Annotated in this window: 45 protein-coding genes and 3 tRNA genes (1 of these 48 running past the window's edge); 15 read left to right on the forward strand and 33 right to left on the reverse strand. The window is 35.8% G+C overall.

Annotation, left to right across the window (positions count from 1 at the left end):
- Positions 1 to 676, forward strand: a 676-nt coding sequence (locus tag J2772_RS19700) for a transposase (RefSeq protein ID WP_209919731.1), incomplete at its 5' end; no start/stop codon positions are given.
- A gap of 96 nt (positions 677 to 772) precedes the next feature.
- Here the strand turns inward: J2772_RS19700 and J2772_RS19705 are convergent.
- The 9 genes from J2772_RS19705 to J2772_RS19745 all read right to left on the reverse strand — a co-directional run bounded on the left by J2772_RS19705 (position 773) and on the right by J2772_RS19745 (position 18,058).
- Positions 773 to 1,075, reverse strand: coding sequence for an NTF2 fold immunity protein (locus J2772_RS19705; protein ID WP_209919732.1), 303 nt, complete (start codon positions 1,073 to 1,075; stop codon positions 773 to 775).
- Positions 1,076 to 1,085: 10 nt separating this feature from the next.
- Positions 1,086 to 4,451, reverse strand: coding sequence for a DUF6443 domain-containing protein (locus tag J2772_RS19710; RefSeq protein ID WP_209919734.1), 3,366 nt, complete (start codon positions 4,449 to 4,451; stop codon positions 1,086 to 1,088).
- A 7-nt stretch (positions 4,452 to 4,458) separates the two neighbouring features.
- On the reverse strand, positions 4,459 to 7,890 hold the full coding sequence (locus J2772_RS19715) for a hypothetical protein (RefSeq protein WP_209919737.1): 3,432 nt from the start codon (positions 7,888 to 7,890) through the stop codon (positions 4,459 to 4,461).
- Between the two features lie 12 nt (positions 7,891 to 7,902).
- A complete protein-coding gene (locus J2772_RS19720) occupies positions 7,903 to 9,531 on the reverse strand; it encodes a T9SS type A sorting domain-containing protein (RefSeq protein ID WP_209919739.1) in 1,629 nt (542 codons plus the stop codon).
- Between the two features lie 274 nt (positions 9,532 to 9,805).
- Positions 9,806 to 11,659: a right-handed parallel beta-helix repeat-containing protein gene (locus tag J2772_RS19725; RefSeq protein ID WP_209919741.1), complete on the reverse strand. Its 1,854-nt coding sequence runs from the start codon at positions 11,657 to 11,659 to the stop codon at positions 9,806 to 9,808.
- Between the two features lie 140 nt (positions 11,660 to 11,799).
- Complete coding sequence (locus J2772_RS19730) at positions 11,800 to 13,257, reverse strand: TolC family protein (protein ID WP_209919743.1); 1,458 nt, start codon at positions 13,255 to 13,257, stop codon at positions 11,800 to 11,802.
- Positions 13,229 to 16,420, reverse strand: a complete 3,192-nt coding sequence (locus J2772_RS19735; protein ID WP_209919744.1) for an efflux RND transporter permease subunit — start codon at positions 16,418 to 16,420, stop codon at positions 13,229 to 13,231. Before J2772_RS19735 ends, J2772_RS19730 begins: the two co-directional genes overlap by 29 nt.
- A 21-nt stretch (positions 16,421 to 16,441) precedes the next feature.
- Complete coding sequence (locus J2772_RS19740; protein WP_410494450.1) at positions 16,442 to 17,524, reverse strand: efflux RND transporter periplasmic adaptor subunit; 1,083 nt, start codon at positions 17,522 to 17,524, stop codon at positions 16,442 to 16,444.
- A 147-nt stretch (positions 17,525 to 17,671) separates the two neighbouring features.
- Positions 17,672 to 18,058: a hypothetical protein gene (locus J2772_RS19745; protein ID WP_209919748.1), complete on the reverse strand. Its 387-nt coding sequence runs from the start codon at positions 18,056 to 18,058 to the stop codon at positions 17,672 to 17,674.
- A 609-nt stretch (positions 18,059 to 18,667) separates the two neighbouring features.
- On the opposite strand from J2772_RS19745, the gene J2772_RS19750 reads away from it, so the two are divergent.
- The gene (locus J2772_RS19750) at positions 18,668 to 19,060 is read left to right on the forward strand and encodes a hypothetical protein (protein WP_209919751.1); all 393 of its coding nucleotides are present in this window, start codon (positions 18,668 to 18,670) and stop codon (positions 19,058 to 19,060) included.
- Positions 19,061 to 19,096: 36 nt separating this feature from the next.
- Positions 19,097 to 19,528: an META domain-containing protein gene (locus tag J2772_RS19755; RefSeq protein ID WP_209919753.1), complete on the forward strand. Its 432-nt coding sequence runs from the start codon at positions 19,097 to 19,099 to the stop codon at positions 19,526 to 19,528.
- A 56-nt stretch (positions 19,529 to 19,584) separates the two neighbouring features.
- Here J2772_RS19755 and J2772_RS19760 read toward each other — a convergent pair whose 3' ends face one another.
- From J2772_RS19760 to J2772_RS19800, 9 genes are all read right to left on the reverse strand, one after another.
- Positions 19,585 to 19,842 (reverse strand): SemiSWEET transporter, encoded by a 258-nt coding sequence (locus tag J2772_RS19760; protein ID WP_209919755.1) that lies wholly within the window; start codon positions 19,840 to 19,842, stop codon positions 19,585 to 19,587.
- Positions 19,843 to 19,878: 36 nt separating this feature from the next.
- Positions 19,879 to 20,913 (reverse strand): NAD(P)/FAD-dependent oxidoreductase, encoded by a 1,035-nt coding sequence (locus J2772_RS19765; RefSeq protein WP_209919757.1) that lies wholly within the window; start codon positions 20,911 to 20,913, stop codon positions 19,879 to 19,881.
- 54 nt (positions 20,914 to 20,967) lie between these two features.
- Complete coding sequence (gene gldN / locus J2772_RS19770; protein WP_209919759.1) at positions 20,968 to 21,906, reverse strand: gliding motility protein GldN; 939 nt, start codon at positions 21,904 to 21,906, stop codon at positions 20,968 to 20,970.
- A gap of 20 nt (positions 21,907 to 21,926) precedes the next feature.
- A complete protein-coding gene (locus J2772_RS19775) occupies positions 21,927 to 23,519 on the reverse strand; it encodes a GldM family protein (RefSeq protein ID WP_209919761.1) in 1,593 nt (530 codons plus the stop codon).
- 53 nt (positions 23,520 to 23,572) lie between these two features.
- The gene (gldL, locus tag J2772_RS19780) at positions 23,573 to 24,265 is read right to left on the reverse strand and encodes a gliding motility protein GldL (RefSeq protein WP_045493229.1); all 693 of its coding nucleotides are present in this window, start codon (positions 24,263 to 24,265) and stop codon (positions 23,573 to 23,575) included.
- 61 nt (positions 24,266 to 24,326) lie between these two features.
- Positions 24,327 to 25,748 carry a gliding motility lipoprotein GldK gene (gldK, locus tag J2772_RS19785; protein WP_045493226.1) on the reverse strand — a complete coding sequence of 474 codons (1,422 nt, stop codon included), beginning with the start codon at positions 25,746 to 25,748 and terminating at the stop codon, positions 24,327 to 24,329.
- 108 nt (positions 25,749 to 25,856) lie between these two features.
- Positions 25,857 to 27,710 (reverse strand): glutamine--fructose-6-phosphate transaminase (isomerizing), encoded by a 1,854-nt coding sequence (glmS, locus tag J2772_RS19790; RefSeq protein WP_209919763.1) that lies wholly within the window; start codon positions 27,708 to 27,710, stop codon positions 25,857 to 25,859.
- A 28-nt stretch (positions 27,711 to 27,738) separates the two neighbouring features.
- A complete protein-coding gene (locus tag J2772_RS19795; protein WP_209919765.1) occupies positions 27,739 to 29,361 on the reverse strand; it encodes a DUF4270 family protein in 1,623 nt (540 codons plus the stop codon).
- Positions 29,362 to 29,375: 14 nt separating this feature from the next.
- Entirely contained in the window at positions 29,376 to 30,146 is a 771-nt protein-coding gene (locus J2772_RS19800; protein WP_209919767.1) for a glycogen/starch synthase, read from the reverse strand.
- A gap of 171 nt (positions 30,147 to 30,317) precedes the next feature.
- Here J2772_RS19800 and panC point away from each other — a divergent pair, with 171 nt between their 5' ends.
- Complete coding sequence (gene panC / locus J2772_RS19805; protein ID WP_209919769.1) at positions 30,318 to 31,166, forward strand: pantoate--beta-alanine ligase; 849 nt, start codon at positions 30,318 to 30,320, stop codon at positions 31,164 to 31,166.
- A 173-nt stretch (positions 31,167 to 31,339) separates the two neighbouring features.
- Here panC and J2772_RS19810 read toward each other — a convergent pair.
- The 3 genes from J2772_RS19810 to J2772_RS19820 form a co-directional block, all read right to left on the reverse strand.
- A tRNA-Lys gene (locus J2772_RS19810) sits at positions 31,340 to 31,412 on the reverse strand.
- A gap of 47 nt (positions 31,413 to 31,459) precedes the next feature.
- A tRNA-Leu gene (locus J2772_RS19815) sits at positions 31,460 to 31,542 on the reverse strand.
- 35 nt (positions 31,543 to 31,577) lie between these two features.
- A tRNA-Lys gene (locus J2772_RS19820) sits at positions 31,578 to 31,650 on the reverse strand.
- A gap of 115 nt (positions 31,651 to 31,765) precedes the next feature.
- On the opposite strand from J2772_RS19820, the gene J2772_RS19825 reads away from it, so the two are divergent.
- Positions 31,766 to 32,281: a shikimate kinase gene (locus J2772_RS19825; protein ID WP_209919771.1), complete on the forward strand. Its 516-nt coding sequence runs from the start codon at positions 31,766 to 31,768 to the stop codon at positions 32,279 to 32,281.
- Positions 32,282 to 32,293: 12 nt separating this feature from the next.
- On the opposite strand, the gene J2772_RS19830 is transcribed toward J2772_RS19825, so the two are convergent.
- Positions 32,294 to 32,731: an RNA-binding S4 domain-containing protein gene (locus J2772_RS19830; protein ID WP_209919773.1), complete on the reverse strand. Its 438-nt coding sequence runs from the start codon at positions 32,729 to 32,731 to the stop codon at positions 32,294 to 32,296.
- Between the two features lie 55 nt (positions 32,732 to 32,786).
- On the opposite strand from J2772_RS19830, the gene J2772_RS19835 reads away from it, so the two are divergent.
- On the forward strand, positions 32,787 to 33,527 hold the full coding sequence (locus J2772_RS19835; RefSeq protein WP_209919775.1) for a hypothetical protein: 741 nt from the start codon (positions 32,787 to 32,789) through the stop codon (positions 33,525 to 33,527).
- A gap of 239 nt (positions 33,528 to 33,766) precedes the next feature.
- Here the strand turns inward: J2772_RS19835 and J2772_RS19840 are convergent, their stop codons facing one another.
- The 5 genes from J2772_RS19840 to J2772_RS19860 all read right to left on the reverse strand — a co-directional run bounded on the left by J2772_RS19840 (position 33,767) and on the right by J2772_RS19860 (position 40,494).
- Positions 33,767 to 35,284, reverse strand: a complete 1,518-nt coding sequence (locus J2772_RS19840) for an FMN-binding glutamate synthase family protein (RefSeq protein WP_209919777.1) — start codon at positions 35,282 to 35,284, stop codon at positions 33,767 to 33,769.
- A 53-nt stretch (positions 35,285 to 35,337) separates the two neighbouring features.
- Positions 35,338 to 36,684 carry a tRNA (N(6)-L-threonylcarbamoyladenosine(37)-C(2))-methylthiotransferase MtaB gene (mtaB, locus tag J2772_RS19845; protein WP_209919779.1) on the reverse strand — a complete coding sequence of 449 codons (1,347 nt, stop codon included), beginning with the start codon at positions 36,682 to 36,684 and terminating at the stop codon, positions 35,338 to 35,340.
- A gap of 66 nt (positions 36,685 to 36,750) precedes the next feature.
- Positions 36,751 to 37,341, reverse strand: a complete 591-nt coding sequence (locus J2772_RS19850; RefSeq protein WP_209919781.1) for a DUF1572 family protein — start codon at positions 37,339 to 37,341, stop codon at positions 36,751 to 36,753.
- Between the two features lie 95 nt (positions 37,342 to 37,436).
- The gene (locus tag J2772_RS19855; protein WP_209919783.1) at positions 37,437 to 39,536 is read right to left on the reverse strand and encodes a T9SS type B sorting domain-containing protein; all 2,100 of its coding nucleotides are present in this window, start codon (positions 39,534 to 39,536) and stop codon (positions 37,437 to 37,439) included.
- A gap of 160 nt (positions 39,537 to 39,696) precedes the next feature.
- A complete protein-coding gene (locus tag J2772_RS19860) occupies positions 39,697 to 40,494 on the reverse strand; it encodes a hypothetical protein (RefSeq protein WP_209919786.1) in 798 nt (265 codons plus the stop codon).
- 203 nt (positions 40,495 to 40,697) lie between these two features.
- On the opposite strand from J2772_RS19860, the gene glgP reads away from it, so the two are divergent.
- Positions 40,698 to 42,365, forward strand: a complete 1,668-nt coding sequence (gene glgP / locus J2772_RS19865) for an alpha-glucan family phosphorylase (RefSeq protein WP_209919788.1) — start codon at positions 40,698 to 40,700, stop codon at positions 42,363 to 42,365.
- 60 nt (positions 42,366 to 42,425) lie between these two features.
- On the opposite strand, the gene J2772_RS19870 is transcribed toward glgP, so the two are convergent.
- On the reverse strand, positions 42,426 to 42,614 hold the full coding sequence (locus J2772_RS19870; protein ID WP_089738586.1) for a DUF6496 domain-containing protein: 189 nt from the start codon (positions 42,612 to 42,614) through the stop codon (positions 42,426 to 42,428).
- An 11-nt stretch (positions 42,615 to 42,625) separates the two neighbouring features.
- Positions 42,626 to 43,099 carry a hypothetical protein gene (locus J2772_RS19875; RefSeq protein ID WP_209919789.1) on the reverse strand — a complete coding sequence of 158 codons (474 nt, stop codon included), beginning with the start codon at positions 43,097 to 43,099 and terminating at the stop codon, positions 42,626 to 42,628.
- Between the two features lie 150 nt (positions 43,100 to 43,249).
- Here J2772_RS19875 and J2772_RS19880 point away from each other — a divergent pair, with 150 nt between their 5' ends.
- From J2772_RS19880 to recG, 8 genes are all read left to right on the forward strand, one after another.
- Complete coding sequence (locus tag J2772_RS19880; protein WP_209919792.1) at positions 43,250 to 43,423, forward strand: hypothetical protein; 174 nt, start codon at positions 43,250 to 43,252, stop codon at positions 43,421 to 43,423.
- Positions 43,424 to 43,446: 23 nt separating this feature from the next.
- Positions 43,447 to 45,576 carry a S9 family peptidase gene (locus J2772_RS19885; protein WP_209919794.1) on the forward strand — a complete coding sequence of 710 codons (2,130 nt, stop codon included), beginning with the start codon at positions 43,447 to 43,449 and terminating at the stop codon, positions 45,574 to 45,576.
- Between the two features lie 135 nt (positions 45,577 to 45,711).
- Entirely contained in the window at positions 45,712 to 47,367 is a 1,656-nt protein-coding gene (locus tag J2772_RS19890; RefSeq protein WP_209919796.1) for a peptide MFS transporter, read from the forward strand.
- 131 nt (positions 47,368 to 47,498) lie between these two features.
- A complete protein-coding gene (locus tag J2772_RS19895) occupies positions 47,499 to 49,253 on the forward strand; it encodes a peptide MFS transporter (protein ID WP_209919798.1) in 1,755 nt (584 codons plus the stop codon).
- 62 nt (positions 49,254 to 49,315) lie between these two features.
- Positions 49,316 to 50,305 carry a YhcG family protein gene (locus tag J2772_RS19900; protein WP_317194520.1) on the forward strand — a complete coding sequence of 330 codons (990 nt, stop codon included), beginning with the start codon at positions 49,316 to 49,318 and terminating at the stop codon, positions 50,303 to 50,305.
- 22 nt (positions 50,306 to 50,327) lie between these two features.
- Complete coding sequence (locus J2772_RS19905) at positions 50,328 to 51,839, forward strand: peptide MFS transporter (protein ID WP_209919802.1); 1,512 nt, start codon at positions 50,328 to 50,330, stop codon at positions 51,837 to 51,839.
- 42 nt (positions 51,840 to 51,881) lie between these two features.
- Positions 51,882 to 52,415: a thioredoxin family protein gene (locus J2772_RS19910; RefSeq protein ID WP_209919804.1), complete on the forward strand. Its 534-nt coding sequence runs from the start codon at positions 51,882 to 51,884 to the stop codon at positions 52,413 to 52,415.
- A gap of 136 nt (positions 52,416 to 52,551) precedes the next feature.
- Positions 52,552 to 54,639: an ATP-dependent DNA helicase RecG gene (gene recG / locus J2772_RS19915; RefSeq protein WP_209919806.1), complete on the forward strand. Its 2,088-nt coding sequence runs from the start codon at positions 52,552 to 52,554 to the stop codon at positions 54,637 to 54,639.
- Positions 54,640 to 55,244: 605 nt separating this feature from the next.
- On the opposite strand, the gene J2772_RS19920 is transcribed toward recG, so the two are convergent.
- From J2772_RS19920 to dapA, 4 genes are all read right to left on the reverse strand, one after another.
- Positions 55,245 to 55,691, reverse strand: coding sequence for a response regulator (locus J2772_RS19920; RefSeq protein ID WP_209919808.1), 447 nt, complete (start codon positions 55,689 to 55,691; stop codon positions 55,245 to 55,247).
- Positions 55,684 to 56,265: a helix-turn-helix domain-containing protein gene (locus J2772_RS19925; RefSeq protein ID WP_209919810.1), complete on the reverse strand. Its 582-nt coding sequence runs from the start codon at positions 56,263 to 56,265 to the stop codon at positions 55,684 to 55,686. The genes J2772_RS19920 and J2772_RS19925 overlap by 8 nt, the downstream gene beginning before the upstream one ends.
- Positions 56,266 to 56,561: 296 nt before the next feature.
- Positions 56,562 to 57,062, reverse strand: coding sequence for a GNAT family N-acetyltransferase (locus tag J2772_RS19930; RefSeq protein ID WP_209919812.1), 501 nt, complete (start codon positions 57,060 to 57,062; stop codon positions 56,562 to 56,564).
- Between the two features lie 82 nt (positions 57,063 to 57,144).
- A protein-coding gene (gene dapA, locus J2772_RS19935) for a 4-hydroxy-tetrahydrodipicolinate synthase (RefSeq protein ID WP_209919814.1) crosses the window boundary here: on the reverse strand, positions 57,145 to 57,671 show its 3' portion. The gene runs 346 nt beyond the window's last position; 527 of the gene's 873 nt are visible here — the last part of the coding sequence; its start codon lies off the right edge, out of view; the stop codon is at positions 57,145 to 57,147.

Raw genomic sequence — 57,671 nt, forward strand, 5'->3', positions numbered from 1 at the left:
CTCCTTATATAGTTTTAGAAATCTTGATAAGTTAAAGCTATTTACTATAGCAGGAAATGATTTACAAAAATTAAAACTTCTCCATGCTGAAAGAGAGAAAACCTTAAAAGCATTACTACTCATAGAAGCTACAAATGAAAATAAAACCTTTATAAACAAAGATGTTTTACGCGAAGTTCTTATCATTAATAAAATTTTAGTTCACGATATAAAAAAGGCCATCAAGAAAATTGAAAAAAGAATAAAAGAAATTATTCAGGCCAATAATGAACTCCACAAACAAGCTGAACTTATAAAATCAGTTCCTGGAATTGGGGAACAGACATCCCTCTATTTTATCATTGCTACAAAGGGTTTTACAGCATTTAAAAACTGGAGAAAATTCGCTTGCTATTCTGGGGGTGTTCCTTTTCAATACTCCTCGGGTTCAAGTATAAAAGGAAGAACAAAAGTGAATCATCTTGCAGATAAAAAAATGAAATCTTTACTACAAATGTGTGCATTGACAGCTATTAAATATGACATTCAAATAAAAGAATACTATTACAAAAAGAAACAAGAAGGTAAAAATCCTATGCTTATTTTAAATAATATTACATGCAAACTTATAAGCAGAGTATTCGCCGTAATAGAAAGACAAACTCCTTATATTAATACTTATAAATTTGCATCTTAAATTTTAACAATTTTTATTTGCTTCGTGTCATAGAATGCGTAGCGGTGTTTTTTTATTATCTGCTACGAAGTTACAAACTTCGCAGAGCGGGTATTTTTATTCTCCATGGGTATATTTAACCACTTCTTTAGTTTTTATATTTACTTCTGCATAAGCAACACCTCCTATTACCGGTGGTTTTGGAAAATTCCCATGCACAGTCCAAATACTATCATTCTTCCTTTCTGCGACGAATGGTTTTTGTTTATTTATTACTGATGTTCCATAAACTTCTTTCCATTTTTTTTCAGCTACAGAAATTGCAATCTCTTTATCAGTAATATTCTTTTCACTTTTGTTAGATATTCTCTGTTCACAACAAGAAAGGGAAACTAGCAATATAAAAGTATAATATTTCATTTTAAATTATTTATTGGTGACGTGGTAATTGTTTTCGGTCTATCAATGGTGTCTGTTCTCGATTTTGCCGCATAGCTTCTATTGACTTTAAACCGTCATCTAAAACAGGTTTGGGAAGATAATCAGAAGTAGGAACCAAATTAGGAAAAGGCTTAGGTTTAGCCCTATAATCTCCTAAAGAAGGCCTAGGGCTTTCTTTAGGATTAATTTTATTCTTTCTTTCTGGTGAAGTAGGATCGCTTGGCATATTTGTTCTTAATGTTTTTTCTGTATTAGAACTTAAATCATAATATTTTAATTGACCTCCAGGAGTTACAAGAAACGCATCTAATCCAAGATTGTTTGCAACCCCTTTATCTCCGCCACCACTTGGATCTCCTGAAAAGTTTTCATCATCATATTCTTTATCTTCATTACCATGAGCATGAATATAAGCGGAAGCAGCTACACCTTTTGGTAGTTTCATATTTAGGCCTTGCGGAATACCATGAGCTTCACCTGTTGTAGGATTATTATAAGCATAATATTTTTTGCCATCCGCATATTTAAAATAAATTAATGCTCCTATTTCACGTTTATCTAATATCGACTTTCCATTATATTGTTCTCCAAAATTTGCTGCTGCATTCTCTCTTGTATTAAATAACACGTGGGGTTCTAAACCTTCTAATTCTCTCGCATCTACAACTCTGTTTCCACTAAATGCGTAGGTAGACCATGTAGGGTATTTCTCTGACAATGGATCAACATTGAAAAACCTTCCCAGTTCAGGTATACTATTTCGCCATTTAAAAGAACTCCAGCCTGTTTCCTTCTGCCTTTCCTGCCCTTGAAAACCATAAGTATAGCTTTGCAGTTGTGTAGGGTTATATCCGGCGTATTCCATTCCAAATGGATAATACCCTGTTTCCCGGTCTGTTACAGCTTCGTTATTGCTTCCACGATAATAGGCAAGCCTTATATTTCCGAGGTGATCTTGGTAGTTATAAATATACCTCTTTTTCTGGAAATCGTAATACCCTTCTGAAGTAGGGAAAAACTGCAACAATGATGCCCCACCCTCTACCTGCTCATATTGAAATCCATTTAGGTATTCAGTATTTTTGGTGAGTACCGAATTGATTTGCGGAATATAATAGGAATAAGTATACTTTAGCTTGATGCCGTCTGCCCTGTATAAAAAATTAAGTCTATTCTTACCGCCAAGCCCTACATTCGTAGGTAAATTTAAAAAATTATATGAGATACCTGCAATACCCTTATCCAAATGATTAATCATATTTCCATTTGCATCGTAATCAATCATATTTCCTCCTGTTGGATAACCTGATGGGTTGCTATTCTCATCGGTCACTTTTTTCAACTTGTTTCCATCATAGACCTGGTAATTAAGGTTATCTATCAGAATAGGTACATTTGCCAAAGGCTGGTATCTTTTCAGAGTTTGAATGTTCCCATTAAGGTCATAGGTCACCTTCTCTGAGTAGCTTTCATTTAAAGGTGCAGTGGAGAAAGGTTCAACATAAGACGCATCCAACAACCTGTTTAGCTTATCATATTTATAGGCATATCTTCTCAGGTAATTTCCGCTGGCAGACCGCCAGTCAAACTCAGCTATATTACCGCTATATTTTGCTAAGGCTCCATTACCCGGGGATTCATATTTTAGCTCATACGCAAACAGTTTTCCGTTCAGATTGGCAGGATCATTCATTTTGGCTATCCACCCCCTAATATTGTAGTTATAATCTATCGACTGTAATGGTGTGCCAGTTGTATTTCCCGTTTTCTTATTTGTAAGCTGACCAATATCATTATAGGTATTTTCAGCAAGTAATTCCTCGGGTTCTGTATTAACCTGATGATAATGCTTTAATAGACGATTCTGACTATCGTAAATAAATCTTTCTTTAATTGTAACTTCTGTACTCCCTTGATTCTTGAGATGATAGGTATAACTTTCTTCCGGCTGGCCTGCAAAATCCAGCCTGGATTCTGTTTTGGTATAGCCTCCCAAATGGTTCCAACTTCTTTCACCAATTTTTCTTCCTTTGGTATCATAGTAAAAATAGATTTTCGTCCAGCTATCATCTTCAATGTTTTTCAAATAAGTGGCTGTAGGAAAAGTGAGTGTGTTTATTCCTCCATTTAAAGACCTTGAAGAAGTCATCACAAATTGGTCAAGAATCTTAGTAATTGTTGGTTCTTTCGAATCTCTAGGATAAGAATCGTAATAATTAACGGTCAAAACAGTACTTAAGTTTTGAAAAAAACTATTGGTGTAGTACACTAATTGACCATTTTTGGTAAATGCATCTGTAGTTGTTGCTTCATGTATAACCTGATCTCCAATCTGATTTTGCATATCCGATCTGCTTCCTCCAGAAAGAAGTCCGGTATAAACAACCCGGCCTAAACGATCATATTTAGAAAGCAGCCATTGTCCGTTATTTTTAAGATTAACATCCTGGGAAAGTACAGGACGGTCAGCACCATCATACACCACAGACTCCCAGTCTCCTCTGCCAGGTAATCTCTTTTCTACTTGTCGCCCTCTTCCGTCGTAACGGTACTGATAACAAAGCGTTTCTAAAATATTCGGTGTTAGCTCGTTATTGTTTTGTTCAATCTGCTGTACTGCTTTTGGTGGAATAACAAATACCTGTTGTCCATACTCATTATAAACATAATAGGTATCCACATTTTGTGTACCGTCGGTACGTCGTATCAACAAAACCTGTCCGCGACTATTGGTAAATTGAATCACAGGCGTTCCATCTTCATCTATCACGACATTTTTATATAAAATTCCAGCATCATATAAACCTACTGTAGGGAATGATGATACGGTATTATTAATCGCTCCGACTGTATTGGTTGTAGTATTTGTGATAAACTTCTTAACCTCCCCCGATGCATTTACCTCATATTTATATTGGGCTGTGTGCCCTGCACCCATCTTCCAGGCATCTCCGGGATGAGCTTGTTGCAACACTCTGTCCAAAGGAGAATTTTCAATTTCTTTTTCGGCAAAAGCGTTAGCAACGCCGTAGTAAGCATTTGCTGTATTCTCATTAACAATGCCCGTATGGATGGCGCCATTCTGCGAATTGGCAGGCACCGGAAGGATATCTTTTGTTTGCCTTCCATAACCATCATAGGTAATAGGAGTGACCAAATCTTTTCCGGTATTGGTCATTTTTACCCCTACAACTTGTTTTGGCCTTCCTAAACCATCAAAATAAGTAACGGTTTCTGCTCTCTTACTGCAATCACCACTTAGACAGGTTTTGGATTGTATATAATTTTCTGATGTACTCTGGGCATAGGCTGCTGTAACTGTAAGCAGCAGACCTAATAATTTTATCTTTCTCATAATGTGTTTACTGTTTATAGTTATACTTAAATTCTTTGACGGTCTTCACAACATAATTACCGGCAGTATCCCGTTCTCTGACCTGAATCTCCTTTAACCGGTTGGCTGAATCGTAAATGTACTGTTCCCTGATACCAGAAGGCGGTGTTATAGTAGTTACGCCAATTAATGGGTCATACGTATAAGTGGTGACCACCAATCCTGATTGATGAAAATTGTCTAAAGCTAAAAGGAGTGCGGCCTCTTTAGTAGGATCAGCGGCATCCTCATCAGATTTAGCGACAATATCTGCAATCTGATTATCTATTGATCCATATATTACCCCTACAATCTTAGCAATAGGTTTTGTTTTTTTGTAGCCCCAGATTATAGTAACCGGAGTACCATCTTTAGTGGTATATTTCACAATATTTCCATTCTCATCATATTTGTCAAAACTTACATCTTTGTAGGATTGTGAAACGTTCAAATTATCAAATGAATATTCTGATAATGGAAGCGCCAGATTTCCCGTCGCTGCATTGGGTAATGCAGTAGGATAAATGGTTTCTTCGCGGGAAGTTAATTTGGTAATATTTTCAACGGTTTCCTGCTCTCTTGTCTCCAAAGGAATTCCAACCATATTTTTACTTATCAATAACTGGTTGTTTTTCTCATGTGCATAATCATAGTTGATTTCCGTTGAAGACAGATCCGGAAGAATTGTTTTTTGTCCTGTGAGCTGGCTATGTTTAGGATTACTGTAGAAATACTGTGTTTCCGTTTTCATGGCAGCTCCTTTCAGGTACTCTATTGTTTTCTGTGATTTTAAGTACTCAAAATGAGAGATGTTTTTATATTGTACTATATCAAGATTATCCAATTGCTCATCAAATGTTACTACCTCTCCTGGCTGTCGTCCAAAACATCTGCCTTTATATTCCGTGGTCACATTATTGGCTCCAAAAGCATGGCAATTTTTATAACCATCGGTAGTAATATAATAATGAGAATGGTTGGTTGAGCAGGTGGTAAATGGAATTGTTGTTATAACATCCTGGGCATTGCAGGTATAAGTAACATTCTTAGGATTTGGATTATCATAGTTTTTACGGATTGAAAAACCATCTACCTGATATTTCCTGTTCTGATCTTCTTCATAATTCATTTCAACAGTGCGTACCAGATTATTATTACCATCCAGATATCTTGTGAAAAGTTCCCGCCCATTATTCCAACCCAAATTTGACCACACAGAGTTCCTTATATTATTTCCTATTAATACCTTACCAAAATCATCAGAGGCTGCGGAATATTTATGAATAATATTGGATTTCCCTTCTGTAATCTCCTGAACCGTTTTGTAAAATACATTTGGATGTGTAGCATACAATTGATTGATATTAGTGGAAGTTATCGTGTAATAAGGAAACTTCTCCACCCCAACAGGAACGCTGCCTCCCGTATGTGGATTATTGACATAGCAGGTTTTGTAATAATCAAGCTGTTCTTGAAATTCCGGTGTTCTTAAAACAACAGCTTCACTTGTCTGCTCATTCAGATCCCGATAAAGAAACTTCCTGGTAGTTGCAATCCCATTCTCTGTTGTATCTACAATCTTGGCTATCCGCAAGCCGCCAATAGGGACTTCCTTATCACCATACACAGCATCTTTGAACGAATAAGTTGCCGATGCTATAGAGCGTACACAGAAATATAAAGTCTCCAGTCTCAGCGTCAGTGGTTCATCTTTGTTAACAAGCGCAAAAAAGGGGCCCGTATGAAGAGGCAGGGTTGCCGTATTTCCAATACTATAGAGCATTCCCGAATCAGTTTTATTATAAAGTTCAAGAAACTGACCATTTGATTTTTGTAACGTCATTTTAGCTCTATGATGATTACCAGCTTGAGCAGATCCCGGGCAATCGTTAGTATTAAAACCAGCGCCCCCACCTAAATGAATTTCCTCCGTTTTAATAGGTGTAAATGTTACTGAATTTTTTATATGTGCTTCACTGTCCTCAGTCGTCGTCGCCTTTATTTGAACCCCTTTTGTTTGTGCTGGTTCAAGCAGTACATTTTTGTCTATTCTCGTATGATTTTCATAGAAGAATTCTGTAAAACCTTTGGTTGGATAAACGATTTTTTTTAAGATCCCGATAGCTGTTTTGTCAGGAACGACACCTGTTCCTGCTCCTACATAAGAACTCCATGCGAGCACGTTGGGGATCTGCGGAACCAGATTCGTATTGCTATTGACCTCATTGTAATATCCCCAGCTATCTCTGTTAAAGGCAAGCCGTGGAGGAAATTCATCCGGCTGATTGTATTCAAATCCATAGGTAGTATTTAACACATTATCTACTATAGAACTGAGAAATAATCTACTGTTTGCTGTTAAACTATAATTTAATGCAACGTTATTAATAATACTGTTGTTTACTTTTTTGGTCACTTTTTGCAGCCGTTTATAATCCTCACTGCCTCCTGACTGCAGATAGTCAAAAATAATTTCTCCATAGGCAGGGTTATTACTATATATTCTTTTAATCTGTTTTCCATTGACAGTTTGGTTATGGCTGATTAGCGGACTTACAGTAGGATACATGATAAATGTCCCATTACCACAGGAAGAATACATAGGTCCACCATTAGGAGAAGTATAGGACAATGTTTGAGACTGGCTTATAGTAGTGGTATAACCACCATCTGTATTTTCAATAAATACAATTTCGCCAGTGGATACATCCTCTATTTTTGTAAGATACCAAGCTGATGTAGAAATTGATATCAAAGAATGCCCAGCTCCGGCAGTTCGGTTTGAAGTAACCTCCTGATCGGTAAAATAGTACTTCATCCCGTCATCTGTGGTGATCGTAAAAGACGGGCCACCACTTCTCCCTTCAATAATAACATCTTTTTGAGAGTAAACCACAGGCATTCCTCTTCTATCAAAGACAAATTTAATCTGCATACCGCCAAAGCTTGCCATATACAGATCCTGTTCAGTATCTATATTATCATTTGCAGCATCCTGAAAGAATTGCATTACAGTAGGATGATTAGGTCCCAACGCATCTATATTGGTTGGAATTGTGACGTTGCTCACATAGTCCTCATCAGGAAGATCCCGAATAACTCGTGTAATAACTCCTCCTGAAATAAGATTCCAGCCCAGTCCTGTAGATCCATTCATATCATCTACTTTAATTCCGTTAGAAAAGTAGTTGAGCTTAATAGGAAGACTGATGTTTTTGGTTTGAAAACTTGTTAATGGAATATCCACGTTGGCATTCCCCGTAAACAAACTGACTGGGATATTTCCAAAGGCTCCTAATTTATAGGACTCTGAGGATGGAGGAATAATATTGGGAAGTGTAGATTGTTTACTTCCTGTAGTTTGTGCTACTGCTGTACCCAAGGATAAGCAGAAAAACAAACTGGTTATGTTCTTTTTCATGATTAATGTTTTTTATTTCTTAATCAGCTTTGCATTCGCTGTTTTATTATTATCTGTTTTTATAGTCACTAAATAAGCTCCTTGTATCAAAGCCTGGGTATTCATCTTAGTCACTCTATTCTTGGTTTTGAAGTTCTGAAGCTGTCTTCCGCTCATATCATACAGCATAATATCTGCTTCTTTGAAATCAAAACCGATTTCTACATATGCATAGTCTGATACCGGATTTGGATAGATCTTGATATCGTATTTTGCTATCAGATCACTCACCTGTTTATCACCCAGCTTTACAATCTTCCAGTTTTCTTTTCCTAGTTCCTTCGCACTCGTTCCAGCAAGGATTATGGAGCCATCGCGGTTCAGTTTCAAGTCTGAAAGTCGCTCTTCTTTTTGTCTGGATTCTCCTGCCACATGTTTTCGCCATTGTTCATTTCCGTTGCCATCCAGATACAGCATCCAGAAGGTTTCATCGTCTTTTTCTATTCTCCCTTCGGCTTGGGTATAACCGCCTAACAGAATTCCTTTTGAAGATTTGTCATCTGCCGAATGAATAACGCTCATTCCCATCAGGATATCGCGGTTTTTGAAATTGTAGGACTTTTGCCATTGCTCATCGCCTCTTTCGTTTAAAGCAATCAGCCAAAGGTCTGTACCTTCTTCAATGCCTACCGTTTTGTTTCCGGATCTTTCGGAGCGGGATTCTCCACCGATGATATAACCGTTTGCCGTTAAAGCCAATGTTCTGATATGGTCGTCTCCTTTACCCCCAAAGTTCTTTTCCCATTCTACTTTTCCGTTTTTGTCCAGTTTGATAATCCAATAGTCGCCTTCACCGAAGTTGCTGCTTTGTTTTGAGGTAGCAGATATCAGGTTATAGGTAGCAGTACTTCCAGTCGAAGATTTACTTTCAGGAGTTCTAGCCCCGGATCCTAAATCACCAACTTCGGAACTTCTGGAATAAATTCCCAATAAAGCTCCGCCGTCTTTTGTTGGAATCATTTTTTCAACTTCGTCCAAGCCTTTTCCACCTAAGACCAATTGGGACAGTTCCTTTCCGTCTTTGTCCAGTCTGGTGATCCACACATCTTTAGAACCATAGCCTTGGGATGTGTTTTGTACATTTCCGGCTACAAAAAAGCCCAAGTCTGTACTTTGAATGACTGCTTTGGCCTCTTCATCAGAAAAAGTTCCCAAGGTTTTCTGCCATAATTCATCTCCGAATTCATTAATTCTGATGAGCCAGATATCTGATCCGCCTTTCGAATCCTCTCTCTTATCCAGCCCTTTTCCGGAATATGACGTTCCTGCTACAAGAAAACCACCGTCCTGAGTGGTTACTGTTGCCGATAAATAATCATGGTTATTTCCTGAGAAATACTTCTCCCAGGCTTCTTCTCCCTGCTGATTCAATTTAACTAAATGGAAATCGTAGCCGTTGTTTTGTCTGCTTCCAGCCTCCGTCTTCCCGCTTCCTGACTGGATAGAGCTTCCTGTAATGAGATACTGCTGATCTATAGTTGTAGTCACCTGGCTTAGAAAATCTTGAGTAGAGGATTTGATGTCTTTTTGCCAGAGAACTTCCTGGGCAGATAGCCCCAGAATGGTGCATACAGTACATGCACTGAGATAAATCTTTTTCATTCCCGTGTTATTTTTGAGTTTAATAATTAGTTTTTCAAATTTTCACAAATTTAACTTTTTTTCGCTCACACAAGTCATGTTAATGTGATTTAATATAAATTATTTCCAAACATCAGGAAATTTCATTGCGACTCTATGATCCTTCATTGGTTCTACAAATCTACTACGGCATTACGACAGAACTCGACGTAACAAAAAACAAAAAAGGGCCAGCTCCGAAGAGCCAACCCTCAAAACATTAACTGTTTATTGATTATTATGTTTATACTTTCTCTTATTGTAATAAAGAATTACTATCATTAATTTTAGGAACAGTAGTAATATTTGAAAACAAAGCTGAAGCTTTAAAAATATTTCCTTTAAACAAAGAATAGTTAACATTTAATGGTAGATTAAAAGGAACCGCAGAATTTGCTGAAATAAATTTACTATTCAATACTTCCAAAACCCCCAGCTGTCCAAAAGGTGTATCTAGAAATCCATTAGCACTATAATTATTGATATCACTGTTTTTGATTACCATTTCAAAATTCGATTTTGGATTCAGGAAGGTAATATTTTTAAATGTACTGTTATCTATAATCACCTTCTGTGACCCATATTCTCCAATACGAAGATTCATTTGTCCCGAAGACTCCATACGACAATTTCTAAAAATTAATGTTGGAGACTGGCTACGGATATCCATATCTACAGGTAAACGAATTTCACAGCTATCAAATAACTGTTCATGATCTGTATTGGTAAGATAAAGAAGTGTTTTAGGTGTATACCCAAGGCTATTAAGATCAAATAAAGTATTAAAATATTTAATAGACCCCAAAATAGTGGCAGCAGAAAAATTTCTATAGGCCCAGTTTCCTTTACAGTCTCTTACTGTTACATTACAATGCATCCCGTAAACTTCAGGAAAAGTAATTGGGGAAATTTCTGGATCAAAAGACGCATCATTGATACACCCCTGAATAGTAACATCAGTAGATTTTGGTGTATCATTTGCGATACTCACTAAAGTGTCTTTTTCGAGCTGCTTTACTCTATCACCGAAATAAATATTTGAAAGGGAGACAGTATCTGTGTTTCCCACTTCAATGCCACGACTACAATCAAGAATAAAAGTATCACTTACAATAACTTTTGCATTTCTCCCAGAAATAATATTAATTCCATCACGTGAGTTTTTAATCGTATTTCCATGAACCAAATAAGTGTAAATCTCATTCCCTTCAATAGCAGGAGCTACAATAATTCCTTTACTATCGTGGTTTTCTACATAATTATTCACAATTTGAGCACCATGTGTTTTCTCCACCCAAATTCCTCCATTAAATTCATTTCCAAGAGCATTATGTCCTTCTTTACAAATATTTCCGGCAATATAAACCTCTTCACTTTGGGCAAAATTCCTATCACAAACAATACCAACTCTCTGATAATCCGTACAATAATTGTTTGTAATTTTACAGCCAGAAGCTGACATCACAATAATACCATCTCCATTCTGCCCTCTTGTTGTAGTTGTTGTACAATGGTCAATATGAGCATAAGAAGATCCCGCAGCCGTAATTCCTGCCCCCTGAACATTATTTACTTTTACATTTCTAATAAGACAATTTTCACTGTAGTCTACATACAACCCTCCTCCAATAATATTATCTCCAGCTCCAGTACCCATTATTGTAATACCTTCTACAATAGCACCTTTGAGCTTAACTGCTATCTTAGCATCTGCAGTGATCGTTCTTAATGTACCTGTACCTGTTATACTGCAATTAATTATTTTAACACTGGCAATTCGAAATATTTTCCCCTCGGGTATCAATAAAAATTTCTTTTCTTCCTTACAATAATCTGCAGCTGCTTCATAAGCATTCGTATCATCATCACTATCATTTCCTTTTGCTCCAAACCATAATAAATTTACCGGCCCTTCATACGATCTTCTCCAGGCACCTATCCCCCCAACAGTTATAATAGTCCCATTATTTCCGACACCAGAATATGCCCCATCCCAATAAAATTCACCACCACCACCATCATTGGCTGCATGATACCCTCTTACGGTATAGAAGTCAGCATCCGTATTTCCATTTTTAGTTTTTAATTCGCTAATCGAAGCTAATGTCATAATTAATTATTTTAATGATTCAAGGCAAAGCTATCCCTTCAAAGCGACAGAACCCGACGTAATAAAAACAAAAAAGGGCCAGCTCCGAAGAGCCAACCCTCAAAACATTAACTGTTTATTGACTGAATTATGATGTTTCTTTATTTCCAGCCTCCGCCCAGACTTTTATAAATATCTACTACGGTACTCAGCTGTTTTTGTTTCGCTTCTATCAGTTCCATTTTAGCATCTAAAGCATCTCTTTGATTCAGAAGAACCTCAAGATAGTCTGCTCTGGAGTTTCTGAACAACTGGTTCGCAATATCAATGGATTGATCCAGGGCTTTTGTTTCCTGAGATTTCAATTGATAGTACTGGTCTATATTTTTAATCTTCGACATCAGATTAGCTACATCCAGATAAGCATTTAAGATCGTTTTATCATATTCATATAATGCCTGTACCTGTTTAGCATCAGCAGTCTGGAAGTTAGCTTTGATAGCACTCTTATTAATTAATGGTCCAGCTAGCTCACCTACAAGATTATAAGCGATAGATTCCGGCATTTTCACCAGATAAGATGGTTTGAATGCTTCCAATCCCAAGGTTGCAGAAATTTCCAGTGATGGATAGAATTCTTTTCTTGCTGCTTCAACATCCAGTTTTGAAGCCTTTAATTCCAATTCTGCCTGTTTGATATCTGGACGATTGGCCAGCAATTGTGACGGAATTCCCGTATACACCGTTGGCGGCATTGTTGACATAAAATTTTCCTTCGCTCTGACAATCGGTTGTGGATATCTTCCTAACAACGCATTGATCTCATTCTCCTTTTCCGTAATCTGCTGGCGGATGGTATATTCTGAAGCTTTGGATTTTGCCAATTCAGCTTCAAATTTCTTCACCGCCAATTCCGTTGCAGCAGCAGCTTCTTTCTGAATTTTGGAAATTTCCAATGCTCTTTGCTGAAGCTTGATATACTGTTGAATAATATCCAATTGATTATCCAGAGCCAACAATTCATAGTAATTATCAGCCACTTCTTCAATAAGATTAGACAGAACGAAGTTTTTCCCTTCTACTGTAGAAAGATAATGAGCTACCGCAGACTCCTTTTCTGTTCTTAATTTCTTCCAGATATCAATTTCCCAATTGGCCATTAAACCTCCTTCAAAGTTTCCAAGAGGATCCGGCATTTCTCTGCCAGGTTCTATTTGTGTGGTAGCATCTCCTGCTCCTTCACTCGTATATCGACCTGCTTTTTTCAGTCCTGCCCCTATTCCAGCTGAAACTGTAGGTGTTAACCTTCCCTTCTTTGCTAAAACTCCACTTTTGGCAATTTCAATTTCCTGAAGAGTGATCATTAGCTCCTGATTGTTCTTTAAAGCAGTTTCAATAAGGCTTACCAGATTCGGATCCGTGAAGAACTGTCTCCAGGGAGTTGTTCCGCTGTTGCTATTTGCATCCTGCTGTTCTTCCTGATTGAAGTTCTGAGGTATATTTTCTTTTACCTCGTCTTTTATGACGGTCGCCATTGGCGCCTTACAACTTGCTAACACAAGAGATAAGGCAATGGCTGTTATTATATTTTTAGTCTTCGAATTTTCCATCGTGTTCATAAGGTTCAGTTTGTTCTGTTAAAGGATTTTCTTCTTCATATTTTGCCAGCCTCGATTTTTCAGCAATGGTTCCGAAAATGTAATACAATCCTGGAATAATCATCAGTCCGAAAACAGTTCCTATCAACATCCCTCCGGCTGCAGCGGTTCCAATGGTACGGTTTCCAATGGCTCCGGGACCTGTTGCAATCACTAACGGAATCAATCCGGCAATAAAGGCAAATGATGTCATCAGAATCGGACGGAAACGAATGGCAGCACCTTCAATAGCAGCTTTTGCCACAGAAATTCCCTCTTCTGCTTTCTTCTGTACGGCAAATTCAACAATCAATACAGCATTCTTTCCTAAAAGCCCAATAAGCATTACCATGGCTACCTGAGCATAAATATTATTTTCCAATCCTAACAATTTTAAGCATAAAAATGCCCCAAAAATACCAGTAGGAAGAGATAAGATCACCGGTAACGGAAGTATAAAGCTTTCATACTGGGCAGCAAGGATCAGATATACAAATCCAAGACACACCAGGAAGATAAATACCGCTTCATTTCCACGGCTCACTTCATCTTTAGAAATCCCAGCCCAGTCAATACCAAACCCTCTAGGAAGAGTTTTATCCGCAACTTCCTGAATCGCTTTAATAGCCTGCCCACTACTGTATCCCGGTGCCGGAGTACCGCTCACCTCTGCAGAATTGTACATATTATGTCTTGTAATCTCAGACAATCCATATACTTTTTCAAGATGCATAAAGTCTGAATACGGTACCATCTGATCTTTATCATTCTTAACATACAATTTTAAAAGATCCGTTGGCAATGCACGATATTGAGGCCCTGCCTGAACAATCACCTTATAAGGTCTGTCAAAACGGATAAAACTGGTCTCATAGTTTGAACCGATAAGTGTTGACAGGTTATCCATCGCTTTTGCAATGGTTACCCCTTTCTGCTCTGCAAGATCATTATCCACACGAAGCATATACTGAGGGAAACTTGCAGAATAGAAGGTAAATGCAGATCCCAGTTCCGGGCGTTTCTTCAGCTCCTTCACAAAATCATTACTCACCTGCTCCATTTTATGATAATCACCACTTCCTGCTTTATCCAGTAAACGAAGTTCAAAACCTCCGGCAGCTCCATAACCAGGAATAGATGGTGGTTGGAAAAATTCAATATTGGCCCCCGGAATATTCTTGGCTTTTTCTTCCAGCTTTTCAATAATTTCAGCTGCAGATTCTTTACGTTCATCCCAACTTTTAAGGTTGATCAAGCAGGTTCCTGAGTTGGATCCTGTTCCTTCTGTTAAGATCTCATAACCCGCCAGTGAAGAAACAGATTTTACTCCGTCAACATCTTCAGATTCTCTCAACAGTTCTTTAGCAATCTGATTGGTTCTTTCCAAGGTAGATCCCGGAGGCGTCTGAATAATCGCATAAATCATTCCCTGGTCTTCAGCAGGAATAAACCCTGACGGAAGAGAGTTACTCAGGAAAAATGTACAGGCACAAAATGCCAATAATAACGGCAATGTGATTCCCTTTTTAGTAACCGTTTTCTTCAGCATTCCTTCATATTTCCCGGCACCTTTCGTAAACAGGTTGTTGAATTTATCAAGGAAAATAGTAATCAGTGTCTTCTTTTTAGCTTTTCCGTGGTTATTTTTCAGGATTAAAGCACATAAAGCCGGTGTCAGAGTTAAAGCCACAACCCCCGATAGAATAATGGACGATGCCATGGTAATCGAGAACTGACGGTAAAATACACCAACAGGCCCGGACATAAACGCAATTGGGATGAATACAGATGCCATTACCAAAGTAATTGCGATAATAGCTCCACTGATCTCATGCATAGCTTCTTCTGTAGCTTTTAAAGGAGAGAGATTTTTCTCTTCCATCTTGGCATGAACGGCTTCAATAACCACAATGGCATCATCAACAACGACTCCAATTGCCATGACAAGGGCAAAGAGCGAGATCATATTCAATGTAATACCAAATGCCGACATCACAGCAAATGTTCCTATCAATGATACCGGAACCGCTAATGCCGGAATTAAGGTTGAACGCCAGTCTCCAAGGAAAAGGAATACTACAATAGCTACCAATATAAAGGCTTCAAATAAAGTATGGATTACTTTTTCCATAGAAGCATCCAGGAATCTGGAAACGTCATAGCTGATATCATAATGCATTCCTTTAGGGAAAGTATTCTTTTCAAGATCTGCCATTAAAGCTTTTACGTTTTTGATAACGTCACTGGCATTGGAACCATAAGACTGCTTTACTGTAATTGCTGCAGAAGGTTTTCCGTTAAGAGTGGAATAAATATCATACATCGAACTTCCGAATTCAATATCAGCAACATCTTTCAATCTGATGGATTCTCCATCCGGTTTGGCTCTTAAAATGATATTTCCATAATCTTTTTCATTGTTAAAACGACCCGGATATTTCAATACATATTCAAATGACTGAGAGCGCTTTCCTGAACTTTCCCCGGTTTTTCCCGGAGACGCTTCCAAACTCTGCTCATTTAAAGACTCCATCACTTCATCTGCTGAAATGTTATAAGCAGTTAATCTATCCGGTTTAAGCCAGATACGCATTGCATATTCACGGGTTCCCAAAATATCAGCGAAACCTACTCCACTCACCCTTCTCAATTCAGACATTACGTTAATATCTGCATAATTGAACAGGAATTTCTGATCAGCTTTAGGATCGTCACTGTACAAATTAATGTACATCAACATATTCGGCTCTTCACGGGTAATTTTCACCCCTTCACGAACTACCAGAGGAGGTAATTTATTAACCACGGAAGATACACGGTTCTGAACGTTTACTGCTGCAACGTTAGGATCTGTTCCCAGATCAAATACCACCTGAATGGATGCCTCTCCATCATTTCCGGCATCCGAGGTCATATATTTCATACCCGGAACTCCATTTAATCCTCTTTCCAAAGGAATAACAACAGATTTAATCAATAATTCGTTGTTAGCTCCGGGATATTCTGCGGTAATATTTACTTTAGGTGGAGAAATTGAGGGAAACTGAGTCACCGGAAGTTTTACCAATGACAGAATTCCCATAAACACGATAATCAATGAGATTACAATAGACAGAACGGGTCTGCGGATGAATTTCTTAAACATACTACTTCATTTTAGAGACCATTACTCTGCTTTTAATTTCAATGATTGAAGAACCTTTTTAGGATCCTGGAATTTTGTTTTTACTTTTTGGTCATCCTTCACCTTCTGAACGCCCTCCAAAAGAATCTGATCTCCTTTTGATATTCCAGAACTTACCACATACAAATCCGGAAGTTCGTAAGCAATTTTAATATTTCTGGATTTCGCTGTGCCGTTTTTGTCAATAACGAATACATATTTCTGATCCTGAATTTCGTAGGTAACTTTCTGAGGAATAATAAGAGCATTGTGAACCGGCATTGTCATTTGCACTTTTCCGGTTTCTCCGTTTCTCAGAAGCTTATCCGGGTTTGGAAACTTAGCACGGAAAGCAATATTTCCGGTTTCATTGTCAAATTCACCTTCAATAGTCTGAATTTCTCCTTTTTGAGAATAAGTTTCTCCATTTGCTGTAATAAGAGATACCTGATTGCTTCCTCTATCTGCTGCATGGGTCTGATAGCTCAGATATTCCGGCTCAGAAACATTGAAATATGTGTAAATACTTGTATTATCTGATAAGGAAGTCAACAGATCACCTTCATCTACCAGACTCCCCAATTTTAAAGGAATTCGGTTGATAATCCCTGAAAACGGAGCCTTAATATCGGTAAAAGACAAGTGGATTTGCGCTAGTTTCATTTCTGCGTTGGCAGCATCCAACTTAGCTTTAGCCATAGCCTTTTCGTTTTTGGATACGATATTGTTTCCAGCTAATGTAGTGGCATTTTTCAGTTCAATAGAAGCCTGTTCTACTTCCGCTTTTGCCTTTAGCAATTCCGCCTGATAAAGTTTAGGCATAATACGGAACAGGGTTTGCCCTGCCTGTACATACTGTCCTTCATCGACAAAAATTTTCTCAAGGAAGCCTTTTTCCTGAGCCCGAACTTCAATGTTCTTTACAGACTGGATCTGAGCTACATATTCCTTATTAATCACAGTATCCATTACTACCGGTGATGTTACCGGATAAGTAGTTACTTCTTCTTTCTCCTCTTTTTTCTTATTGCAGCTTACAGCCAGTAAAAGGACGCTAAGCGCAATACCTGAGGCAACTCTTTTTATCATAATTCTAGAGTTTTATAAATCGTTAATGTTTTAAATAGAAATAAATGGTAATAAAGAATAGTACAGAGTGATGATTACCAACATACACAACGCAAAGCATTCCCACCTGAAATCAGGTAGAAATTCATTAGGAAAAATGAAATTTTAAATTCTAATGGAACGGATCAGAATAAACTTTTTGGCAGTAAGCCCCCAAATAAACCCGTGAATATCCGGTTTAAACTGCTTGTTGCTTTTTAATCCAAAAATATAAACCAAGCTGAAAACCCCAGCGAAAACAATAATAGCCTGAAATACATCAGACAGCTGAAAATCATTTTCTGCAAGTTCTAAAGTTGAATTATCTACAGAATCTGCCATTTGCTGCACAGTAAGCTTCTCATAGGTCTGATTCAGCTTGTTGGCTCTTTTAGGGAGATGATGAGAAACATGACCGGAATAGTCATTTCGTAGTGTTTTAACATTCAATCTGCTTTCTACTACAAAGAGCAGAAAAAGACCGGTTAAAAAATATACTATAAAGTTTCTCATTTTGAAGTCGCAAATGTACACTTAGATTGTTATATCATCATAATAGATTAACAAAGTTTAACGCTTCTTTAAATAACCTGAATTTAAAATCTTATCAAATATTAAATACTATGAAAAGCAGATATTTATCAATCAACAAAGCCTCTTATCAATAATACACTTCGGTTCTTTCTTTTTCAATTGAGCTATGTTTTGTTTTTCAACATTTTATTTCGAACATACTTACGATTCAGGGAAAATATAAACCTAAAGAACTAAACTTTATCATGATTTCAAATTATTAATACAAGCGTATTGTTATTCTCTGAATTTTGAATTATTTTTCCTGAAAATTTAAACAACAAATGAACAATGAAAAAACTTTCCTCTACCCAACTGATAATAAATCGGTTAAAAAAACAACAGCAAGCCTCTCAATCACAAATTTCTTACTATAAATAATCAGTTTTTGTTTCACTGAAGAATGTTTTAAAAATAATGAACAAAATTCAAATGTTTAAAATATAATATTAGTTTATGAAAAATTAACACATATTTATTAAAAATATTTGTATTTTTATATAGTATTAACACCATAATTCATGAAACACTTTAAAATCACTTATCACTATGAAAAAATTATTACCCACAGTCCTTTTGGGATTGGCCGTTCTTTCCTCAACAGCGTGTAAACATCCCGGAAAAGATGCTGAAACCGTTACTGCTGCAACTCCTGAAAATACAGATGACATTTCAAAAAATGTTTATGTTGACAGCTATGGAGAAAAAATAGAAGTAACGATCAACCGCTCTAAAAATACAGCAACTGTACATTTAAACGGTAAAACTTATGACCTTAAAAAAAGTGATGCTTTACCGGATTATACAGCCTCAAATGAGGAGTACCAATACTCTGAAATTAAGGGAAATATTACTTTTTTAAAGAAGAATGTAGATATGGTGCTTTTCCATCTTAAACAGGTAAAAAAAGAATCCGGTCCTGCAAAAATGGCATCGTATTAGCTTATGTACAAACAGAAAAATTAAAATTTAAAATTTATGAAAAGCTTGTATTACTATTTATCCGCTCTTTTCCTAGCTGTATTTCTTGTTTCTTGCCAGACACAGACTGCACAGAAACCTACAACAGATATTACAGGAAAGACCTGGAAATTAACGGAACTTAATGGTCAGCCGATCAAATTAAAAAATCCAAAAAGCAACCCTTATTTCAAACTTGATATGAATGGGATGAGATATGAAGGTAATGCAGGATGTAATGGATTAGGAGGTACTTTTGAGATCAAACAGGACATCATGAGAATCAAATTCAACCAAGGAATGTCTACTATGATGGCTTGCGAAGATCTTGATATTGAAAATCAGTTTACAAAAGCGATCCTTGCTGCTGACAACTATTCTGTGAACGGAAATACGCTAACATTGAACAAAGCAAGAATGGCTCCTTTAGCTAAATTTGTTCTTGAATAAGAAAAAAAATAATTAGATTTAATATAAAAAGACGTCCTTCTATGGGGACGTCTTTTTTACTTTTTGTTGTATATCATATAGCAAATCAAAAGGCTGATATTCACTAAAACAGCAAATGAGTTTGACAAAATAATAGGAAGTTCATCTTTTACAAAACCATACCACACCCATAAAGATAATCCGGAAATAAGGATCAAAAGCATAAGCAGGGAAACATCTTCCACGTTTTTCTCCCGAATCACTTTTATAAGTTGTGGAATCATAGATATGGAAGTGAGTACTCCTGCAATGATTCCTAATAGGTTTTCATTCATAAATTATAGTCTTTAAGATTTACATTCTGATGAAAATTACTTAAATCTATTCAGTGAAACTTCTTCATGCAACGGAATATCTTCCTCAATAAAACGGAACAGGTCTCTTGCAAAGTAACAACCGTTCAGAATTCCTCTTGCTCCCAACCCATTGAAAACATATAGATTGCTATGAATTTCATGTCTTCCAATAATTGGTCTCCTATCTTTTACCGTAGGCCTAAACCCAAAATTTACTTCTTTCACTTCAAAATCATAAGGGTAGAATTCTGACAACCCATTGACTAACTGATTCACTGCTGATTCATCAATATGATGGTGAAGCTGTTCACGATCATAAGTTCCACCATAGAAATAAAGTCCGTTCCCCGTTGGAAAAAGGAAGTGTTTCTTTTTAATGGTTATATTTTCCGGAATAGGTTGAGAAAGTTCGACTTTTATGTGGTGTCCTTTATTGGGGGTCACCGTGATATCTGAAAAGTAAGGGTTATCTTTTACTCCCATTCCTTCACAGAAAATAATATTTTTGAAAATAAAATCGTTATAAGTTGCGTCTGAAGGGTTCAACTTAGCATACTCAAACTTTTCACTGATAAGAAAACCATTTTTTTCAAAATAATTGAATAAACCAGTAAAAAATCCATTAACATTCAACCTGGCAGACTGATTCACCTTTCCTGTGAGAAAATCGTTTTTTACTACATTTAAAGACTCAAATTTTTCATTCAAAAAGTTCGATAACTCTTCATTTCCAGATTTTTTAAGCCAAAGCTTCTGTTCGTTCTCATCATGAAAAATTCTGTGAATAGATGCATCAATCAAATAATTTTCTCCAGTATACGATTCTATCTCCTTCAAACTGTTCTTCAGAAAATCAATTTGTTCCTGAGCCTTCCAAAATGTGGTAAACTTTTTAAGAACCACAGGATTGATAATCCCTGCAGAAACCTGCGAAGCGCTTTTTCTTCCTTCGGAAAAAATTACAAAGGATTTGTTGTTTTTAATTAGCTGATGAGCTAAAAAAAGCCCAGCATATCCATCTCCTACAATAATATAATCTACATTTCTCATAATAAAAAAACCTGAGTAAAAATACTCAGGTTTTGTATAAATATCAAATGAAATTTAGTAATTCCACATATCATTTTCCATTTCAAGGATCTGCGACTTAATTCTGTCACTTTCTTCTAACTGATCATCAGCATCTTTGGGGATATAGTCCTTAATAGTACCGTCTCCTAAACCGCTTGAAGATTTGTAGATTACAGAAGAGAATCTTCTTGCATTGATGATATCATCAAAAGATAGATCTGCAGAAGAGTTTTTTCTGTTGTAAACATAATTGTTTGCTAAGATATCTCTTGCATTCGGATAGAAAATCCAGAATAGGTCGATAAGGTCATCATTGCTAGCAATTGGCTTCCCATCTGGTCCTATAACTCCCTGTACTGCCGGGTCTGGTCCCATTGCTGCAATACCTAGAGGTCTGTATTTCATTTGTCCGTCTCTCTTATCTATGAACCACATACCCATAATTTTAAGAACTTTTACTTTCTCAGTAGTCGTCTTAAATACGTCGGTATATTCTTTTTTCTCCTGTTCGGTTAATTGTCTTCCAGAGTTTAGAATATCGATAGCTGCATCGTTGATTCTAACGTTCTCCAATCTTTTCTGGATTCCTTCCGGTGAAAGCTTCACCGTAAAGTTTTCATCATCATACACCTGCTCAATTTTACCACTTAAAGCTGCATCTAACAGTAACTGGTATAGAGATCTTGTAGGGGTAGAAAGAAGACCATCCGGATTATCATAGTAAAATGGCTGATTGATCTTATCATTCATATCGATGATTTCCCAAACAAACATACTCTTAAGGATGTCTTTGTCTTCAACAAATCCATATTCAAGAGGCTTTACTGTTTTATCAATAATAGTATCACCAACTTTTTGTTTGTTCTCCGCTCTCATCTGTCTAAACTCTTCTGGAGAAGAAGCGTTCAGAATAGTCTGGGAAAATGCAAATCCCGAGACTAATACTAAAAGGGTGCTAATATATTTTTTCATAATAAATTACAATTTTAGTCCTATTGAACATTAATAATTATAGGAGTAATGTTTTTAATCTGCTGACCTTCCAATCCTTGCGCTGTTGCTTTGATATCGAAGATAGAAACTACATCTCCTGTTCTCAGATTCTTGATTAATCCTGCTGCATCATTTAATGTATTCCCATGGATTAATAGTGCTGCTCTACCAGGTACTCTTACCATGAATTGTGTTACATTGAACGAAACAGGGAAGTCGAAGTCAGGAATAGCAGCCTGTACAGATTGGTTCGGAATAGAAGTTGCCGGCATCGACAATACATTCTGTCCTCTCATCTGACCTTGAGGTGGCGGAACATTCTTGATTCTATATTCAAATACCTGAGATACTGTTTTTCCATAAGGATCTACTCCGGATAATGTAATTTTCACTGTAGTTCCTGTTGAAGGTTTTACAATCCACTTACCAGGACCTGTATTTCTTACAGAAGCTCCCGGAGCTGATAATGAAAGTTTAGAGTTATCTGCACCTAAGATAGATCCTGATACAGGGTTCTCCAATCCTCTATACATTACATTCATCTTATCAGCAGAAAGTAATAATCCTTTTTCAAGTTTTACTTCTCTAGGTCCTGCAATTACATTATAAGTATGCGTCCAAGGGAAAGATTGTGGCTTACCTGAAGCATCTGTTAATGTAATAGTTCCGGCTAGTTTATGTTCACCAATACCAGCTCCTGAAATAGGGATGATCCCTTTACCATTTTCCTGCTTGCTAACTCCAGAGATACTGATCTTATTACTATTAGAATAAGTACCCAACATTACTTTTACTTCAGCCTGCTTACCTGCCTGAATATCTGTAGGACCTGAAACAATAGGTTCATAGCTTGTAAATTTGATACTAGCATCCACTTTTTCCTGAAGCATTAAGGCTAATGCATCAGATTGTACGTTTCTGGCATCATTTTGGATAATTTCCAAATTAGATATAGCAGCGATTAGTGGCTGATGATAAAATTTATTTTGGAACCAAGTTTTCTCATTCGGAGATTTTCCTTTAGGATACTCTGCAATAAGAGATTTGTTAGCTCTCTCAACTAGATCCACTAATTGAGGATTCTTACCAAAAGTAGTATTAATATAATTTCTAACATCATCAATTTTTGCTTTAAGATCTAATGCATTTTTTGATGGTGAATTTTCATCTCCTTCTTTAAAGAAATATTCTGTAGTAGCTTCATTGTTGTTTAATGCAGCAAAATTTTCACTTACGTCAATTTCTTTTCCGGTTTTAGGATCTTTATCATGAAACTCTGATTGTTTTTTTAGTAAATCCTTGATATCCTGAGCGTGTTTTACCAACGCATCAATCTTGGATTTTAATGTTTTATAATCTTCCCAAGGTTTTGCGTAAGTATCCGGAACCTGTTGAGCTTTAGCTTCCAGTGTTTTTTCAAAAATCTTTTCGTTTTTTCTTTCTGTTAAAGTTCTTGTTTCATTTAATGCTCTTGTAGAGTCATAATATGATCTGATGATTTCTGCATCGATGTTTAGGGCCATCATCGCGATGAACACCAGATACATCAGGTTGATCATCTTCTGACGAGGGGTCTGTTTTCCTTGTGCCATTCTCTTTTCTTTGTTTTTTGATTAAATAGTTTAAGTTCAGAAATGGTTAGGAATTAAGACTTCATAGCAGTAAGCATACCACCATAAACTCTATTTAAGTTATTAAGATTAGATGTTAAACCTTGTAGCTCTTGATTGAATTTTTCAGAATGTTCAACAGATTTCTGCATGTCTGAAACATATTTAGTAGCAAATTCTGCTTGTTTCTTACCGCTTTCCAACTGCATCGCATATAATGCATTCATACTTTCCATATGCTGAGCAGCCTTGTTCAACTGATCGTTATATTTATGAGTAGAAGCAGAAACGTCAACAGTTTGATTGATTTGATCTACAGAACTTGAAAATTTATCGATTCCTGTTCTTAGTCTTTCGAATAGTTGAACATCTAATCTCGCATCTTCAAGCATTTTATCCAATTTAGTAGAAAGAGAATTTTCTAATTCTGCAAAGTGGTTACCTGTATTTCTAGTTGTTACATTTGAGTGTAATGGGTTTGGGTTAGCATGTTTATCTAATAATTCAGGGTAAACATTTTCCCAAGCATAAGACTCTTCAGTTTTTGGAGGGTCGAAAGCGAAAATAATAAAGATAATCGCTTCTGTAATAAGCCCTACAGTAAGAGCAATATTACCGTTAATTGGTCCCAAAGTAATGTGAGTAATTTTAAGCCAAGCTCCAAGAATTACAATTGCAGCACCGAATGAATAGAAGAAATTCATCCAAGCATCTTTCGTCTTAAACATATTGAGTTAGTTTTTTTAATGTTAAATAAAATTGTATTGAAAAATAATTGTTTTGGTTTTGTTATCTGTTAACTCTTCTTGGCTTAACAGCTGCCTCAGGAATGTCCTGTACAGTTCTAAATCCGATATAGCTTCTTGCTGAATCTTTTCTCTCCCAATCTCTAGCACCCGTCATTAAGGCGTATCCTATATCTTTCCAAGATCCACCTCTTACAGATTTCTTAGTATCCTTTTTATCTTTAGTAGAAGGATTTAATGTAGAAGAGAATCCATAAGAAGAGTTGTTATATGCAGATTCTGTCCACTCAGAAACGTTTCCAGCCATATCAAATAACCCAAATCCATTTTTCTTAAATTTCTTAACTGGAGCTGTATATGTATAAGTACCTTTTTTCTCGTCTTCCATGTAGTTACCTCTCTTAGGTTTGAAGTTAGCTAAGTAGCAACCTCTATCATCCATTAAATATGGACCTCCCCAAGGGTAAGTGGCATTTTGCATACCTCCTCTTGCAGCATATTCCCATTCGATTTCTGTTGGAAGACGGAACTGCAATGGTCTTTGTTTTTTTCTTTTTAAACTTTCGTTATAGTCAGTTTTCAATTTAGATCTGAAGTTACAATAAGCTCTTGCCTGATCCCAGGTAACACCAACTACAGGGTAGTTTTTGTAAGCTTTGTGCCAGAAATATTGTTCAAATAATGGCTCATTGTAAGCAAAGTGGAAATCTTTTACCCAAACCGTAGTATCGGGATAAATCGCGATACTCTGGCTTTTAAGGTAATTCGCTCCTCTTTCGTTATCTGCAAGTGCAGCATCCATATCTCCCCAACGGTAAGTATACTTCAGCTTACTAACATCTAAAATTCTTTCGTTTCCAATTCTTGAAGAAGCAGGCAGATACATAGATTCCAGAACTTCTGCGTATTCTACATCCGGATACTTTGTAGTGCTCCAGTGTAAAGGAATTTTCCAGTCTAATCTTTTGCTTGCATCATAGGTACCGTCTTCACGGCCACCCTGCCCTTCCATATATTCCTGATAAGGTGTTAAATTTTCTTCTTTTTTAGCAAGGTATGCATAATCTCCTATGCTTGCTCCTCTACGACCGCCTTCGTCACCACCTTCTCCGGCAGCTTCAGCGAGTAGAGTTCTTGCGATAGAATCTCTTACATAGTTGATAAATACCCTGTATTCTGCATTGGTAGTTTCTGCTTCATCCATGAAGAAAGAAGAAACAGTAACTGTCTTCAATGATGCTTTTTCAGGTGTATTTGTTGGGTCCTGGTCTGCTAAACCAGCAACAAATGAACCTGCAGGAATTGCAACCATTCCGTATGGTCGTTCCGCAACAAATGATTTCGTTTTTTCTCTTGGTATCAATTCTCCTTTTGTTCCTGGCTTCCCTACAGAAGAGCTGCCACCACCTGAACAAGATACCGATGCTACCGACGCAGACAATAATAAAAGAAATATCCTTTTCATGTTAATTTTTATAATTAAGCCGTAAATATATAATTTTTTTAAGAAACTTTTAAGATTTATTTTGAAATAACGGAAGAAATCTAAATTTATTTTATTTACACCTAATTTTTATTCTACAGTTACAGATTTCGCCAAGTTTCTTGGCTGATCTACGTTCGCTCCTCTATATACAGCAATGTAATAGGCAAGCAGCTGTAACGGCACTGAAGCCACAATTGGAGAGAAACATTCTGAGGTTTCAGGAATTTCAATAACATAATCTGCCATTTCGCTAACCTGACGGTCACCTTTGTTAACAACAGCTATAATTTTCCCTTTTCTTGCTTTGATTTCCTGAACGTTACTTACAATTTTATCATAGTGTCCTTTTTTAGGCGCTATAATAACAATTGGCATATTCTCATCAATCAGAGCAATGGGTCCATGCTTCATTTCTGCTGCCGGATACCCTTCTGCGTGGATATAAGAAATTTCTTTAAGCTTCAGCGCTCCTTCTAAGGCTGCAGGATAATTGTACCCTCTTCCTAAGTAAAGGAAATTGGTAGCTTTCACAAAATCTTTTGCAATACTCTGAGTAAGCTCGTGAGTAGTATTCAATACTTCTTCAATCTTCTTAGGAAGAGCATTAAGCTCTGCAATTAAGCTCATAAATTCAGCGTTTCCTAAATTTCCGTTATGCTTACCTAATTTAAATGCAATTAAAGTAAGGATAGTAAGCTGTGCTGTAAATGCTTTTGTAGAAGCAACCCCAATTTCCGGACCTGCATGGGTATATGAACCAGCATCTGTAATTCTTGCAATAGATGAATCTACTACGTTACAGATACCATAGATAAATGCACCTTTTTCTTTTGCCAGTTTTAAAGCAGCCATTGTATCTGCAGTTTCTCCTGATTGAGAAATCGCAATTACAACATCTTTATCAGTAATGATAGGATTTCTGTATCTGAATTCTGAAGCATATTCTACCTCTACCGGAATTCTTGCATATTCTTCGATAAGATATTCCCCGATAAGACCTGCATGCCATGAAGTTCCACAAGCAATGATAATAATTCTATTAGCATTTTTGAACTTTTCTACATGATCCCAAATTCCTGCCATCTTGATAACTCCCTCATCTACAATAAGTCGCCCTCTCATAGTATCATGAATAGACTTAGGTTGTTCAAAGATTTCTTTCAGCATGAAGTGTTCATATCCACCTTTTTCAATCTGCTCTAAGCTTAATTTAAGTTCTTGGATTTCAGGCTCAATCTTAGAGTTTTCATTAATGGTTCTGATATCTACTCCATTTTCTAAAGAAATGGTAGCCATGTGCCCTTCTTCAAGATAAATAGCTTCTTTTGTAAATTCTACAAAAGGAGAAGCATCAGAAGCAATAAAATATTCTTTATCACCAAGTCCGATCGCTAAAGGAGATCCTAATCTTCCTACAACCAATACTCCCGGATAATCTTCGTGAAGTACTGTTATAGCATAAGCTCCATACACTTCATTTAAAGCATATCTTACCGCTGCAGGGAAATCGATCTCCGGGTTAAGATCCATAAAATATTGAATAAGGTTTACCAATACCTCAGTATCTGTTTCCGATTTGAAAGTAAACCCTTTTTCAGTAAGCATTGTTTTAATGGTATCATAATTTTCAATAATACCATTGTGCACTAGTGCTATTTTTCCATTATTTGACAAATGCGGGTGGGAATTTCTGTCGCTCGGAACTCCATGGGTAGCCCAACGGGTGTGTCCCATACCAATTTTGGCTGTTCCTTTTAATTGCTTCGAAATATTCACCAAATCCTCTACTTTACCTTTTGTTTTTTCTACTTCAAATTTGTTGTTTGAACCTTCTAAAACAATTCCGGCACTGTCATATCCTCTGTATTCAAGTCTTCTAAGACCATTAATTACGATCTCATAAGCATCCTGAAAACCTGTATATCCTACTATTCCGCACATATTTATTTTGTCTTGTGTTTATTGTATTTTATTTATTATTGGCTGTTGAATAAGTAACCTTAAGCTGAACTCTCTTCTCAGTTTTATCTGATCCTATCAGAACAACTCTGTTCATATCAGTAGCTCGAGTTGTGTAATTTGCTCCAACAATATTATCGTTTTGACCTTTCATAAATGCTCCTAAATAAAGATAGAGTACCTTATCTGCTGCCACAACGCTACTATCTTCAACAATATCCTTAAGAGTTTGTGTTACTACTAAATCATAATATTCATATTCTCCTTTTGCTTCCTCGCCTTTAATAGTTGTCTTACCATAATAATACATTGGAAACCCTTTTAGCATATCTTTTGTAAAAATAGGTTTTAACTTTTCATCAAGTTTAGAAATTTCATTAGGCAGAAGGATAAATTTACGATCGGCAGCTACAGACTGAGCATTAGCAAATGTTTTATCTTTATCTATAAATACTCTGATTTTAGCCCCTACAATTCCTGCTTTATCTGTATTAAATTTCTTTTTCAACTCTACAATTGTAGATTCTGGAATTTTCAATCCTACATAAGGACCTCCCATTCCCTGGGGGAAAAGCACCCCATCACCTGTTGTTTCATTGTATTTTGTAGCTTTGGCAAATTCAGAATCTGATCTGTCATACTCATAACGTCCCAAACGGGTATTTCTATTTCCCAGATCAAACGCAAGTACTTGCTGTGGTCTTGTTACCGTACCGTTTTCTGTTTTATCAGCCTTGTAATACAAACGAAGCTCCATATCATCAGGTGAAAACTGGAAAAGATACCCATCATTATCTTGTACTGAAAGTCTAATTCCGTTGAAATATCTTGTAAAGTTAGCTGCATCCTTAAGCACATCATCTCCTCTTCTATTAAGGATATTTTGTTGGAAATAATCTTTATCCAGATTCATTCTGAAGCCTAGCTTACCATCAAAGACAACTGTGTTGTCTGATTTTCTAGTAGCCGTTACAGTGCTTACATTTCCATCAAAAGTAGCAGATCCAAGTAAGTCTCCTACTGTTACGTTCTTATTAGAATAAGTAAATTCTGGTTTACCAGAGTCTAAGAACTCATTAACTCTATGTACATTAATTTTCATAGATTTAATTGTCTCAGCATTCCCGTATTTACGAGTAGGGTAAGTTTTCTTCTCTATTGAAACAGTCACCTTCTCATCACCAACAGGAAAATCATTTTTCTCATAAGCAGCCGGTGCTACCACTTTATCAGCCATGTAATAAGTATCATCTGCTGTATTCGCCGGAGTTCTTATCACCAAAACAACAGAATCTACCACTGGTTTCTCTCCAATTTGATAACCATCCGGCAACCTTAACTGAGTAATATAAGATGCTTTCTGCATCCCAAACTGCCCTTCTTTAAATGCCCCCAGAACCGCTACACGAGTTCCTGATGTTGAGACAAGCTGCGCCCAATCACTTTTGATAGAATCATTATTATTAATATTATAGGCTATAATATCATATGGCTTTTCAGCACCTGTTGCTGCATCTTTATCAAAGAGTTGTTGCCCAAGAGAATCCGGATCGGGTTCACAGTTATAAAGGATTGCACTTCCGAAAACCGCCAATAGAAGCATGGCGAAAGTCCTTTTAAGAGTATGAGTCATTAAAAATGTGTTTTTTAATAAAGTTGATTTATAGAATCTACGTCAAGATACTCCGACTTTTGAGTCGCTGTTTCATTGAAAGCCTTATCAAGGTCTTCATCAAGGAATTCATCTCCTTTTACAACAGTATCTACGTAGTTCATACTTTCGATAACGAAATTTTTGATTGTTGGGTTATCTAACGCTTTTAATCCTGAAATATTATCAAACTTCAGCTTTTCATCAATCTTTTTATCAAGATCAGCTTCTTTCTCATTGTATAGGGAAAGAACAATTTTCGCATCCTTGAAATAAGTATCTGATTCGTAGTAAGTCTTAAGATAAATTGGAACAAATGAAGACATCCATCCATTCAAATGAATAACATCCGGTACCCAGTTCAGTTTCTTGATGGTTTCAATTACTCCTCTTGCAAAGAAAATAGCTCTTTCGTCATTATCGTCGAAAGGATTTCCTTCATCATCGAAATAATATTGCTTTCTTTTGAAGTATTCTTCATTGTCTATAAAGTAAACCTGCAGTCTTTCCCCCGGAAGAGACGCTACTTTAATGATAAGTGGCTGATCCAGATCATTGATGATAATATTCATCCCTGAAAGACGGATCACCTCATGAAGTTGGAATTTCCTCTCACTTATTTGTCCAAATCTTGGCATAAAAACTCTTACATCATTGCCTTCATTGTGCATCTTAAGCGCCATTTTGTTTACCACAGCGGCCATATTTGTATCTTCTTGGTACGGATACATCTCTGTAGTAATGTACAGTATTTTTTGATTCGGCATAAACTTTCTATCTAATTTTTGTAAAAATGCTTTAATGTGCAAAATTACAAAAAAACATCCAACATTATTTTAATTAACATTTTTTTACGAAAATTCACCTTCCCAAATTGGTAAAAACACATTTTATTATATGATATTTTTAGTATTTTTGAATAAGTATTAAAATAAACTATGGAAGTTATAAAAAACAGGAAAACCCTTCAGGATTTCATTGAAAGACAGAAGGAAATGGGAAAAAGAATTGGCTTTGCTCCTACGATGGGAGCTCTGCACAAGGGACATCTTTCCCTGTATGAAGAAGCAAAAAAGGAGAATGACCTTGTGATTTCTTCAATTTTTGTAAATCCAACTCAATTTAACAACCCTGAGGATCTGGAAAAATATCCGAGAGATATCAACAGAGATATCCTGATTCTGGAAAAATCTGGATTGGTAGACGCTGTTTACATTCCTGAAGTTACTGATATTTATCCTGAAAAAGCAGAAAGCCAACGCTATGATTTTGATGGATTGGAAAATGAAATGGAAGGAAAATCCAGACCGGGACACTTTGACGGTGTAGGAACTGTTGTAGAGGAATTATTCCGACAAGTAAAGCCTGACAATGCTTATTTTGGAGAAAAAGATTTCCAACAGCTGGCCATCATCAGGAAAATGGTTGATAAAAAACATCTCCCGGTTAAAATAAAAGGAGTTTCTATTTACAGAGCAGACAACGGACTGGCATTAAGCTCAAGAAACCAAAGACTTCATGAAGACCGCAAAGAAGCTTCAAAAATCATTTATGAAACCTTAAAGAAAGTAAATGATTGGTTCAGAACGGTTAGTATTCCTGAAATTAAAGAAAGAGTAACTGATATTTTTGACAATCAGCAAGGGATGCAATTGGAATATTTCCTGATTGCCGATGAAAACACATTACAGGAAACCGACTTCTTCTATAAAGACAGAAAGTTCAGAGCATTTATCGTAGTAGTTGTGGATGGAGTCCGATTAATTGACAATATGCATTTGGATTAATATATATTCACAAAGGTTATTCCTTAATAAAATACAGCTCTGATCATTTGAATGGTCAGAGTTTTATTTATTTTAGATTAAATACAAAAAATCAAAGGCCTCCGGAAGGAAGCCTTTGAAACACCAAATCACAAAATATTAATATGAAAAAAATTTACTTTTCAGTAAACTTGTGACCCGGCTGGGATTCGAACCCAGGACCCATACATTAAAAGTGTATTGCTCTACCAGCTGAGCTACCGAGTCGGCCACAATTAGGAATTAATATTCTTAATTATAAATTTTCTTTGCAGTGCCTGCGACTGGACTCGAACCAGCACATCCTTAGGAAACCACCCCCTCAAGATGGCGTGTCTACCAATTTCACCACGCAGGCAATAAAATTACAAAATTTGTAATTTTTATTGCTAGTGACCCGGCTGGGATTCGAACCCAGGACCCATACATTAAAAGTGTATTGCTCTACCAGCTGAGCTACCGAGTCGGCCACTTGTTAAACAAGTTTTCATTTAAGTAATGTCCCTTGTTTTAAGTGGTGCAAAGATATGACTTTTTTCTTTATCTCAAAACTTTTTCGCAAATTTGTTTAAAAAAAATTCATGATAATTTCACTAATTGGATACATGGGAAGTGGCAAATCTCACATTTCCAAAATATTAAGCGACAAAATAGATTTTAAACTGATAGATCTTGATAAAGAAATTTCCAGAAGAAATAAATTAACCATTCCTGAAATTTTTGAAAAAAAAGGAGAAATTCACTTTAGAAAACTGGAAAGAGAGGCTCTTGAAGAAATATTAGCTTCAGAAGAGAATGTAATATTAAGTCTTGGGGGCGGAACTCCTGTTTACTATAATAATATGGAGATCATCAATCATAATTCCAGGAGCGTCTTTTTAAGGACTTCCGTAGGAACATTGGTTGAAAGACTTTCTAAACAAAAGGAAAAAAGGCCATTAATTGCCAATATTTCAGATGAAGACCTTCCGGAGTTTATTGCCAAACATTTATTTGAAAGAAATCAATTTTACAGTAAAGCTCAGTTTAGTGTAGGGACTGATGGCAAAGAACCCGAAGATATTGTTAAAGAAATAATAGAAAAGCTCTATCTCTAGAGCTTTTTTATTTTAATCTTCGTCTTCAGTTTCGTTACCTGTTTCTCCGAAGAAATCATCCCAATCTGTAAAATCAGCATCAATATCGTTGCCTACATAGTCATCCATATCCCTTCTGTCTTTCTTTGTAGGTCTTCCCTCTCCTTTGTTTCTGTAATAATCCTGGGTCATTTTACGAAGCTTCAGAAGTTCATATTGTTCCTTATCTGTTACATCCTGTATATGAAGTGGAACCAATTTGGCTCCCATTCTACTTTTAGGAATCTGTAAAACCTTTATTTTATAATCAATCTGATTCTTTCGGATTTTAATAATATCCCCTTCTTTTACCTCCTTAGATGATTTTACGGCAGACGTTCCCATAGAAACTCTATTCTTTTTAATCTCCTCAGCTGCAATACTTCTCGTCTTATAAAAGCGAATGCTCCATAAAAATTTATCTATTCTCATATTTTTTTATACTTTTGCCGTTATATTATTTGTAAAGTAATTAAAGTTTTTTGAAATGAAAAAAATATTTTTATATATCCTTGCCGGATCTTTGTGTTTTACTGCATGTAAAAAAGATGATGAAGTACCTACGTATCAGGAGCCGGAAGACATCAATGTTCAAAATACCTATGACGATCAGGCTATTACGAAGTTCATGAATGAGAACTATCTGGATGCTCAGGGAAATATAAAACCTTTCAGCGCTACAGACACTTCTGATGATAAAGAAACAAAATTATCAGATTTAAAGTATACAAAACTTCCTTCCGGAACAATCTATATTATGAGAGAAGGAGCACAACCTGATCCTGATCCGACCAAACATAAGATAATTGGAGACGATGATATCATTAAAATAATGGGTAGAGCTGATGCTTACCAGGCTATTGATAACAATGGAACTCCTGTATTTTCAGCCAAATCACCATTCTTAAACACTATAGATGGTGTTACCATTCCATTTGTTGACCCAGCATATTATTATGCAAAGAAGAGTGTGAGAGTAGATAACAAACAAGAAAGACCCTACTTTGAAATAGCTGGTTTCAGAGAGGCATTACAAAAGTTTACAGCTTTTAAAGATTTACCAAATTCAACCCCTTATAATCTACAGGGTGTAATTATTGTTCCGTCAAGAGCTGCATTTGCAAGAAACCCTCACTATCCTTACTTTGGAATTTCTTACAGAAACAAATCATTTGTTTTCAATTTCCAGATATATGGGACTGAAGTAAGACTTGATAAAGATAAATAAAAACAAGCCGTCTATCACAGACGGTTTTTTATTTGCTAAATAGTCTTGAAAGCCGACTATCACCAGTCTGAATTTTGAAGTTAAAAGCACCTTATTTTCAAGGTCGTAAAAATTTATCAAAGCAAATAGTAGCGTTTTTCAAGTCTACCAGATCTTAAACATAAAAAAGTCAGATTAGAATGTTCTAATCTGACTTTTTTATGTATTTAAACAATTTTTAAAGCTGCTTTTTTTAATTATTAAAATCTTGTTTTCTGTTTTACGTTTCCTAAAATATCCGGGAAGTACAGATCTGCAAGATGGTCAAATTCATCTCCTCTCATAAACATGGTAGCATCTACTTCTTCGTAAGAGCTTCTTCCTGCTGCTGCAATCAGTTCATTGCAGGTATGAAGGGTGTTTTTATGGAAATGATATACTCTTTCACTTTTATCCGTAACATCTAATCCTTTGATTAACATTTTATCCTGAGTTGCAACCCCTGTAGGACAGTTGTTTGAGTTACATCTTAAAGCCTGGATACATCCTAATGAGAACATAAATCCTCTTGCATTGTTACACATATCCGCTCCCATTGCTACAGCTCTTAAAATATCTAAACTTGTAAGAACTTTACCACTGGCAATGACTCTAAGTTTATTTCTCAGATTATAATTATTAAGGGTTCTGTTGACAAATATCAGAGCTGGTTCCAAAGGCATTCCTACTCCATCTGAGAATTCCGGTGGTGCAGCACCTGTTCCTCCTTCAGCTCCATCAATGGTTATAAAATCAGGATAGATCTTTAAAACATTCATTTGTACGCAGACATCCTCAAATTCTTTAGTATCCCCAATACAAAGTTTAAATCCAACAGGTTTTCCTCCTGAAAGTTCTCTTAATTCCTGTACGAACCTCAACAGTCCGGCAGCATCAGAGAATGCAGTATGTGATGGTGGTGAAATAACAGTCATCCCAGGTGTTACGTGCCGAATAGCTGCAATTTCCGGTGTATTTTTTACTCCTGGAAGCACCCCTCCGTGACCTGGTTTTGCTCCTTGTGACAATTTGATCTCAATCATTTTCACGTTAGGAAGTGTTGCATACTTTGTAAATAATTCCGCATTGAATTTTCCTTCATCATCACGGCATCCAAAATATCCTGTACCAATCTGCCAGCATAAATCTCCACCTTCAAGGTGATAAGGCGAAATACCACCTTCTCCTGTATTATGGAAGAAATTCCCTTTTTTAGCACCTCTGTTCAGTGAAATCTGAGCTCTGTCACTTAATGCTCCAAAACTCATTGCTGAAATATTAAATAAAGAAGCATGATAAGGTTGTGTACACTGTTCTCCTCCTACCCAAACTCTCGGAAGTTCTTCTGATGGGGATTTTGCATAAATAGAATGCTTGATACCTTCATATTTTCTGTGATTCACTTCCAACTGTGTTCCAAAAGCTACCGTGTCACTTATATTTTTAGCACGTCTGTATACTGCAGAACGCTGATTTCTTGGGAACGGCTTCCCGTCAGTTTCCCTTTCAATGAAATATTGCTGCATTTCGGGTGAAATACTTTCGAAAAAGTACCTAAAGTATCCCAGCACCGGGAAGTTCCTCAGAATAGCATGTTTCGATTGGTAAGCATTGTAAACACCCAATGCATAGATAGCGGATAGCAGCGTCGGTATCCAATAATGCGCTTTTATCAGTAGTGCTACAATCCACGTAGCAGCTACTAATACAATTCCCCAAGATAAAAACTTATCTCTCATGAATGTAGTATTTAAAGTTTAAAAATAAATTTAGTGGAAATTTTGCAAAGAGCCTATGCTTTTGCTAAAAAATTTTGGTAGGAAGATTGCACAGAAACTGTGCCATCTGACAGGATTTTTTCTAAATTTAGAAATTCGATTTTATTTACAGATGCAGGATCAAAGTCTTTCTGGACTCTCACATAGTTTTCTGTGAAGCCAAACATTTTTCCATCCTTATTTTCGTGCTCCCAAAGTACAGGAAGCGTTTTTCCAAGTTGAGTCTGATAAAATGCCATTTTTTTCTTTTCAGAAAGAATTCTCAGCATTTTATTACGTTTTTTTCTTTCAGCTACCGGAACTACCCCTTCCATTGCAGCGGCCTCTGTATTTTCTCTTTCAGAATAAGTAAATACATGAAGGTAAGTGATTGGAAGTTCATTAAGGAAATTATAGGTTTCCAGGAATGTTTCTTCTGTTTCTCCGGGGAACCCTACAATAACGTCCACACCGATAGCAGCATCAGGCATTACCTCTCGGATTTTTTTTACCCTGTCATTGTAAAGTTTAGTCAGGTAACGGCGTTTCATTTTTTTCAATAAATCATCGCTTCCTGATTGTAGTGGAATATGAAAGTGAGGAACAAAGCTTCTGCTTTTAGAAACCAGTTCAATACTTTCATCCTTTAAAAGATTAGGTTCAATGGAAGAAATACGGATTCTTTCAATCCCTTCTACTTTATCAAGTTCTGAAATAAGATCCAGGAATGTATGCTCATGTCGTTTGTTTCCAAACTCACCTTTACCGTAATCACCGATGTTTACTCCGGTAAGAACAATTTCTTTGATATCTTTTGCTGCAATTTCTGAAGCATTTCTAAGAACATTTTCGATGGTATCTGAACGAGAAATCCCTCTTGCCAATGGAATGGTACAGTAAGTACATTTATAATCACATCCGTCCTGAACTTTCAGGAATGCTCTTGTTCTGTCACCAATAGAATAACTTCCGATAAAGAAATCGGTTTCTTCAATCTCACATGAATGAACAATTCCCTCGTTGTCTGACTTTTCTAAATCATCAAGGTAGCTTAGAATATTAAACTTTTCTTTAGCTCCTAACACAAGATCTACTCCTTCAATCTGTGAAATTTCCTCAGGTTTCAACTGTGCATAACATCCAACAATAACCACCAGCCCATCCGGATTGGCTTTCATTGCTCTTTTTACGTGAAGCTTACACTCACGGTCAGCGTTTTCAGTAACTGAACATGTGTTAATTACATAAACGTTGGCCTTCTCATCAAAGCTCACCTTATCATAACCTGCATCTGTTAATTGACGGGCAATAGTAGATGTTTCTGCAAAATTTAATTTGCAGCCAAGTGTATGATACGCGGCAGTTCTTTGAAAAGTAGACATGTGTTACTTCTGAATTTTATGGGTGCAAAGATAGTAATTTTAATAATAATCCAAGATTGATTCAATCTATTGTTTATATTCGTTCCTTACTTCAGGGCTGTTTTGAAAACATACGGGTGATGAGTTCCCTTCCAGTTCTTCTCTGGAAAATTTGTTTTTCATTTCAGTATTAAACTCCTGAGATTTGTTTCTGGCAATAGACAATGTTTTCCAATCTTCATTTTTAATCATTTTAGCAATATAAACAATCTGCCCGATATGATATGGATAATGAGCAAGTTGTCTTAAAACAGCATCAATAACAGGGTGCGCCTCTCCCCTTATATAAATTGTAGAATAAAGATTTTCTTCATTGATGTGATCTAAAGCTTCAAAAAAACATTTCCATCCTTTTTCCCAGAATTCAAGAACCTCATCTTTGGATTTAAAAGTATTCACAAATTCTTCATCACGGTGACGCCATGATTTTTCTCCGTCTTCAGTAAGAAAATTAGTCCATCTTGACAGCATATTTCCCGCAATATGGTGTACTATGACTGCAATGGAATTGCTTTCTTCATTATACTGCCAGAAAATCTGTTCATCTGATAACTGGCTAAATGATTTATCTCCAAGGGATTTATAATATTCAAAGCGTTTTACAAACAGGTCTTTCATTCTTTTTATTTTGATAACTAATGTAAAAAAAATCAAATAAAAAAACCACCTCTTCCGAAGTGGTTTTATCTATGCTATTTATTTACATTATATCATTATTCCCGATTTTTAACCAATACCCAACCGATAAATTTAACAGGGGTATTCTTGGTATTATTTTCATTCCATAAGATAGAATACCAATAAGTTCCCGTAGGCACTCTTCTTCCGCTCACCGTTCCGTCCCACCTATAGCCGTTAAGTTTATCAGCCTGATGAATCTTGGTTCCATATCTGTCAAAAATATTAATCACAAGATTTTGTTTACCGGATAATGCGGAATAATCAATCACATCATTCACACCGTCAGCATTGGGGGTGATAACATTAACCAGATTGGGAACAACAGTTTCAACTTTTATAGGAGTACAATTATAATCATCTTTCACATAGATCTTATATTCTCCTCTTGGAAGATTGGTGAAAACATTGGAATCCTGCCAGGTAATATTGTCCAACGAATATTTATAAGGTGGTGTACCTCCTATTACAGATACTGTTATCGTATTATTGCCCACCTCAATATCGGAAATAACAGGCAGCTCAGATGGTATTACCTTTACTGTCTGCATAGTATAACAATCTCCGGTTTTGAGTTTCACCCAATACACACCAACACCAACAGTAACAGTTTGAGTAGTTGCACCAGTACTCCACTGATAGCTTTTGAACCCAGGCCCGGCATCCAAAGTGGTTTTACTTTCCATACATATCGTTTTATCTTTAAGTACAGCAGAATATTTTGGCGGGGTTACTACTAAAGTAACTTTAACAACAGCATAACATCCTCTACCATTGGTAACTCTAACATATACCACTCCATTAGGAGCAATATAAGTCATTGGATTCAGAATTTCATTGGTTTGGTTGATAGCATCTGCTTCAGATGGATAGTATTTTTTAGTATTGTCCGGAGTTGTTACCGGAGCGTTTGCAAGATTAAAAGATCCGGTACTCGGATTGGATTCTAAGAAGCATTCTGTAAGTGTAGCCTCATAAACAACAACAATGGGATGAAATGTTAAAGTAATCTTTGCTATTCCGCTACATCCATATTCGGAAGTTACTTTTACATAAATAGTTCCTTCTGCAGAAGTAAATGCTGTAGGATTGATAATTTCATTAATTCCAGCATTAAGATCAAACATGCTGTTATAGTATTTTTTAGAAACATTTGTTGATGCTGTAAGGTCTGCTAATGTGAGATCAAAAAGAGCTGTCCCTGCATTGTTATTGTTACATCCTATTAATGTGGCATCTTTTACAGCAATAGTCCCATCCTTAAATTTAAACGTACCCGTCTGTTTACATTTATTAAGAGGACTGTTCGGATTAGTTGGATCAGTGTAACTTATACTATAATAATAAACAGTTGTAGTATTTACTGATAAAGGAGTTGTAATAGGGTTATTCACTGTTAATGCATCGTTAGCACTGGTATGATAACTTACGCTAAAACCAGGATTTCCATTAACAATACCTGCGGATAACGTTGTAAAATCAAATATAACGGGGTTTCCACAGATAATAACTTCTCTTGGATCAGCAGGATTAGCTGCTGGAATTCCCGGTGGTATAAAAGGGTTAGGCTGAATAGCAGGATCTGTGAACGGAGATGCCAACGCAGCTGTTCCACCCCATGTTAAAGAGAAAGGAGCTGTTGTACTGCTCGTACTGCTCACCCAGTTATCAATAAATAAATAGTAAGTTTCTCCTGGTAAAACATCCAAATATCGGCAATAAGGAGTTGTTGATCCTCCAGCCGCATTTGTAATGGTGCTTGTCATGTTTAATCCAGTTGCCGCACCTACTCCAACAACTGTTGCAGCATTACAACGTATGGCAGATCCCAGGCTTCCGCAGTTTACGTTAGGTCCAAAGATAGCCCAGTCATAATCCGCATCCTGATTATTGGGCACCAAATTAAATGTCAAAGTACCTCCTGTGGCAATCGTAATTTTATACCAGATAGAATTATGTTCTCCAGATGTATCTATACAGGTTCCGGAGTTTACCATTTCTTTGATATTACCATACCCTGAAGGACTGTAAGTAAGGTTCGAATTTCCACAAACAGCCAGCGCCGTAGCACAATCTTGCTGAGAGTATAAGAAATGGGAAATATATAAAAAGGTAAATAGTAAAATTTTTCTCATAGATATATTTGTTTTTATGGTTAAGTCGTTTTGGGTCAGATTAATATCCAACGTATACCAAATATACCTATTATTTAATTACAAATAATAAAAAGCAGTATTTTATATGATATTTAAAATAAATACCATATTTAATTACAAAGTCAATATTTTTAAACTATTATTTTATACTTGTAATATTCCCACAGAGATTTTCGAGATGAAAAATTTTATGGAAAGGGCTTTTCACTTCTTTCAGATGGTCTTTATCCTGAATAAATGTATATCTTGAGGCAATAGAGTTCATATCAGAAACAATAACCAGCCAGCATTCATCCACTGAAGTATCATAATAAGGAAATTTTTCGTTCTTCTTTTCAATAAGATCAAGAATTTTATCTGAGCAGAGTTCATCAAAAAGATTCATACTGTACTCGTGGGTGATGAAAACATTTCTACGGTGAAAAGATTTCCTCACACTTTTTACACAGCCTATTCCTTTATTTTTTTTAATGCTTTTATAGATATTAATAATATTTTCCGCCTGTTCTTCAAGATTATCAAACTTTATATTCGGGTGGAATTCTAAAAAATAAACACCACGATATTTCGTAGTGTCTTCCTGTTCTAATAATATTTCTGCCTGACGGAACATTTTATTCAAAGTGCTTTCCACTTTTTTCATTTCCAGATGGTTGATAACTTCGGTAAGTTCTATTCCAATTTTTTTGTCGTTTAGTTTTGCGATAAAGTCTGGGCTTTCGCAGGTGAAGTTTTCAAATTTAACATCAGGAAAATGGTGCATAAAAGAGTTGAGAAGAAGAATCTCTGATTTTTTTCGGTATTTTTCACGATCATGAAGCGGAGACTCATCTATGGTACGGTGATACTTTTCTATGGGCTTTTTTTTCAAATGCCGATTCAGGTAATATAAACTCAGATTCTTTATCAGATCTTCATCAGAAAACGTCTTTTTCATGTGTGATTTTTTTTATTGAATTAAACACATGCAACCATTGGCTTTCACCGTTAAAAGTTTTTGATAATCAAAAAATTACACTCTTAAAGATAAGTAAAAAAACTATTCAATGCTTACTTTTTAAATTAATTTATCCATTATTTAACATAGAGTTTATTTTCATTATTAATACCTTTGCCTTTTCAAACACAAACCCACATTCTATGGATTTTAGGAATTTTAAAATACCTTATAGCATCAATCCCCAATATTCAAAAAAAACCGCCTATTTCTCAATGGAATTTGCCCTTGAGCAGGTGTTGAAAATATATTCCGGAGGACTTGGATTCTTGGCAGGATCTCATATGAGAAGTGCTTATAACCTAAAGCAGGATCTTATCGGAATTGGTATTCTCTGGAAATTCGGATATTATGATCAGGCAAGAAACCACGATCAGACTCTTCAGCCTATATGGACCCGAAAAATGTACAGCTTTCTTGAAGATACGGGAATAAAATTTCAAATTGAAATTCATAGTGCTCCTGTTTGGGTAAAGGTATGGTATCTTGATCCTGAAATTTTCAATACAGCACCCATGTTTTTCTTGTCCACAGATGTTCCTGAAAACGATCATGTTTCAAAGACTATCTGCCACAAGCTCTATGATGCTAATGAATCTACTAAACTGGCTCAATATATCTTACTTGGAAAAGGTGGTGCTAAATTACTGGATGAAATGAACATCGAGAGGGAGGTTTACCATTTAAATGAGGCTCACGGACTTCCGGCAGCATTTTACCTGTTAAGAAAATACAATGGAGACCTGAATAAGGTTAAAGAAAAACTGGTCTTCACCACCCATACTCCGGAAGAAGCAGGAAATGAAAAACATAATTTCAAATTGTGCTACGATATGACGTATTTCTCCGGCTATAGCATGGAAGAAGTAAAAGCTATTAGTGGTACAGATGATGACCGTTTCAATCATTCTCTTTGTGCTCTGAAAATGGCAAGAATTGCCAATGGTGTTTCTCAGCTTCACGGAGTGGTTTCCCGTACCATGTGGAATAAATATCCAGGAATCTGTGAAATCACTTCTATTACCAACGCACAGGAGTTTAAATATTGGGCAGACAAGCCACTTTACAATGCGAAAGATGAAAATGATGATACCGTTTTCGATTACCGTAAAAAGCATTTAAAGAAAAAGCTGTTCAGCATTGTTGCAGACCAAACCGGAAACCTTTTCAATCCTAATGTTTTCACTATTGTATGGGCTAGAAGATTTGCAGGGTATAAGCGTGCGGACCTTCTTTTACATGATAAAGACAGATTCTATAGACTTCTGAACAACCCAAAATATCCCGTACAGATCATTTGGGCAGGAAAGCCTTATCCAATGGATTATTCAGCAATTTCCACCTTCAATACTTTGGTGGAGGAAAGTAGAAATCATAAAAATATGGCTGTTCTTACAGGATATGAACTTTCTTTAAGTAAATCATTAAAACAGGGTTCTGATCTTTGGCTAAACAATCCAAGGGTTCCAAGAGAAGCATCCGGAACTTCAGGAATGACGGCTGCGATGAATGGATCTGTCAACTTATCTACAGATGACGGCTGGATCCCGGAATTTGCCAGGCATGGAGAAAATTCTTTTGTTGTTCCAAAGGCAGATTATCTAAATATGAGTATCTACGAACAGGACAATTATGATTTAAATACATTATATGAGATCCTTGAAAACGAAATTCTTCCAATGTATTACGATCATCCGGACCAATGGAGAAAAATTCAGCACAATGCCATGAACGATGTAAAAGATCAGTTCAACAGTGATAGAATGGCAGATGAATATTATAGAATACTTTATAATCAAACAAATAGCTAGCTTCTATTTGCTTTACCTTATAAAAATGCCCGGAAATTTTCCGGGTATTTTGTATTGAAATTATTTACTTTTCTTTTTCGGTGGCACTTTCAGGCCTTCTTCTCTTGCTTCAGAAATACCAATAGCTATGGCTTGTTTTCTGTTTGTCACTTTTTTCCCGGAAGAAGACTTCAATTTTCCTTCCTTGAATTCGTGCATTACTTTTCCTACTTTGTCCTGAGCTTTATCTGAATATTTGGTTTTGCTCATGATAAGAATTTTTAAGATTTTGGCAGGGATACCCCTAGTTCATAAACTCTGGCATGTTTCAAATACTTTGAACGTTCTCTTGATGTTACCGATTGAAAATGATCATTTTTGAGCACAATAATCGGGTCTTCTATATTTTCGATCTCAAAATTGGCAAAATACCTTTCATCCGGACTTGTTTTGTCATTATCTGCTTTAATTTTCTGCAGTTCGTCTGCATATTTTCTAAATCCGGGATCAGATGAATGGATAAATTTATACTCATCGCCTGCATACACATAGTAATGAAGTTTTTTCTCTATCAAACCAGCTTCATCTATAATTTCTGGGTTATCGTTTCCGTCTTTAAACATCACTTCCACTAATATTCCCCCTTTTTTGCTGGCGCATTGCTGAGCGTCTTCAAAGCTTGAAAAACCTGTATAAACAATTTGGTCGTTTAATACATAACGGTTCAGTTTCTGGTTGTATGCATTCGTTTCCATAATTATTCTTTTTGATTTGATTGGTAGTTATATACATTCAATTCTTTTGCCAAATTGCCTTTTTTTTGAAAATTTCGTCATCAGATGTTTTTTTACCCTAAATGTCCAATCAACAATATATACCATGAAAAATTAAAAAAAATTCCAAGAGTGCAATTAAAAGAAGTACAAGGAGGTGTTTTACCGGGAATGAGAAGATGTGTAGACGGGCAAATATGTAAACTTAGAATCTGGTGGATTGGAGGACTGGAAGAAATTTCATGTAAATCAGGACACTTCATCCTGATTTTTGTTTTATATGGTTATGTAAGTAAGATTCATTAAATTTGGAAGCATTAAAATTAGAAATGAAAAAACTACTCTTAACTCTTACTATAGCAGCGGCATTTCATAATGTGTCAGCACAGGAAATCACTTTAGACAAAATATACTCAGGATACTACCGTGGTAAAGGCATTGCCGGGATTACGTCTATGAAAAACGGGGAAAACTATCTTGTTATCGAGCCTTCAGGAATTGCAAAATACTCCTACAAAACCTCTCAAAAAGAAGGAAATATTGTAGATGGAAGTTTTGAAAGCTATATATTTTCTGATGATGAGTCTAAAATTCTTTTACTGAAAGAAAGCCAGCCTATCTATAGACATTCTTTCCTTGGAAAGTTTGAAGTAAAAGATTTAAAATCAGGAAAAGTAATTAGTTTAAATGACGGAAAGCCAGTTCAGGAGCCTGCTTTTTCACCTGATGCCACAAAAGTAGCTTTTATTGCTGATAACAATTTATATTACCAGGATCTAACATCCGGAAAGATCACTCAAATTACTACTGACGGTAAGAAAAATGCTATTCTTAACGGTTTGGCAGACTGGGTTTACGAGGAAGAATTCGGACATGCAAAACAGTATGAGTGGACGAAGAATTCTGATGCTATTGTATTTGTAAAATCTGACGAGAGCCAGGTTCCGGAGATTTATATTCCCATTTATGGAAAAAATCTTTATCCTGCAGAGATGCGCTACAAATATCCTAAAGCCGGAGAAAAAAATTCTGTAGTTTCTGCACAGCTGTATCGTCTTGATACAGAAAAAGTAATACCATTGAGCCTAGGTTCTTTCAAAAACTATTATATCCAGAATGTTTTCCAGACTGCGAAAGCAGATGAAATGGTTCTGATTACTTCGGAGAGAATTCAAAATGCTTCAGATATTTTAAAGGTAAATACTAAAACAGGAGCAGTACAGAAATTATTTACAGAAACTGATGATAAGTGGATTGAAACAGACAGTCCTACCATTGAATTCCTTGATGATGATTCTTTCCTTTGGGCTTCTGAAAGAGATGGAAACCGCCATTTATATTGGTATGATAAAGATGGAAAACTTAAAAAACAAATTACTAAAGGAAATTGGGAGGTAACAGATTATTATGGTTTCAATCCAAAATCTAAGGAAATCTACATCCAGACTACAGAAAAAGGAAGCATCAATAAAGTCGTTTCTAAAGTAAATATCGAAAATGGCAAGTCTCAGCTGATCTCCAATGCTGAAGGAAATAATGCTGCAAATTTCAGCAAAAACTATAACTATTTCATTGAAACCTCTTCTACAGCTGCAAAACCTCACACCTATGTTTTGAAAGACGGAAATGGTAAAACAGTGAAAGAACTTCAAAACAATAATGATCAACTTCAGAAACTAAAAGCAGATAATTTTGTTGAAAAAGAGTTCATCACCATCCCTAATGCTGTAGGTGATCAAATGAATGCTTGGGTAATGAAGCCTAAAAACTTTGATCCTAATAAAAAATACCCATTGTTTATGTTCCAATATTCCGGACCGGGATCTCAACAGGTTGCGAACTCTTGGGACAATGGAAATGCCATGTGGTTCAACCACCTTGTACAAAAAGGATATATTGTTGCTTGCGTAGACGGACGTGGAACAGGTTACAAAGGAACAAAATATAAGAAAGTTACTTATATGAACCTTGGAAAATATGAAATTGAAGACCAGATTACCGCAGCAAAATGGTTCGGAAACCAATCTTATGTTGATAAAAGCAGAATTGGAATGTTCGGATGGAGCTTTGGAGGTTATATGACAAGCTTAGCGATGACGAAAGGAGCCGATGTCTTCAAAATGGGTATTGCCGTAGCACCGGTAACCAACTGGAGATATTATGATTCTGTATACACGGAAAGATTCATGAGAACACCTCAGGAAAACCCTGATGGCTATGATAAGAACTCTCCTACTGAATATGCAAAACTATTGAAAGGAAAATTCCTTTTAATCCATGGAACGGCTGATGATAATGTACATTTCCAAAATTCTATGGAATTATCCGAAGCTTTGATTCAAAATAAAAAGCAGTTTGACTTTATGGCATATCCGGACAAAAATCACGGAATTTACGGTGGGCAGACAAGACCGCAATTGTACCAGAAAATGACAGATTTTATCTTAAATAACTTATAATATTCTGAATTATACATCCCTTTCAATATTTTGAAAGGGATTTTTATATTTATTTCATTAATCATTTGGGACTATATTATTTATTTTATCAATTGGAATTAAAAACCTATTTTTGGGCAATTGAAATTTGAATATATGAAGACAAAACATCCTAAAGGGCTGCCTTACCTTTTCTTTACAGAAATGTGGGAGCGTTTCGGGTACTACCTGATTCTTGGAATCTTTGTTCTGTATGTCATTGAACCTACTGGTATGAAAGGAGGTCTGGGCCTGCCGGACAAAACTGCTGATGACATTTTCGGAACTTATATCGCATTAACTTATTTGACTCCTTTTATTGGTGGTTTCTTAGCCGATAGAGTTTTAGGATATATTAAGTCTATTTATCTTGGAGGTATTTTGATGGCTGCAGGATATATTGGAATGGGTGTTTTCAAGGATTTACCTTTATTTTATGCCTCTCTGGCATTAATTATCATCGGAAACGGTTTCTTTAAACCTACCATTTCTACCCTTTTAGGAAATCTTTATTCTGAAGAGCCTTATAAAGCCAACAAAGATTCCGGGTACAACATTTTCTACATGGGAATCAATATCGGAGCATTTATATGTAACATTATTGCTGCATTTATGCGTAATAAATTCGGTTGGGGTGAAGCCTTCATCACTGCTGGAGTTGGAATGTTGATTGGTATGGTTATTTTTACCATCGGTAGAAAGCATTACATCCATGCTGCTCAGATGAAGCCTGTACAGGAAGGAGATACTAAGCTTTCTGAAATCATGCTTAAAGTGTTTGTTCCTGCTATTGCTGCCGGAGGTATTGGTTGGTTTATTCCTAATAATATCTTTGGAAGTGACAGTACAGATGCCTTTATTTTTGCATGTGTTCCTGTTATTTACTTTTATGCTTCTCTTTACTTTAAGGCTAAGCCTGATGAAAAAGCATCCATTGGAGCATTACTTTCTGTATTCCTTATCAGTATGTTCTTCTGGGCGGTTTTCAAGCAAAACGGAACTGCTTTAACAAGATGGGCTAACTATTATACAGACAGAAGCGTTCCTGCATCTTTGGAAAAGCCTTTGGAAGGAATCTATATGGTTGACGGAAAGAGCTACGAAGACAAAGAAGTTCCTGTATATGACAACCAGTTCCGTTCTCAAAAAGATGATAACGGAGACACTAAAAAAGAAACAGGAAAGGATGTTTACTTTAAAAATGTCTCTCCGGAACAGCGTGCTGCTCTTGAGAAAAACCCTGAAAATAAAGTTTACTTATACAATACGGAGCTATTTCAATCTATTAATCCATTCTGGGTAATTGCATTAACTCCGGTTGTGGTAGGATTCTGGGCTTTGTTAAGAAGAAAAGGAAAAGAACCTTTAACACCTACCAAAATTGTTTTAGGATTATTCATTTCCGGATTATCGTGTCTGGTAATGGTTTTAGCGGTAATGGCTGGAGATAATGGTTCTGTAAAGGTTTCTCCTTTATGGCTGGTAGCAAGTTACGGAGTAATTACCATTGGGGAATTATGTCTTTCACCTATGGGACTTTCATTCGTTTCCAAGCTTTCCCCTGCAAGGATTACAGCTTTAATGATGGGTGGATTCTTCCTTGCTAACTCTGTAGGAAACAAACTTTCAGGAATTCTGGCAAGTACATGGTACAGCTATGAAAACAAGACGAATTATTTCCTTGTGAATTTCGCTTTGTTAATATTTGCTACACTTTTAGGCCTTTCAATGTTAAAAAGATTAAATAAAATTATGAAGGAAAAAGGGCATTAAACCTTGATCTTATAAAGAATAGCAAGCTGCGGATTAGGTCCGCAGCTTTTTTATTTAAAAATAAAATTAAAACCTTGCCAAAAACCCAAAATAAACTATATTTGTCAGTCTTAACAAAAATTAACAATAGAATGGATAATATTGAAGCAATAAGTCCGAAACCGGATGAATTGGTAGAGAATAAGAGCACCAGACATCCGAAAGGATTATGGGTTCTATTCGGAACGGAAATGTGGGAGCGTTTCAACTTTTACGGAATGAGAGCACTTTTAACGCTCTTTATGGTAAATTCCTTATTGATAAAAGAAGCTGACGCAGCGATTATCTATGGTGGATTTTTAGCTTTATGTTATTTAACTCCGCTTCTAGGAGGGTTTATTGCTGATAAATATATAGGAAACAGATTTGCCATTATCGTAGGTGGATCTCTTATGGCGATTGGTCAGTTTTTATTATTCATTAGTGCTTCAACTTTCTCTGCGGATCTTGGAAGTGCTAAAATGATTATGTGGTTGGCATTATTTGTTATCATTTTTGGTAACGGATTCTTCAAACCTAACATTTCCTCAATGGTGGGAAGCCTTTATCCAAAACAGGAAAAATCTAAACTGGACTCTGCTTTCACCATTTTCTATATGGGGATCAACATTGGAGCATTCTTAGGACAGTTTATCTGTCCTTACGTAGGAGACGTAAAAGATGCTACAACCGGAGTAAGAGATATCTTTGCTTTCAAATGGGGATTCTTAGCAGCTTCAATTGCGATGCTAATTGGAACTATAACATTCTTTATCCTTAAAAACAAATACGTTGTAACTCCGGAAGGAAGACCTATCGGAGGGTTACCAAAAAATAACAGTACTGCAGATTTCGAAGAAGGAGAATCTCAGACAGCTAAATTCTCAGGGATGTCTTTAGGTATCACGGTAGGTATCTTTGCTGTTCTTTTCTTTGTATTCAGATATCTACTGGTAGGACAACTTGGGTTTAACTCGGTGGAAATGGGCCAAATGATTAAAGGAATTATTTATCCATTCATTTATGCAGCAGGGATTTCCCTTGCATTCCTGATTATGACTTCTGCTGAAAATAAAGTGGAAAGACAGAGAATCTGGGTAATTTATATTGTTTCATTCTTCATTATCTTCTTCTGGGCTGCTTTTGAACAGGCAGGTTCTTCATTAACATTTATTGCAGATAACCAGACAGACAGAAACATTTTTGGATGGAATATGCCACCTTCAATGGTTCAGATTTTCAACGGAATTTTCGTAGTTCTACTGGCTGTTCCTTTCAGTTTATGTTGGGATAAATTAAGAGCAAAAGGAAAAGAGCCGGTATCTCCATTCAAACAGGCAATGGGACTAGCATTAATAGCTCTTTCTTATTTCATCATTGCACACAATGTAAAAGATCTAGGAAACTCAGGTTTATTAGCCATCAAATGGTTAATGCTTCTATACTTTATCCAAACTTGTGGTGAGCTTTGTTTATCTCCAATCGGACTTTCTTTGGTAGGTAAATTAGCACCAAAAAGATTTGCTTCCTTATTATATGGTGTTTTCTTCATCTCTAATGCTGCTGGGTATGCTTTAGCAGGTTCATTAGGAGCATTGATCCCTGCTACAGGTGATAAATTTAAAAAAGCTCAGGAAATTGGAGTAAACTTACAGGATGTTTTAGATAAAAAAGTAACCTTAACTACTGAGCAGGTTGCTGCATTTGAAAAAGCTCAATTACCATTACACAACCCTACTTTCGTAGGATTTGAGATTCACAATTTATTTGAATTCTTCATGGTATTCGTTGTACTTTGTGGTATTGCTTCTGTAATCTTAGGTTTACTTTCACCTATCTTAAAGAAAATGATGCACGGTGTAAACTAATTGCATTAACAAAATATGAATAAAACCTCTGCTAAGTCGGAGGTTTTTTTTATTTTCGTATGATGGAAATTTCCGAAGATTCTTTATTCCAATCCGTAAAGGAGATCATTAGACAGTCGCGCGAAAAGGTTTTTCGAATAGCGAATTCTACGCTACTGCTTACTTACTGGCAGATTGGAAAACTTATTGTTGAAGATGAGCAGCAGGGAAAAGAACGTGCTGAATACGGAAAATATACCTTAAAAAAACTTTCTCAGAAGCTTACTTTAGAATTTGGAAAAGGATTTGACTACACAAATCTTTCCAATATGCGTAAGTTTTATATGGCTTTTCCAATTGTTGACTCAGTGCGTCAACAATTGAGCTGGACTCATTACAGACTCCTCTTTAAAATAGATAATACTCAGAAAATCAATTATTATATAGATGAAACAATTCAAAATAATTGGAGTTCAAGGGACTTAAAAAGACAAATCAACTCACTCGCCTACGAAAGAGTTTTAAAACATAAAAAATCTTCAGCTGAAAACATCCACAGTGTTTTAAAAGATCCTTACATTTTTGAATTTCTTGGCATAAAGGCAGACGAACAGTTTTCTGAAAAAGAAATTGAAACTGCCATTATTGACCATATCCAAAAGTTTTTACTTGAATTTGGAAAAGGATTCGCTTTTGTAGCCAGACAACAACATATCTCCACAGATACCTCAGATTTTTATATTGATCTGGTTTTCTACAATTACATTCTAAAATGTTTTGTCATCATTGACCTGAAAACCGGAGAACTTTCTCATCAGGATATTGGGCAAATCGATATGTATGTAAGAATGTATGATGACCTGAAACGAGGCGAAGGAGACAATCCAACTATTGGTATTTTACTTTGTTCTGAAAAGGATGAAACCATTGTAAAGTATTCGGTTCTCAATGATAAAAATAATTTATTTGCCAGCAAATACCTGCTGTACCTCCCAAAAGAAGAAGAATTAAAACAAATCATCGATCAGGACAGAATTCGTTTTGAACTGGATCAGGACAATAAAAACCCTTAATTAAAACAATCATATTATCATTATGAGCTTAACTTTAGATGAAATACAAAATTTCAAAGGAAAATACCCTAGGCAAATATGGAGTCTATTTTTCTCTGAAATGTGGGAACGTTTCTGTTTCTACGGAATGCGTGGAATGCTGGTTTTCTTTATGATCTCACAGCTTAACTTCCACGAAAAAGAAGCGAACCTTCAATATGGTGCCACACAGGCTTTCGTATATGCCTTTACCTTTATAGGGGGACTTTTTGCTGATAAAATCTTAGGATTCAGAAAATCTCTGTTTTGGGGTGGACTTCTGATGATTCTCGGAAGTTTAATTCTGGCAACCGATCCTCATAAATTCTTTTTCCTTGGAATTGCATTTACTGTAGTGGGGACAGGTTTCTTCAAACCTAATATTTCGTCAATGGTTGGTCAGCTTTATAAGCCTAATGACTCAAGAGCAGACGCAGGTTTCTCCCTGTTCTATGCAGGAATTAACCTTGGAGCATTACTAGGTGGTTATTTATGTATCGCTATTGGAAAAGGAGAAGTCCTAAGCAACCTGATTGCTGAAGAAATGAGATGGCATATTGCGTTTGGATTAGCTTCTGTAGTAATGGTTATCAGTTTAATCAACTTTGTATTTACACAAAAAAGATTAGGAACTATTGGTTTACAGCCAGGGCATCCATTAGCAGAAACAAAAAGCACTCCTATCCCAAAATGGAAAGAGTATGGAGTTTATGCTCTGTCTTTAATTTTCATTCCAATCATTATGACAATGGTTGCCAGAACAGAATATACGGATTATTTCATGTGGACTATCGGGCCATTGACACTGATCTATTTATTCTATGAAATGTCTAAAGTAACGGCTGCTGAACGTAAAAAGCTTTGGGCTGCCCTAGTATTTATTATCTTCTCGATTATATTCTGGGGAATATATGAGCAAAGTGGAGGTTCATTAAGTATTTTCGCTGCAAAAAACCTTAATAAAGACCTTTTCGGATTGGATCCGAATGGTGTGAATAACTCAGGAGGTGCCTTTTTCATCATTTTCCTTGCTCCATTAGTTGGTCTTCTTTGGATTTGGTTGAATAAGAGAAAGATTGAACCCAATACAATTATTAAATTCGGATTAGGATTTATTTTCTTAGGAGCGGGATATTACGTTTTATTTGCCACCCGATTATTTGCAGACCTTCAAGGTATTACTTCTTTGAACTTCTTTACACTGGCATTATTAATTATTACGCTTGGGGAATTATGCCTCTCTCCTATCGGGCTCTCCATTATGACGAAACTTTCTACCAAAAACCTCCAAGGAATGATGATGGGAATGTGGTTCCTTGCATCAGCATACGGACAGTATGTTGCAGGAATCATAGGGGCAAGTCTTGCTACAGCTAAGGAAGGTTCTACCAATTATGATGAACTTATCACTTATACTGATGGATATAAACAATTGGGATTGTATGCTATAATTGCCGGAGTGGTATTAATTTTGATATCTCCGTTTGTGAAAAAATTAATGCAGGAAGTAAAATAAAAAAATAAGTAATTATGCTTATTTTTACGTAAATATCAAATTATGAAGAAAATTTTAAGCATACTTCTCTTATTACTATTAAATTTTAGTTTTGCACAGACTAAATGGATGACTATTGAAGAGGCTCTGAAAGCACAGAAAGAAAATCCTAAAAAGATTCTTATTGATTTTTATGCAGAATGGTGCGGGCCCTGTAAGATCATGGACAAAAAAACTTATGGTCACCAGGTACTTTCTCAAATTTTAAATGAGAATTTTTATCCTGTAAAATTTAATTCAGAAGAAAAGAAGAGTATTGAAATTTTCGGACGAACTTTTTCAAATCCTAATACAGAACAGAAACAAGGACGCAATTCACTGCATGAATTTACTCAATACATGAATGTAGGAGCTGTTCCAAGTACCGTATTTTTGGATGAACACGGTGATCCTATCACGATTCTTCAGGGAGAATTATCTGCCAAAGAACTGGAACCTTACCTGGAACTGATCTCAAAAGATCTTTTTAAAAAGATCCGTACTCGAGAACAATGGGAAGATTATCAGAAAAAGTTCAAATCTAAAATAAAAGATTAATCAGCATTAAGTTTTAAAACTTTAATGGTCTATATAAACTAAGACTTTCAATTTTTTTTGGAAGTCTTTTTTATTTTACCGAAATTCGAACCTTTGTTTTTCACCCCATATTCGATTCCCGAATCTCAGATAAGAAATGACTTTAGAAACTTCCATAGAATATGTAAAAGGAATAGGTCCGGAAAGAGCCAAACTCATTAAAAGTGTGTTAGGATTATCGACTGTAGAAGACATGCTGAACTTCTACCCTATCCGTTACCTGGATAAAAGTAAGCTCTATAAAATCTCTCAGCTTCATGAGGAAACCAGCCAGGAAATTCAGTTTAAAGGAAGAATTACTCAGGTTCAGGAAATTCAGACCGGAAAAACCAAGAGATTAACGGCTAAATTCAATGATGATACAGGAAGCATGGATCTTGTATGGTTTCAATATTCTAAATGGCTGAAAGAACAGCTTCCCATTAACCGTGAGGTTTATATTTTCGGGAAAATCAATGTATTTAACCACCAATTTTCCATGCCACATCCTGAAATTGAGGCCGAGGAAAAGAAAGAAGGCGAAACCCGCTTAAAACCCATTTATCCAAGTTCTGAAAAATTAACAAAAAGAGGGCTCAATCAGAGGTTTTTTCAAAATGCTTTAAGAAATATCTGCAGGGAAATCCCGAATCTTATTGAGGAAAATTTCCCGGAATATCTGATGAAAACCTTCAATTTTATGTCACGCCAGCATGCTTTTCTAAATGTACATTTCCCTAAGGATCAGGAACACTTTGATAAGGCAGATTTTAGATTAAAATTTGAAGAATCTTTCTTTTTTCAACTAGGATATGGTTTAAAAAAGCTTCATCATAAAACACAGTCTTATGGTAATCCGTTCCCTATTATAGGCGATCATTTCAACGATTTTTATGAAAAATACCTTCCGTTTGAACTTACCGGGGCTCAAAAAAGGGTTTTAAAGGAAATCCGGATGGATATGAAAAGACCTATTCAGATGAACAGGCTTTTACAGGGTGATGTAGGTTCCGGAAAAACAATGGTTGCTTTATTAACGATGCTTATTGCCATGGATAATGGTTTCCAAAGCTGTCTGATGGCTCCTACTGAAATTCTTGCCCAGCAGCATTATAATGGGATAAAAGATTTGCTTGAAAAAACGGGAATCAATGTCCGATTGCTGACTGGTTCCACCAAAATAAAGGAAAGAAGGGTTATTCACGAAGAGCTGGAAAATGGTTCACTTTCTATTCTTGTGGGAACTCATGCGGTTCTGGAAGATAAAGTTAAATTCAAAAACCTTGGGCTTTCTATTATTGATGAGCAGCATAGATTTGGAGTGGCACAACGGGCAAAACTGTGGGCTAAAAATAAGATTCCGCCTCATATTCTGGTGATGACCGCAACCCCTATTCCAAGAACATTAGCGATGAGCTTTTATTCTGATCTGGATGTTTCTGTAATTGATGAAATGCCTGTGGGAAGAAAACCAATTATCACTGCTCACAGGCGTGAAAAAGATAGATTATATGTGTATAATTTCTGTAAAGATGAAATCAAGAAAGGAAGACAGGTTTATTTTGTTTATCCATTAATTGAAGAATCTGAAACGTTGGATTACAAAAATCTGATGGAAGGCTTGGAACACGTCATGGATTTCTTCTCTGACTACAATGTGACCATGCTCCATGGGAAGATGAAACCGGACGAAAAGGATACTGCTATGGCTTATTTCGCTTCAGGAAAGGCAGAGATAATGGTAGCTACTACCGTTATTGAAGTAGGAGTAAACGTTCCGAATGCTTCAGTAATGGTTATTGAAAGTTCTGAGAGGTTTGGTCTTTCACAGCTTCATCAGCTCAGAGGACGTGTAGGAAGAGGTGCAGAGCAGAGTTATTGTATTCTGATGACTTCCGATAAGTTATCGAAGGAAAGCAGAACCCGTATCAAGACAATGACTGAAACCAATGATGGTTTTAAAATTTCTGAGGTTGATATGCAGCTTCGTGGTCCCGGTGATATTTTAGGAACCCAGCAAAGTGGTGTGGTTGATTTTAAAAGGCTGGATCTGGTGAACGATTCTGCCATTATTAAGACTACCAAAAATACTGTTGACAAAATCCTTGAAGCTGATCCTATACTGACAAGACAAGACAATCTGATTATTAAAAATTACTATATAAAGTACTATAAAGGAAAAAATAAGTGGGGTAAAATTTCATAAAAAAAACCGCAGAAAAATTTTCCTGCGGTTCCCTTATAAAACTGTTATTTAGAAGAAATTACTTTTTTGGTCTGCTTAAAAAATTTATTTTAATAGCTTATACTTAATATTTTGTGATGTGGTGTGGTGTGGTGTGAAAATATCTATAATATTATTTGAAGATAAGTCATCACTATTAAAATAAATTATAAAAAACAAAATGAATTATTTTTCCAACTTGCTTATTATAAAAACTAACTGTGTCTAGTGGAGATGAGGGAATGAAACGAATAAAAATATCTCCAACTATTTCGAGTTTTCATGATTGTACCGTTTTGTTTAAAGATCTTCTATGCTTTAAAATTGGAAATGAATATAACTCATTTTGTTTACATCGTGATTTATATATTTTTACTGTAGAAACAATTACTTCTCATTCATCTGTATCTTCATGTATATAATCTAATTTGTGTCACTAAGTTTACATTTACAAATGTCTGAATATTAACTGTCTTCTTTTTTATATTATTTCAGTTATTAGTTATAAAATTTTCACTTTAATGTGAATATTATACAATGAATAACATTACATTCTTTTAAAATGGAAAACAAAAACAACCTGTTTATCATAACTTTAGAATAAAATTATCTTTATTCAATCCTGAAGTATGATATTGCCAGTTTATTGTAATAATCTCTGTAAGTATCTTTTTTAATGTTCCAAAATCGGAAGGTTTTCTTATACAGATATTGTTTCCTTTTACAAAGGTTTCTTCAATTTCATTCTCAGAGATCTCTTCACTATAAATGGCTGTCACTACATTGCTAAACTTTGGATTGGCTTTCAGTTCATCAATGCATTCCATGCTGTCTTTTCCGGGAATAGTGTAATTAATAAAAATGATTTCAGGAACTACAGTATCATTATTGTTGAGATACTCCATCAAATTTTGTCCATTGTTGAAACATTGAACTTTTATAGAGATCTTAAGCTCTTTAAATATATTTTTAAAAAAAATTAAGGTGTTTTCATCATTATCTGCTACAATTACGTTCAGAAATTCTTTATTCATACTGCATTTTAGGATTTATTACCATGCTTTGGGCTCTTCTTCTTTTTCCTATGATCTTTTGAAACTGTGAGGGTGTAATTCCTGTCGTATTTTTAAACTGTGTACTTAAATGTGCCACGCTGGAATAATTCAGCTTATGCGCAATTTCAGTAAGACTTTGCTTATTCCTTATAATCAGAGCTTTTGCATGCTCTATTTTCTGGAGAATAATAAAATTCTCTATGGAAGTATAAGCAACCTCTGAAAACAGATTGGAAAGATATCCATAGCTATGATTCAGTTTTTCAGAAATATAAATGGATGCTTTTACGGGAATAATCTCTTCAGAAAAGACAAGTTCTACAATAGTATCTTTTATCTTCTGTACCAAAGCCGTCTTCTGGCTTTCTATGATCTCAATACCATAATCCCCAAGATTCTTCTTGAAAAGATTATGTTGCTCTTGTGTAAAGGGTTCATAGAACTCTACCTCACCGAAGTTCAGCAACCGGTATTTCAGCCCGTGCTCCTTCAGTTTTTCGTCCAACACCTTTTTACAAAGGGCATTGAAATCAAATTTAACATACATTTTCATCCTAGTATAAGTAAGCCTATTTTTTTAGTAAATATAATAATTTATTTCAAGTAAATGTGAAATAGGAAATATTTTTTTAACTTAATATAAATACGCAAAAACTCCTGTATCCGAAAATACAGGAATTTAAACACTAAGGATGAAAAAAATATACTGATAAAAAGCTATGTCAGCTCAAAACCAAGCATATGAATGTATTGTTATAAGTGATTTGGTTCTGAAACAAAGATGATTCAAAAAAAGAAATCACCTGTTATAGAATTACGGGATAAAGTTACAAAATTTTAAGTCAAAAATCAGTGAATTAGAAATTCCATTAAAAAATCATCCATTACAAATCCGTTCCCGATATCGAAAACGCCCTCACCATAAACCTTGTAGCCTTGGGATTCATAGAAGTTTCTGGCAGCATTATTTTTATTCACATTAAGGATGATTCTTTTATTTCCGTTCTCAGCAACTTTATCATTTAAAAACAGAAGTGCTTCTTTCCCAAATCCTTTTCCTTTGCTTTCCGGAATCAGATAAATGCGGTGAAGTTTTGTAGTTTGATCTTCATAATTGTGTTCGTATCCAATAAACCCTTCATAAGAATGACTACTTTCATCTTCAATCAAATAATAATGATAATTGGGGTTCTGGAGTTGATTTTCAATTTCCTGTTCCGAATACATTTCAGAGAGCATATACTCCATTTGTTCTTCCGAAAGTATCTCTGCATAAGCATTTTCCCACGATCTTCTAGCCAGGTCCTGAATGAGAGGAATATCCTTCCCTGTTGCTTGTATTAATTTCATATTTTATGGATTATGATTAAAAAAAGTGAAAAGCCTGAACTTTTCACTTTGTTGTATTGTGTGATGTTTAATAGGCAGGTTATTAAATCTTAGCCATTTCAGTTTTAATTTTAGCATAAAGTCCTTCTGATGCCTGAACTAAAGGAAGTCTAAGATAATTCTTAATAATTCCTTTTTCAGTTAATACTACTTTAATACCACAAGGGTTACCTTCTGCAAAAATAAGACGGGTAATATCTACCAGTTTATTGTGGATCTCATAAGCCTCTTTTACCTTTCCTTCAAAAGCCAATTGTACCATTGTAGAGAATTCTTTTGGATACCCTTGCCCGATTACAGAAATTACGCCATCACCTCCAGCTAAAGTTACAGGAAGTGTGTACTCATCATCTCCAGAAACCAAAGAAAATCCTTCCGGTTTCTTTCTAAGGATATCAAAGTATTGTAAAATATTGGGTGTAGCTTCTTTAATCATGAATAGATTCGGGAATTCTTTTGCAAGACGAATCGTAGTATCAGCATCAATATTTTGTCCAGTTCTGGAAGGAACATTATAAATAATGATATTCTTTCCGGTAGAAGCTAAAGCTTTATAATGTTGGTAAAGAC

Source organism: Chryseobacterium jejuense (assembly GCF_017877355.1).
Lineage (GTDB): Bacteria > Bacteroidota > Bacteroidia > Flavobacteriales > Weeksellaceae > Chryseobacterium > Chryseobacterium jejuense_A.

Bases quoted from the DNA above. Each gene is read 5' to 3' on its own strand.
- J2772_RS19705 (WP_209919732.1), bottom strand. From the start codon at position 1,075: ATGAAATATTATACTTTTATATTGCTAGTTTCCCTTTCTTGTTGTGAA.
- J2772_RS19710 (WP_209919734.1), bottom strand. From the start codon at position 4,451: ATGAGAAAGATAAAATTATTAGGTCTGCTGCTTACAGTTACAGCAGCC.
- J2772_RS19715 (WP_209919737.1), bottom strand. From the start codon at position 7,890: ATGAAAAAGAACATAACCAGTTTGTTTTTCTGCTTATCCTTGGGTACA.
- J2772_RS19720 (WP_209919739.1), bottom strand. From the start codon at position 9,531: ATGAAAAAGATTTATCTCAGTGCATGTACTGTATGCACCATTCTGGGG.
- J2772_RS19725 (WP_209919741.1), bottom strand. From the start codon at position 11,659: ATGACATTAGCTTCGATTAGCGAATTAAAAACTAAAAATGGAAATACG.
- J2772_RS19730 (WP_209919743.1), bottom strand. From the start codon at position 13,257: ATGAACACGATGGAAAATTCGAAGACTAAAAATATAATAACAGCCATT.
- J2772_RS19735 (WP_209919744.1), bottom strand. From the start codon at position 16,420: ATGTTTAAGAAATTCATCCGCAGACCCGTTCTGTCTATTGTAATCTCA.
- J2772_RS19745 (WP_209919748.1), bottom strand. From the start codon at position 18,058: ATGAGAAACTTTATAGTATATTTTTTAACCGGTCTTTTTCTGCTCTTT.
- J2772_RS19750 (WP_209919751.1), top strand. From the start codon at position 18,668: ATGAAAAAATTATTACCCACAGTCCTTTTGGGATTGGCCGTTCTTTCC.
- J2772_RS19755 (WP_209919753.1), top strand. From the start codon at position 19,097: ATGAAAAGCTTGTATTACTATTTATCCGCTCTTTTCCTAGCTGTATTT.
- J2772_RS19760 (WP_209919755.1), bottom strand. From the start codon at position 19,842: ATGAATGAAAACCTATTAGGAATCATTGCAGGAGTACTCACTTCCATA.
- J2772_RS19765 (WP_209919757.1), bottom strand. From the start codon at position 20,913: ATGAGAAATGTAGATTATATTATTGTAGGAGATGGATATGCTGGGCTT.
- gldN (WP_209919759.1), bottom strand. From the start codon at position 21,906: ATGAAAAAATATATTAGCACCCTTTTAGTATTAGTCTCGGGATTTGCA.
- J2772_RS19775 (WP_209919761.1), bottom strand. From the start codon at position 23,519: ATGGCACAAGGAAAACAGACCCCTCGTCAGAAGATGATCAACCTGATG.
- gldL (WP_045493229.1), bottom strand. From the start codon at position 24,265: ATGTTTAAGACGAAAGATGCTTGGATGAATTTCTTCTATTCATTCGGT.
- gldK (WP_045493226.1), bottom strand. From the start codon at position 25,748: ATGAAAAGGATATTTCTTTTATTATTGTCTGCGTCGGTAGCATCGGTA.
- glmS (WP_209919763.1), bottom strand. From the start codon at position 27,710: ATGTGCGGAATAGTAGGATATACAGGTTTTCAGGATGCTTATGAGATC.
- J2772_RS19795 (WP_209919765.1), bottom strand. From the start codon at position 29,361: ATGACTCATACTCTTAAAAGGACTTTCGCCATGCTTCTATTGGCGGTT.
- J2772_RS19800 (WP_209919767.1), bottom strand. From the start codon at position 30,146: ATGCCGAATCAAAAAATACTGTACATTACTACAGAGATGTATCCGTAC.
- panC (WP_209919769.1), top strand. From the start codon at position 30,318: ATGGAAGTTATAAAAAACAGGAAAACCCTTCAGGATTTCATTGAAAGA.
- J2772_RS19825 (WP_209919771.1), top strand. From the start codon at position 31,766: ATGATAATTTCACTAATTGGATACATGGGAAGTGGCAAATCTCACATT.
- J2772_RS19830 (WP_209919773.1), bottom strand. From the start codon at position 32,731: ATGAGAATAGATAAATTTTTATGGAGCATTCGCTTTTATAAGACGAGA.
- J2772_RS19835 (WP_209919775.1), top strand. From the start codon at position 32,787: ATGAAAAAAATATTTTTATATATCCTTGCCGGATCTTTGTGTTTTACT.
- J2772_RS19840 (WP_209919777.1), bottom strand. From the start codon at position 35,284: ATGAGAGATAAGTTTTTATCTTGGGGAATTGTATTAGTAGCTGCTACG.
- mtaB (WP_209919779.1), bottom strand. From the start codon at position 36,684: ATGTCTACTTTTCAAAGAACTGCCGCGTATCATACACTTGGCTGCAAA.
- J2772_RS19850 (WP_209919781.1), bottom strand. From the start codon at position 37,341: ATGAAAGACCTGTTTGTAAAACGCTTTGAATATTATAAATCCCTTGGA.
- J2772_RS19855 (WP_209919783.1), bottom strand. From the start codon at position 39,536: ATGAGAAAAATTTTACTATTTACCTTTTTATATATTTCCCATTTCTTA.
- J2772_RS19860 (WP_209919786.1), bottom strand. From the start codon at position 40,494: ATGAAAAAGACGTTTTCTGATGAAGATCTGATAAAGAATCTGAGTTTA.
- glgP (WP_209919788.1), top strand. From the start codon at position 40,698: ATGGATTTTAGGAATTTTAAAATACCTTATAGCATCAATCCCCAATAT.
- J2772_RS19870 (WP_089738586.1), bottom strand. From the start codon at position 42,614: ATGAGCAAAACCAAATATTCAGATAAAGCTCAGGACAAAGTAGGAAAA.
- J2772_RS19875 (WP_209919789.1), bottom strand. From the start codon at position 43,099: ATGGAAACGAATGCATACAACCAGAAACTGAACCGTTATGTATTAAAC.
- J2772_RS19885 (WP_209919794.1), top strand. From the start codon at position 43,447: ATGAAAAAACTACTCTTAACTCTTACTATAGCAGCGGCATTTCATAAT.
- J2772_RS19890 (WP_209919796.1), top strand. From the start codon at position 45,712: ATGAAGACAAAACATCCTAAAGGGCTGCCTTACCTTTTCTTTACAGAA.
- J2772_RS19895 (WP_209919798.1), top strand. From the start codon at position 47,499: ATGGATAATATTGAAGCAATAAGTCCGAAACCGGATGAATTGGTAGAG.
- J2772_RS19900 (WP_317194520.1), top strand. From the start codon at position 49,316: ATGGAAATTTCCGAAGATTCTTTATTCCAATCCGTAAAGGAGATCATT.
- J2772_RS19905 (WP_209919802.1), top strand. From the start codon at position 50,328: ATGAGCTTAACTTTAGATGAAATACAAAATTTCAAAGGAAAATACCCT.
- J2772_RS19910 (WP_209919804.1), top strand. From the start codon at position 51,882: ATGAAGAAAATTTTAAGCATACTTCTCTTATTACTATTAAATTTTAGT.
- recG (WP_209919806.1), top strand. From the start codon at position 52,552: ATGACTTTAGAAACTTCCATAGAATATGTAAAAGGAATAGGTCCGGAA.
- J2772_RS19920 (WP_209919808.1), bottom strand. From the start codon at position 55,691: ATGAATAAAGAATTTCTGAACGTAATTGTAGCAGATAATGATGAAAAC.
- J2772_RS19925 (WP_209919810.1), bottom strand. From the start codon at position 56,265: ATGAAAATGTATGTTAAATTTGATTTCAATGCCCTTTGTAAAAAGGTG.
- J2772_RS19930 (WP_209919812.1), bottom strand. From the start codon at position 57,062: ATGAAATTAATACAAGCAACAGGGAAGGATATTCCTCTCATTCAGGAC.